This is a genomic window from Paraburkholderia sp. CNPSo 3274, from assembly GCF_024206475.1.
Lineage (GTDB): Bacteria > Pseudomonadota > Gammaproteobacteria > Burkholderiales > Burkholderiaceae > Paraburkholderia.
Map to the genome: position 1 here is coordinate 1 of NZ_JAMBPR010000029.1, position 56,736 is coordinate 56,736.

Consider the following 56,736-nt stretch of genomic DNA (forward strand, 5'->3'; position numbering starts at 1 on the left):
CCGCTTGCGCGCGTCCACCGGGTGGTCTGGGGACCGCTTCGGCATCGTATAATGTGGTCTGTAATCTGGAGGATCGAATGAAAATTGCAAAGGACACCGTCGTGTCGGTCGCTTACAAGCTATCGGATGCGCAGGGCAATCTGATTGAGGAAAGCGACGAGCCGATGGTCTATCTGCACGGCGGCTATGATGGCACGTTCCCCAAGATCGAGGAAGTGCTGGACGGGCAGGAGCCGGGCTTCGAGACCCAGATCCAGCTTGAGCCGCAGGACGCTTTCGGGGAATACGATCCCGATCTCGTGAAGATCGAGCCGCGCAACCGCTTCCCCGAGCCGCTCGAAGTCGGCATGCAGTTCGAAGGCACGCCCGAAGAAGGCGACGAAGATCTCGACTCGCTCATCTATACGGTCACGGACGTCGCCGAAGACAAGGTCGTGCTCGACGGCAATCATCCGCTTGCGGGCATGGCGCTGCGTTTCGCGCTCACGGTCAAGGAAGTGCGCGTAGCCACCGAAGACGAAATCGAACATGAGCACGCGCATGGCGCGGACGGCCTCGAAATCGTCGACGAAGACGAAGAAGACGACGGTGACGAAGGCGCCGCGAAACCCACCCTGCACTAATCGCGAATCAATGCGCGAAGCCGCCTGACGCCGGTGCGCCGGGCGGCTGTAGCTGGTCAGGCGGCGGGCCTTTGCCGCCGCTGTTTCCACCGCTGTTTCCACCGCTGTTTCCACCGTTGTTTCCACCGTTGTTTCCACCATCCAGGCCGTTCTGGCCGTTCGCATCATTCCGACCGTTTAGTCCATTCTGGCCACCCTGCGTGGGCCACGCTGGCATCAGCACGCCGTTCCCGGCCGGCGGCAAGCCGGGAGGCACGGCGGTTCCCGATGCGCCAGGCGTCGCGGGCACGACGTCAGGCGACTGCGGCATGCCGGGAATCTCGGTCACATCCGGCATCGATGACACTTCGGGCATTTCCGGCATCGCGGGTGACGATCCCGCGCCCGGCGAGTATGGCGACGGCTGCGCGGGCAACAGTGGCAGATGTTTCGGTACATCGCGCACGCTCACGCGCAGCGGCGTGCGGCGTGCCATGTCGGCGTCCACCTGCAGCCATTGCGTGAGCGGATCGCGCAGTGAGAACGCGATCCGCGTGACGTTTTCTATCCTTGCTCCCTTGTCGTTACGCAGCGGCTGATCGATCGTAAAGCCATGGGCGAGCTTCGAGTCGTCGGCATTCACAATGATGATCTGGCCACGGAAAATCTCGGCGAGCTTCACGAGGCTGCGGCGCAACTCCAGATAGCCGTCGCGCGGTGCACGGTGAAAGCGCAGCCATGCGAAGCGGTCTGGACGCTCGTAATGCTCGGGCATCGCGTTGCCTTGCATGAAGATGACGATTGCGCGCGCGTTACGGCGCTTCGCATACTCGGCCGCATGTTCGAGCCAGAAGCCGTTGGCGATCACGCGGTCTTCGAACTCGCCATTGCGCCCGCCCGCATTGAGATAGTGATTGTTGCCGTCCGGCACGTTCAGCCCGATGAACACGGTGTCGCCGAGTTGCCAGCGCACGTTTTCCCGATACGGCCGGAAGCGCGAGACTTCGCTCTCGCGCGTGAGCGTCAAGGGGGTTTGGCCGAGCGCGTTGGGATCGGAGAAGAAGTTCTGGCGCAGGAAGTCGAGTCGCTCAGCGGGATCGTAGGCGCCCGAGCCGTTCATGCCGCAGGTGACCCAGTCGCGTTCGCCGGGCACGAACACGAGTGGCGCACGTGACGCATCGAGCATGTCGTGACGCCGCTCGTAAAGATGGTCGGCGCAGGTTTCGCGTGTGCCTTTGAGATTGCCGTCGTAGACCGTGAAAGCGATTTGCGGATCGCGCCCGATGGCGTCGATGAGCCGCTGCGCCGACGCCTCCTCGGACTGCGACGTGAGCGCGTTCGCCACGACCGCGAAGGCATAGCGAGGCGACTGCGCAAACGCCGCGAGGGGCGAACCCAGTGACGAAGCCAGCATCAACGCGCAGGACACACGGCGCATAATTTTCAGATAGCGCGAGCGGGGACTGCCGCGGCCCCCCGGTTGTGGTGGCCGCGGCGGCGTCGCGAGGCGACGCTCAACGTTTCGCGTCCGGCGCCGTGGCCAGCTCATGCAGTTCGTACAACAGGTCGAGCGCGTCGCGCGGGCGCAGTTCGTTCGGATCGAGTTCGCGCAGCCGCTGTGCGACGAGCGACGCGCCACGGTCCTCCTCAACCGGCGCGGCGCGATCTTCCGCGAATCGCGCCGCGTCGTCATACTCGGCGGCGGGCGCGGCGAACAGGTCGAGTTGCGGCGTGGGCTGCCCCGCCGATTGCTGCTCCAGATGCACGAGATGCTTGCGCGCGGCGCGGATCACGGCGGCAGGCACACCCGCGAGCTGCGCGACCTGCAGGCCGTAGCTCTGGTTCGCCGGGCCCTCCTGCACTGCATGCAGGAAGACGATGCCGTGGCCATGCTCGACGGCTGAAAGATGCACGTTTGCCGCCTGCGCAAATTCGGCCGGCAGTTGCGTGAGCTCAAAGTAGTGCGTGGCGAAGAGCGTGTGGCAACCGTTGTGCGCGAGCAGATGCCGTGCGATGGCCCACGCGAGCGCGAGGCCGTCGAACGTCGACGTGCCGCGCCCGATCTCATCCATGAGCACGAGGCTTTGCGGCGTGGCGTCGTTGAGAATGGCCGCGGCTTCGGTCATCTCGACCATGAAGGTCGAGCGGCCGCCCGCGAGATCGTCGGCGGCGCCGATGCGCGTGAAGATGCGGTCGATCGGCCCGAAGCTTGCGCGCTTCGCCGGCACGTAGCTGCCCACGTAAGCGAGCAAAGCGATGAGCGCGGTCTGGCGCATGAAGGTCGATTTACCGCCCATGTTCGGGCCGGTGATGAGCAACAGCTTGCGCTCGGCCGAAAGCAGACAGTCGTTGGCGATGAACTGCTCGACCTGCGCTTCGACCACAGGATGGCGGCCTTGCTCGATCTCGATGCCCGGCGCTTTCGTAAACGTAGGCGCATTCCAGTCGAGCGCGCGGGCGCGTTCCGCGAACGCGGCCAGCAGGTCGAGTTCCGCGAGCGCGGCGGCCACGCGCTGGCAATCGGGAATGAATGGCAGCAGCGATTGCAGCAGTGCGTCGTAGAGTGCTTTTTCGCGCGAGAGCGCGCGTTCCTGCGCCGAGAGCGCCTTGTCTTCGAACGTCTTCAGTTCAGGCGTGATGTAGCGCTCGGCGTTCTTGAGCGTCTGGCGACGGCGATAGTCGTCGGGAACCTTGTCGGTCTGGCCGCGTGTCACTTCGATATAGAAGCCGTGAACCTTGTTGTACTCGACGCGCAGATTGCCGATGCCGGTGCGCGTGCGCTCGCGCGTTTCGAGGCCGAGCAGGAACTGACCGCAGTTCTCGGAGATGTCGCGTAGTTCGTCGAGATCCGCGTCGTAGCCGCGTGCGATCACGCCGCCGTCGCGGACCATTGCCGCCGGTTCCGGCGCGACCGCGCGCTGCAGGAGCGCCGCGCACTCGGCGGGCGGTTCGAGCGCCTCGGCAATGTGCGCGAGCGACGTAGCCGCGCCGCTCGCGGCTGCGACCTGTTCGCGCAGCGCGGGCAGCGCCGCAAAGGTGTCGCGCAGGCTCGACAGATCGCGCGGGCGCGCGGAAAGCAGCGCGAGGCGCCCGGTAATGCGCTCGACGTCGGCGATCTGGCGCAAGGCACTGCGCAATGTATCGATGCTCGCTTGCGGCGGCGCCTCGAGCAATGCGCCGATGGCCTGCTGGCGCATTTGCGCGATCGCGGCTTCGCGCGGCGGGTGATGGAGCCAGTGGCGCAGCAAGCGGCTGCCCATGGCCGTGCTGCACGTGTCGAGCAGCGAGCAGAGCGTGGGCGATTCGGTGCCGCGCAGGGTTTCCGTGAGTTCGAGATTGCGGCGCGTGGCCGGATCGAGCCCGATGTATTCCGATTCGGCTTCGACCTTCAGGCTGCGCACGTGGCGCAGTTGCTGGCCCTGCGTGGCCGCCGCATAGAGCAGCAGCGCGCCCGCCGCGCCGCACGCGCTCGTGAGCGTTTGTGCGCCGAAGCCGTCGAGGCTCGCCACGTCGAGCTGGTCGCACAGGCGTTGCTTGCCCGAGCCGACGTCGAAGTGCCAGGCGGGAACGCGGGTGAGCGCACCCGATCCGGACGGCGGCGCCCAGGCGGCGGTTTCCGCTGGCATTTCCGCGACGAGGATTTCCGCGGGCCGAATGCGCTCGAATGCCGTGGCGACCTGTTCCGGCGCGACTTCCGCAAGGCGCAACATGCCGCTGGCGAGATTGAGCCACGCGAGGCCCACGTTGACGGTCACGCCGCGCCGGTTGTGGCCGGGACAAACGGCCATCAGGTAGACGTCGTTCTTGTCGGAGAGCAGGGCGGCGTCCGTCAGCGTGCCAGGCGTCACCACGCGCACGACCTTGCGCTCGACGGGACCCTTGGAGGTGGCCGGGTCGCCGATCTGTTCGCAGATCGCCACCGACTCGCCCAGCTTCACGAGCTTCGCGAGATATTGCTCGACCGCATGATGCGGCACGCCCGCCATCTTGATCGGATTGCCCGCTGAGGCCCCGCGCTGCGTGAGCGTGAGGTCGAGCAGGCGCGCGGCCTTCTCGGCGTCCTCGAAGAATAGCTCGTAGAAGTCGCCCATCCGGTAGAACACGAGCGTGCCCGGATGGTCGGCCTTGATGCGCAGGTACTGCTGCATCATGGGAGTGTGTTGCGCGATCTCAGCTGCGCCTGCGGTGTTTGTAGCCATCCTCGGTGTCTTGCTAGGGGTTCAGGGCGTGAGTTTAACGCGCGCCGATTGCATGTAAAGCCAGCCTTTCGGCTAACGCCGTCACAGGTGCTCCCGTCATTCGTCGACCAGCGCCTGCAGGTCCACGGTGCGCGCGTTTGCCGCACTGTGCCGCATGGCGAGCCAGATCATCGTGGAAACGAATACGCCGAACACGACGATGATCCACTGCACGGGGACCTTCGCGGTGAGCAGCAGCGCATACGCGCCAAGCATAAGCAGCACCGCGAGATTCTGATTGAAATTCTGCACTGCGATCGAGTGGCCCGCTGACAGCAGCGTCGCGCCGCGATGCTGGAGCAGGGCGTTCATCGGCACGATGAAAAAACCGGCGAGCACGCCGAGCAGCACCATCAATGGGTACGCGAAAAGCAGATAGAAGGGCACGATGAATGTGCCGAAGCGCACGCCAACACCTTGCGGAAAGAGGCCTTTGCTGTAGAACGCCATGCCTATCGCCACGGCGCCGCACAGCACGCCCACGGGCAGCACGCGCAGCGAGGCGCGCAGCGACACCCATGCGGCTGCCGCGCTCGCGCCGAGCGCGATGCCGAGTCCCGTCACGCCCTGCATCACGGCGGCTTTCGAGAGCGAGAGTCCGAGATTCGCGTCGGCCCACTTGAGCACGAGCAGTTGCAGCGTGACCGCCGCGCCCCACATCAGGGTCGTGACCCAGAGTGCGATCTGCGCGAGCTTGTCGGTCCAGAGCACGTTGAAACTATGCGTGAAATCGCCCATGAGACGCGCCGGCTCCCTGAGCCGGTTCTCGTAGCGCGCGCCCGTGTCGGGAATGCCGATGTTGATGATCGCGGCGAACACATACGTGATCATCACAGCGAGCATCGCGAGGTCGGCGGCCGAATGGATGACCGGCAACGGATGACGCGTGACGAAACGGTCGGCGTAAGTCGAGACGAGTGCGCCGCCCATCATCGTGCCGACGATGGTGGAAAGCACCGTGGCCGATTCGAGCCACGCATTGGCGGCGACGAGCTTTTCGCCCGGCAGCAATTCAGTCAGGATTCCATACTTTGCGGGCGAGTAAGCCGCTGCGCCGAAGCCGACTACGCCATACGCGATCATCGGATGCACGCCCGCGATCATCAGCAGACAGCCGCATGCCTTGAGCGCGTTCGAGACGAACATCACGTGGCGCTTTTGCAGGGCGTCGGCAAATGCGCCCACGAAAGGCGCGAGCAGCACGTAGGAGATCGTGAAAAAGATCTGCAGGAGCGGCGTGACCCAGGCGGGCGAAGCAATCACCGTGAGCAGCGCAATCGCTGCGATGAGGAGCGCGTTGTCGGCGAGCGACGACACGAACTGCGCGGCGATGATCGTGTAGAAGCCTTTTTTCATCGGATGCGTGCGTGCTCCTCTTGCAGCAGGGCGACGGGCGAAACAAAAAAGCGGCCGAAGCCGCTCGATGCGCATGCGTGGGCCAGGCCTGACCTGGCGCGCGCTTTGCACGCGTCGCGGTGGAACAAGGCGTGCACCGCGACGCGCACGGGCGCTTACGCCGCCTTGGGGACGCGCGTGTACTTGGAGAGGATCGGCACCATCTGCGCGTAGATCTTCGGGTTGCCCGCGACGACTTCGCCGACGTGCAGGAAGTCCGAGTCGCCCGTGTAGTTGCCGATCAGACCGCCGGCTTCCGTCACCAGCAGGCCGCCCGCGGCGACGTCCCACGGGTTGAGGCCCTGCTCGAAGAAGCCGTCCATGCGGCCGGCGGCGACGTTGGCCAGATCGAGTGCGGCCGCGCCCGGGCGGCGCAGGCCCGCGCACGCGTTGGTCATTTCGGCGAACAGATCGCAGTAGCTGGCGAGGCCGTCCTTTTCGCGGAACGGGAAGCCGGTGCCGATCAGGCCGTCGGCGAGACGGTCGCGGCGGCCCACGCGGATGCGGCGGTCGTTCAGGAACGCGCCGCGGCCGCGCGAGGCGGTGAAGAGATCGTTACGCGTCGGGTCGTACACCACGGCTTGCGTTACGAGGCCCTTGTGTGCGAGAGCGATCGAGACGCAGTAGTACTGGAAGCCATGGATGAAGTTGGTGGTGCCGTCGAGCGGATCGATGATCCACTGGTACTCGGACTCGTTCTCCGACTGGCCCGATTCCTCGGCGAGGATGGCGTGGTCGGGGTAGGCGGTCTTGAGCGTTTCGATGATGGCGGCTTCGGCCGCCTTGTCGATTTCCGTGACGAAATCGTTGTGCTGCTTCTTCGCGACCTGCACGAGGTCGAGGTCGAGCGACGCACGGTTGATGATCTGTCCGGCGCGGCGCGCGGCCTTGACAGCGATGTTGAGCATGGGATGCATGAGCCAGGATCCTTGTTGTCCGGCGCTCGCGAAGGCTTGACGCGCGCCGGTGGTGCAAAAGATAAAAGCGTCTAACGATTGGACAGGGCGCGGGCCTCGATCGGACCTGCGGAACCTGTCCCGTCAACGGAGACGAATTGGATAAGAGCGGAGCGCGGCTGCGCTGTTTGCCAGCGACTTGCCGGGCGCCTGGCGGGCAGCAGAACGGCTGCACGATTCGCCCGGCGCGCGCGAAACCGCCATTTTACCCGAGTATCGGCATTCCTACGGCTTCTCTCGGGGAGGATATCGGGATTTCTATGGATATGACGTTCGGCCAGCATGCTCGCCTGCGCAACCGTGGCGCACGGCAGCCTTGGGCGGCAGAAAGCGCATGGGCGGACATCGCCGTGCCGCGAGGCGCGCTAACATACACATTCCACTATCCTTTTCGCGGTTAGAGAACCATCTTGGCGCACCCCGACTCACCTGATTCCCACGCAACGGCGCCGGCTTCCGGCGACGCTCACGAGCCGCTGCGCGGCGGCTTCACTTCGACCCGCTTCGTGCTCGTCGAGCCGAGCCACCCCGGCAATGTCGGCGCGGCAGCGCGCGCGCTGAAGACCATGGGATTCTCGCGTCTCGTGCTGGTGGCGCCGCGCGTGCCGCAGGTCCACTGCGACCCGGAAGCCGTGGCCATGGCGAGCGGCGCCGACGACGTGCTCGCGGCCGCGCACATCGTGCCGACGCTTGCCGACGCGCTGGCGGGCGTGCAATGGTCGCTCGCGCTCACGGCGCGCACGCGCGAGTACGGGCCGCCGCCCGCTGCGCCGCGCCAGGCGGTGCAGGACGCCTGCCGCCAGGTGGCGCACGGCGGCGACATCGCACTCGTGTTCGGCAACGAGCGCACGGGCCTGTCGAATGACGACGTCGAGCGCTGCAGCGCGCTTGCTCATATTCCGGCTAATCCCGCCTATAGCTCGCTCAATCTTGCCCAGGCGGTTCAGGTGCTCTCCTACGAACTGCGCCTCGCGTACCTCGGCGAGAGCGCGCCCGCTGCCGCGTTGCCGGCGGCAGGCGGTGCTGCCCAGCCTGCGGCCGGGTCGCCGCTCGCGACGAGCGAAGATATCGAGCGCATGTACGTGCACCTCGAGAACGCGCTCATCGCGCTCGAATTTCTCGACCCCGTCAATCCGAAGAAGCTGATGTCGCGCCTGCGGCGGCTCTTCGCCCGTTCGGGGCTCGAGCGCGAGGAGGTCAATATTGTGCGCGGCATCGCCAAGCACATCCTCATGCTCAAGGGCAAAGGCGAAGGCAAGGGCGAGAGCCGTTGATCCTCTGCGCCGGCAAGGCTGCGTCCGCGCCGGCGTCCAACCTTGCCGCCGACGGGGACTTCCGACCTCAAATCGGCTTTGCGCCTACAATCGGCTGAAAACCGGCTAAAAATTCATAAGCAAATGCGCGCGGCTGCAATAGCCGTTGTGCCGCTTACGCGCACGCTGCGGCGTCGCGCTGCCGCCATTCCCCATGTTTCACACGTTTTTAGCGTGACTGCCATGTTCAAGAGACTTCGCGAAGACATTGCCACGATCCGCGAGCGCGATCCTGCCGCCCGCAGCGCGTGGGAGGTCCTGACCTGTTATCCGGGTCTGCATGCGCTCGTGCTGCATCGCTTCGCGCATGCGTGCTGGCGCGCGGAGCGCCGCTGGCTCGCGCGCTACGTTTCGCAGATCGCGCGTTTTCTGACGGGCATCGAGATCCATCCGGGCGCGACCATCGGCAGGCGCGTGTTCATCGATCACGGCATGGGCGTCGTGATCGGCGAGACGGCCGAGGTTGGCGACGACTGCACGATCTACCAGGGCGTGACGCTCGGCGGCACATCGCTTACGCGTGGCACGAAGCGCCACCCGACGCTAGGTCCGGGCGTGATCGTCGGTGCGGGCGCAAAGGTGCTCGGCGGCTTCACGGTCGGCGCCGGGGCGAAAATCGGCTCGAACGCCGTGGTCGTGAAGCCGGTGCCGGAAGGCGCGACGGCGGTGGGCAACCCCGCGCGCGTCGTCGCGCCCGCGAAGACCGCGCCGGTGCAGGCCAGGCCGGCTTCGGCGCGCGAGGGCTTTTGCGCATATGGCATCACGCCGAATGCCGACGATCCGGTTTCGCTCGCGATCCACGGCTTGATCGACCACGCGGCTACGCAGACACAGCGCGTCGATGCCATCGTCGTCGCGCTCGAGCGGCTCGGCGCGCGACTCGAGGCGCTGCATGGCGCCGATGCGGCGCTCGCCGAATTGCGGCGTCTGTCTGAGGGGCTGGAATGCGGCGGGCCGCAAGCCGAAGCGGCGAGCCGCGAAGAAGAGAAGGCGCCTGCGCGCGTTTGAGGCGTGGCGCGAGGAAGGTGCCAAAAGCGAGGTGCTAAAAGCGGCGCACCTCAGTCCAGCGGCAAGACCCTGAACCCTTCGGCATCCACGCGCAGATAGCCGCCGCGCGGCTTGCCGTGATCGAGATCCCAGTCGGGCAAGACCCAACGCGTGCCGCCGGGCTCCTGGTGTCGCGCCGGCCGGTGCGTATGGCCGTGCACGATGGTGTTCGCACGCGCGCGCTTGAAAAGCGCAGCGACGCCTTTAGCCGTGACGTCGTACTTCGGCAGGCGTGGACCGCTGCGTTTGCTCTCGCTCGCCTGGCGCGCCCGCTCGGCGATCGCACGCCGCCAGCGAAACGGCCACGCAAGAAACAGCAACTGCACGAGCCGGTTGCGCGCGAGCTTGCGAAAGAGCTGATAGCCGTGATCGTCGGTGCACAGCGCGTCGCCGTGCGCGAGTGCGAGGCGCGTGCCGAACGCGGTGATCGCGATGGGGTCGGGCAGCCAGATCGCGCCCGCGGCTTTCATGAAGCGCTTGCCCATCAGAAAGTCGCGGTTGCCGTGCATGATGTAGAGCGCGATGCCGCGCTCGGAGAGCGTATGCATCAGCGCAGCCATGCGTGCGGGGAACGGATCGGTGAGCATGTCGTCACCGATCCAGTATTCGAAGAGGTCGCCGAGTATGAACACCGAGTCGGCCTGATCGGCCGTCACCCGGATGAAGCGCTCGAACGCGGCGACCGTGCGCGGAATCCCTTCATTCAGATGCACATCGGAAATGAACAGGAACGGACGAGCCGCGTGCGGGCGCTTGCCCTCGCCGGGCACGCCCGCGGCAGCGTGTCGTAAAGCTTTTTCCTGCAGCATCGATGAAGGGTGTGCGTGAGAGTTGTATGAAGCTTATTCGACGACGACAGCCTTCTCGATCACGACGTCGTCGACCGGCACGTCCTGATGGAAGCCCTTCGAGCCCGTCTTGACCTTCTTGATCTTGTCGACCACTTCGAGGCCTTCCACGACCTTGCCGAACACGGCGTAGCCCCAGCCTTGCGGCGTCGGCGACGAGTGGTTCAGGAAGTCGTTGTCGGCGACGTTGATGAAGAACTGTGCCGATGCCGAATGCGGGTCGTTGGTGCGCGCCATGGCAATCGAGCCGCGCTCGTTCTTCAGGCCGTTGTTCGCTTCGTTTTCGATCGACGCTTCGGTCGGCTTTTGCTTCATGGCGGCGTCGAAGCCGCCGCCCTGGATCATGAACCCGTCGATGACGCGGTGAAACACCGTGCCGTCATAGTGGCCGCTCTTCACATAGTTGAGGAAGTTGGCGACCGTCTTCGGGGCCTTCTCGGCGTTCAGTTCGAGCTTGATGACGCCGTGGTTCGTGTGCAGTTCGACCATGATGGGATCCTTTGCCTGTGGCTGGGGGAATGAACGTCGCTGCATCGGCAAGAGGCGGGGCATGTTACCCAACGCGTGTGCCGGCGCCGCGACGTGCGACGGGTGAGGGCGGCGCTGCCGCCCGGTTAGTCGATGATTAACTGGCGTGTTGCCGGCGTTTTTACTTGCCGACGACGGTAGCCGACTCGATCACGATTTCCTTTTGCGGCACGTCGGCCATCGGGCCGCGCGAGGTCGTGGGCGCCGCTTCGATCTTCTTCACGACGTCCATGCCTTGCGTAACCTTGCCGAACACGGCATAGCCATTGCCGTCCGGGTTCGGATAGTCGAGGCCCGCGTTGTCGACCGTATTGATGAAGAACTGCGCGGTCGCCGAATTCGGGTCGCTCGTGCGCGCCATCGCGATCGTGCCCGTGAGGTTCTTCAGGCCGTTCCTGCTTTCAAGCGCGATCGGGGCGCGCGTGGGCTTCTCGACGAAGCTTTGCGTGTACCCACCGCCCTGGATCATGAAGCCGCGAATCACGCGATGAAAGATTGTGCCGTTGTATTGGCCAGCCTTCACGTACTGCAGGAAATTGTCGACGGTCTTCGGCGCTTTCTCCGGATAGAGCTCGACGCGAATGTCGCCTTCACTGGTCTTGAAGAGCACTTGCGGATGCGCGGCGGCCGGCTGGCCGTTTTGCGCAAAGGCGGGTGCGTTCGCGATCAGGGCGGCGCTGCCGAGCGCCAACATCAACCATTTCATGAGTATCCTCGGAAGTGCGGGAAAAACGCGGCGCGCAGGCTGCGCGCCATGTGTTAGTTCGATGGCGCCACAAAAGGCGGCATCGCGAGCGACCCCGTCGAGCCGCCGAACTGGTACGCGGGGTTGCTGAGCGCGGGCACGACGGCCGTTGGGCTCGCTTCCGATGCGCCTTCTGCCGCCGCGGCGCTCGGCTTTTTCTGCGCGGGCGGCGGCGAGATGATCTTCGCGATGTCGGCCTGGCGCTGCTGCGTGGTGCCACTTGCGTGGCCAAGCGTTTGCGCGCGGCGGTATGACGCATCGGCCAGACGCAGGTACAGGTCGCCGAGATTTTCCCACGCGAGTCCGTACGACGGGTTCGCCTTCACCGCGGTTTCGAGCGCGACGCGCGCCTCGTCGTAGCGGCCATGCTTCGCGTAAAGCGCCGCGAGATTGTTGTAAGGCTCGGGCAATTCGGGGTAGAGCTGCGTGAGTTCGGTGAACGCCTCGATCGCGTCGTCGTCGCGGTTCAGGCGCGCGAGAATGGTCGCGCGCTTGAACTTCGCCTGTACGTCGCGCGGATTCGTCTTGATGCGTGCGTCGAGCTGGCTGAGCGCGCCAGCCCAGTCGTGCTGGCTGATCGCCGCGTCGGCACCCGGCGTGGCGTCGGATGTCGCCGGGGGCGCGGCATGCGCGATGCTGACACTGCACAGCACGATCGCGACGCTCGAGAGAGTCGACGCGGCAAGGGTCGCAGCACGGGGCGCGCGGCCGCTGGAAGGTTTCATAGGGTGAGGTCGCGGTGTTATACTCCGAGCCATTCTAACAAAAGGTCTGTGCGTTTTCGTCGCGCGCTTTGTCCCTCGCCCGTTTCATTCGCATTCCGGGCGCGCTGCGCGAGTCGCCGGGCTTTCCAACGCCACTCGTGGTCGTCTCCGCGCCGATAGCAACCTGATTGCAGTCCGGACGCCGACAGACAGCAGCCTGAGCAATGCGGGCATCACCCGCTGGCTGCGGTCGGCGCCGCCGCGGATTTCTTTCGACCCACGTATCCATCGCCTTTATGGAATCACTGCGCATCTACAACACGCTCGCGCGTGACAAGCAAAATTTCGTGCCACTCGAGCCCGGCGTCGTGCGTATGTACGTCTGCGGGATGACGGTGTACGACTATTGTCACGTCGGGCATGCGCGTGTGATGGTGGTGTTCGATATCGTGCAACGCTGGCTGCGCGCGCTCGGCTACAACGTGACCTACGTGCGCAATATTACCGACATCGACGACAAGATCATTCGTCGCGCGGTAGAAAACGGCGAGACGATCAAGCAGCTCACCGACCGTTTCATCGCGGCGCTGCACGAAGACGCGGACGCGCTCGGCATCGAGCGTCCCGATCATGAGCCGCGCGCGACGCAGTACATCCCGCAGATGCTCGACATGATCGGCAAGCTCGAGCGCAACGGCTACGCGTATCAGGGTGCGGACGGCGACGTGAACTACGCGGTGCGCAAGTTCGCGAACTATGGCGCGCTATCGGGCAAGTCGATCGAAGACCTGCGCGCGGGCGAACGTGTGGCGACGAACGATGCCAAGCAGGATCCGCTTGACTTCGTACTGTGGAAACAGGCAAAACCGCAAGAGCCGGCCGACACGAGTTGGGACTCGAAGTATGGGCGCGGGCGTCCGGGCTGGCATATCGAATGCTCGGCCATGGGCTGCACGTTGCTCGGCGAGCACTTCGACATTCATGGCGGCGGCCACGACCTGCAGTTTCCGCACCACGAGAACGAGATAGCGCAGAGCGAAGGCGCGACCGGCAAGACGTTCGTCAATACGTGGATGCATAACGGCTTCGTGAATATCGACAACGAGAAGATGTCGAAGTCGCTCGGCAACTTCTTCACGATCCGCGAAGTGCTGGCGAAGTACGATGCCGAAGTGGTGCGCTTCTTCATGGTGCGCGCGCATTACCGCTCGCCGCTGAATTACAGCGACGTGCATCTCGACGACGCGCGCAACGCGCTCACGCGTCTTTACACGGCGTTGAAGGACGTAACGCCGGACGCGGGCGAGCTTGACTGGAATGAACCGTACGCGCAGCGTTTTCGTACGGCAATGAACGACGACTTCAATACGCCGGTGGCGATCGCCGCGCTGTTCGAACTCGCGAGCGAGGTGAACCGTACACGCGACGCAGTGCTCGCGCGTCAGCTGCAGCGCCTCGCACGTGTGATCGGGCTGCTCGTGCGCGAGCCGCGCGTGTTCCTGCAACAGGCCGCGGGCGCACAAGATGCGGGCGCGCTCGACGTGGCAGCGATCGAAGCGAAGATCGCGGCGCGCACGGCGGCCAAGCAGGCGAAGCAATATGCGGAGGCGGACCGGATTCGGGCCGAACTGCTCGAAGCCGGTGTCGCGCTCGAAGACAAACCGGGCGGGTTGACCGAGTGGCGCCGCGTGTAAGCGGGCTGTCCAGTTTCCACTGATCGATTCGCGAGGCAGGAGGCAGGATGGCAACGGCCACGAAGACGCAGACCAGGCGGTCTGCGTCGCTAACGGGCGCAACTGCGGGCGCACCCGCAGGTGCAAAGCGTGCGCTCAATGGAGCGGGCGGGAAGGCAGCGACAAAGCCGGCTGTAAAGACGGCGCGTGGAAAAACCAACGGCGCGTCCGCATCGCACGAGGCGCTCGATGGCGTGGCAATCGAGGCCGCGCTCTCCAATGGTCCAGCCGCGCTCGAAGCCGTGGAGCCCGCGGCGAACGCGCTGGGCGATTTCGAATTCGAAGTGCAGCGTCCCGACTATTGGGACAAGGCCTGCGCGGACCTCGTCAAGCGCGACCGTATTCTCAAGAAGCTGATTCCGAAGTTCGGCCCCGTGCATTTGTTGAGCCGCGACGATCCGTTCGTCACGCTCGCGCGCTCGGTGGTCGGCCAGCAGATTTCGACGGCGGCGGCGCAAGCGCTTTGGCAGCGTGTGGAAGCCGCGTGCCCGAAGCTCGTGCCGCAGCAGTTCCTGAAGCTCGGTCACGAAAAGCTCGCCGCGTGCGGCCTCTCGAAACGCAAGACGGAATATATCCTCGATCTCGCGCAGCATTTCGTCTCGGGTGCGCTGCACGTCGGCAAGTGGACGTCGATGGACGACGAAGACGTGATCGCGGAGCTCACGGCGATTCGCGGCATTGGCCGCTGGACCGCCGAGATGTTCCTGATCTTCAATCTCGCGCGCCCGAATGTGCTGCCGCTCGACGATCTCGGCCTGATCCGCGCGATCAGCGTCAACTATTTCAGTGGCGAGCCGGTCACGCGCAGCGAAGCGCGCGAAGTCGCCGCCAACTGGGAGCCGTGGCGTACCGTCGCGACCTGGTATATGTGGCGCAGCCTCGAGCCGTCCTGAGGCCTGAGCCAGTTGTCAAATATTGAGAAAAATCCTATCGATCAAAAAAATCGATAGTTCTGAGCCGATTCCGGCGCGGGCGGGCGCGGTTAGAATACGCGCTGCCGCAAAGTGAAGGATTTCCACACATGAAGACCACGTTTCTGGATTTCGAACAGCCGATCGCTGAACTGGAAGCGAAGATCGAAGAACTGCGCTTCGTTCAGGACGATTCGGCCGTCGATATTTCGGAAGAAATCGAGCGGTTGTCGAAGAAGAGCCAGCAGCTCACGAAGGACCTCTATGCGAACCTGAACCCGTGGCAGGTTTCGCAGATCGCGCGTCATCCGCAGCGTCCGTACACGCTCGATTACGTGCACGAGCTTTTTACCGATTTTCACGAACTCCATGGCGACCGCTCGTTCGCGGACGACCTTTCCGTCGTCGGCGGCCTCGCGCGCTTCAACGGCCAGGCCTGCATGGTGATCGGCCATCAGAAGGGCCGTGACACGAAGGAGCGCGCCGCGCGCAACTTCGGCATGCCGCGCCCGGAAGGCTATCGCAAGGCCGAACGCCTGATGCGCCTCGCGGAGAAGTTCGGTCTGCCCATCTTCACGTTCGTCGACACGCCGGGTGCGTACCCGGGCATTGGCGCGGAGGAGCGCGGCCAGTCGGAAGCGATCGGCCGCAATCTCTACGTGATGGCGGAACTCAAGACGCCGATCATCACGACGATCATCGGCGAAGGCGGTTCGGGCGGCGCGCTCGCAGTGGCCGTGGCCGATACCGTCATGATGCTGCAGTTCTCGACCTACTCGGTGATCTCACCGGAAGGCTGCGCGTCGATTCTCTGGAAGAGCGCCGCGAAGGCGCCGGAAGCCGCGGAAGCGCTGGGCCTCACGGCGCACCGCCTCAAGGCGCTGGGCCTCATCGACAAGATCGTAAACGAGCCGCTCGGCGGCGCGCATCGCGACCCGAAGGGCATGGCCGCGCTGCTGCGCCGCGCGCTTGCCGACTCGCTGCGCCAGTTCCAGGGCATGAGCATCGCCGACCTGAAGCAGCGCCGTTTCGAGCGCCTGATGGCCTACGGCAAGTTCAAGGAAACGACGCCGGGCGCGTAAGGCGCGCGACGTCAACGCTCCTCAACGTCTGCGGTCATGCTGTGACCGACCATCCCGAATTCGACGCCGGGCGCATCGTTCTCGATGCGCTCGGCGTTGTGCTTGCCACGCTTGCCGACGATGCACGCATCGCGATCGCGTATAGCGGGGGGCTCGACTCGTCTGTGCTGCTGGACGCCGCGGTGCGGGTGGCCGGGGCGGCGCGTCTCGTCGCACTGCATGTGCATCACGGCCTGAGCCCGAATGCCGACGCATGGCTCGCCCATTGCGAGGCGACCGCGCGCGCCTACGGCGTCACGTTCGACGCGATGCGTGTGGAGTTGGCGCGCGACGCCGCCGCCGGCGTCGAGGCGGCCGCCCGCGACGCCCGCTACCGCGCGCTCGATGCGATGTGCGCGGCGCACGGCGCGCAGGCACTCTGGCTCGCCCAGCATGCGGACGATCAGGCGGAAACGGTGCTGCTACAGTTGCTGCGCGGCGCCGGGCTCGCGGGGCTTGCGGCGATGGCGCCTGCACGTGCACCCGTGAATGGCGTGGCGCGCATGCGGCCGCTGCTCGCCTTGTTGCGCGCGCAACTGGAGCGCTATGCGCACGCGCACGGACTGCACTGGATCGACGACGAATCGAACGACGACACGCGCTACGCACGCAACGCCTTGCGTCACGACGTGATGCCGGCGCTGTCGGCCCATTTCCCCGGTTATCGCGATGCACTCGCGCGCACGGCGGCACATGCGGCTTCTTCGCAGGGCCTGCTCGACGATCTCGCGCGCATCGATTTACGCGACGTTGGACGCGAGGGCGATAGCACGCTTTCACACGCCGCGCTGCTCGCGCTCGACGATGCGCGCGCGCTCAATTTGCTGCGTTACTGGATGCGCTCGCTTGGCCTGCCGGCGGCATCGGCGGCGCGGCTTGCGGATATGTTGCGCCAGTTGCGCGAGGTTGCGCGCGATGACTTGAACGGCCACGCATTACGCGTCGATCACGCCGGACACCGCTTGCGCTCGTATCGCGGAATCATTTCGTGGGAAGCCGCGCGTGCGCGTGACGAACGCGCAGGCGAGAGCGCCGCTCATTCGCGGGCGCCTGTGTCGTTGAGCTGGCACGGAGAGGAAGTCTGGCGCCTGCCATCATGGCGCGGGACCTACATTTTCGCGCCCGCCGCCCCCGACGACGCCGACGCCGTTCCCGAGCACGTGCTCGCGAGCGCGCCGCTCATCGCGCGCGAGCGCAGCGGCGGCGAGCGCTTGCGCGACGAAGCCGCGAACGTGAGTCGCACGCTCAAGAATCTGTTCCAGACGCGCGGCGTGCCTGCATGGGAGCGCGACGTGCCGTTGCTCTTCGCGGGCGAGACGCTGCTGTTCGTGCCCCGTATCGGCGTGAACCGCTCGGCGTTCGGCGCGACGCCAGGCGAGCGTGATGCGGCCTGGCGTCGCATCGAATGGCGCGAGGATTGGCTGATCGCTTGAAGTCGCGCACGAAGTCTCCGTTCAATCCGCCGATGGAGTTGCGATCGTTCCCCCGCAAATCCTTGCCGCGCAAGCCTTTTTCGGCATCCGCAAGCTTGTTCCGTCTTGTAATTTTGACGTCAATCGGGTAGTGTAAGTCGTTTGTCCAGCCCGCTTTTTCGCGTTCACGGACGCCGTCAAAAGCGGCGTGCGCCGTGGAGGCGCGATTTTTCCTTCGAGCGGTATCCGACGGTTGCAGGGACGTCGTAGCGGCATGCGGGCAGGGCGCGAGTGCAAGGCACCAGCGCGTATCGATACGTATCGACACGATGTGGATGCGATGCGCCGACCTTCGCGCCCCTGAGGCAAAACCCGCGCGTGCTGCACGCGCTGAAGCCGCCGCCGTGGCCCCAAGCGTCCGGGCGGCCCAGTTCTTCAGTGCGCCAGCGCGGTAACATCTCCAGTTCAGAACGACAATGGCACTCATCGTACACAAATACGGCGGCACCTCGATGGGCTCGGTCGAGCGCATCAAGAACGTCGCCAAGCGCGTCGCCAAATGGCACAAGGCCGGCCACAAGATGGTCGTCGTGCCTTCGGCGATGTCCGGCGAAACCAATCGTCTGCTCGGTCTCGCGAAAGAAATTTCGCCGCAGCCCAGCCCGCGCGAACTCGACATGATTGCGTCGACCGGCGAGCAGGTGAGCGTCGGCCTCTTGTCGATCGCCCTGCAGGAAGCAGGCGTCGACGCCATCAGCTACACCGGCTGGCAAGTGCCGGTCAAAACCGACAGCTCGTTCACCAAGGCCCGCATCAACGACATCGACGGCGAGCGCGTGCTGGCCGATCTCGACGACGGCAAGGTGGTCGTGATCACGGGCTTCCAGGGCATCGACCCGGAAGGTCATATCACCACGCTCGGCCGCGGCGGCTCGGACACTTCGGCGGTTGCAGTCGCAGCGGCGCTGAAGGCCGACGAATGCCTGATCTATACGGACGTCGACGGCGTCTACACGACCGACCCGCGTGTGGTCGACGACGCACGCCGTCTCGATCGCATTACGTTCGAAGAGATGCTGGAAATGGCCAGCCTCGGCTCGAAAGTGCTGCAGATCCGCTCGGTGGAATTCGCGGGCAAGTATCAGGTGAAGACGCGTGTGCTCTCCAGCCTGACCGACCCGATGATGAACCTCGACGAGGAAATGTCCTCGGGCACCCTGATTACTTTTGAAGAAGACGAGACCATGGAAAAAGCAGTCATCTCGGGTATCGCGTTCCAGCGCGACGAGGCCCGCATCGCCGTGATGGGTGTGCCCGACAAGCCGGGCATCGCGTATCAGATCCTCGGCCCGGTGGCGGACGCGAACATCGACGTCGACATGATCATCCAGAACCAGAGCGTGGCCGGCAAGACGGACTTCACGTTCACGGTGCCGCGCGGCGACTATCAGCGCGCCATGGAAGTTCTCAATAACCAGGTGAAGGGTCACGTGAACGCCGAGCAGGTGCTGGGCGATCCGAAGGTGTCGAAGGTTTCGGTGGTCGGCGTGGGCATGCGCTCGCACGTGGGCGTGGCGAGCAAGATGTTCCGCACGCTCTCGGAAGAGGGCATCAACATCCAGATGATCTCGACCTCGGAAATCAAGATCTCGGTGCTGATCGACGAGAAGTACATGGAACTGGCGGTGCGGGCGCTGCACAAGGTGTTCGACCTCGAGCACGCGTAAATCGCGCTGTTTTTTGCGCTGCATTTTCGTTGTGTGACGACGGTGTGACGCGGGTTTTCCGCTCGATTCTGATTCGCGATGCCGCGCACGACGTTCGTTGTGCGCTTGCAGAAAAAACTTTGCAAAAAAGCGTCGTATGAATTGACCGGAAGGCGCTAACCCGCTATTATCTTGGCTTCGTTGCGCTGCCTCCCTGGCGCGAACGAAGTTTTCGGGAGACGTGGCCGAGAGGTCGAAGGCACTCCCCTGCTAAGGGAGCATCTGGGCCAAAACCTGGATCGAGGGTTCGAATCCCTCCGTCTCCGCCAGTCATGGCGGCGAAACCCCGCAAGTCTCGGCTTGCGGGGTTTTTGTTTTTTGGGCTACCGCCACGCGAAAAGCCAGTGTTCAGGCGGTGCGCTTGTTACCTCCTCGAGTCGTCCGGCTTGCTTCATTGTTGCGCCGCGATTTTCTGACCCATTCGCTTAGGTCTGCGATGGATATGCGTGCGTCAGGAAAATATGCCGGCGTCTCCGGAATGCGCAAAATCCATTCGAGAGCAGTCAATATTTTCGTGGATATGCCGTCAATAGAGTGTTGTTGTGAGCCGCCACCAGGCGATTCCGGGAACTTCTCGAACGGAGAGTGCGATGAGAACAAGGCGCGTCTTTCAGGCATCGATACGAAGCACGCTAAAAGCCGGCTGCGCGGCGGCAACGTCGTGCGCGTGCGCGACGGTGTGGGCTGACGGACAATCGCTGAGCCGATCTGTGATATGGGGTTCTGCACTGATTTCGGGCGCAACGCTTCGTGGGAAAGCGGGGCGCGCAGAAAGTAATTCGTAATGCGAATGAAGTGAAGTTTGTCGCGTGAATGCAGCGGCCGCATAGCAGCATCGCTGTGTGCTGCGCGTGCGTGAGCCCAGGACCCTGTTGCGGCCCGCACGCTTTGGCGCCAGCGGTGATATCCTCCGCTGCGCCATAGTTCGCCGCGTTGCTCAAACTCACGGCAGAAGCGGGTCGCGAGACGCATGCGCCCGATCTGCGCATTCGCATTGAGTTGCGCGCCACAAGCCTTCGCGTTGGTGTAACGAGACGTAACGACGTCGAATGCAGGCCAGGTTTGTGCATCAGTTATTACAAGTTTGAAATACGCGGGCGAAAGCCGTGCGTTATATTGGTTTCAACAAAACATCAAACCCGAAAGGTGAGTCCATGAAGTTCCCACGTGTTGTTGCAATGCTGCTCGGGGGCGTGGCTATCGGCGCATCGAGCGCCGCTATGGCTGGCGTGAGCGTTGGTGTCAACATCGGTATTCCGGCCCCGGTTTATGTCGCTCCGCAGCCGGTCTACGCGCCGCCCCCGCCGCCGGTCGTTTATCAGCCGGCTCCCGTTTATTATGGTGCGCCGCCTGCCATCGTCATCGGCTGGCATGGCGACCGTTACTGGGACGGCCGCCGCTACTGGGGCCGCGATGACTGGTATCGCCACCACGGCGGCTATGGCGGTCCGGGCCGCGGCCACTATGACCGCGACCACGGCGACCGCGACCACGGCGGTCCCCCGGGACATTGGCACTAAGCCGCGAGGTTTGTTGCCGGCGTGATGCGCGTGACACGGCGCGCATGGGACATTAAGCACCGCACCAAAAGAAAAGCCGCCCATTGGGCGGCTTTTGCATTCTTGCCGTTGCGCGCGCAACGACGCGCACGCAACGCAAAGAGAGGCTTACTCGAGGCCGGCCATGCCGCCAACCACGGCGTTGAAGCCCGAGTCGACGTGCATGATCTCGGCGGTCACGCCGGCTGCCAGATCGGACAGCAGGAACGCGGCGGAATTGCCGACCTGCTCGATGGTCACGTTACGCTGCAGCGGGGCGTTCTGCGCGACGAAATCGAGGATCTTGCCAAAGCCCTTAATACCGCTCGCCGCAAGCGTCTTGATCGGGCCGGCGGAGATGCCGTTCACGCGCACGCCTTGCGCACCGAGCGCCACCGCGAGATAACGCACGCTCGCTTCGAGTGCGGCTTTCGCGACGCCCATGGTGTTGTAGTTCGGGATGGCGCGCTCTGCGCCGAGATAGGTCAGCGTCAGCAGCGAAGCGTTCTGAGCGAGCATCGGCTTGGCAGCCTTGGCGAGCGCCGGGAAGCTGTATGCCGAAATGTCGTGCGCGATGCGGAAGTTCTCACGGGTCATGCCATCGAGGAAGTCGCCCGCGATCGCTTCGCGCGGTGCGAAGCCGATCGAGTGGACGAGGCCGTCGAGCGTATCCCAGTGTTGCTTGAGGTCCGTGAAGAGCGCTTCGATTTGCGCGTCGTCGGCTACATCGCAGGGGAACACGAGGTCGCTGCCGAATTCTTGCGCGAACTCGGTGATGCGGTCCTTGAAGCGGTCGCCGACGTACGTGAACGCCAGTTCCGCGCCTTCGCGCTTGCATGCCTGCGCGATGCCGTACGCGATCGAACGGTTCGACAGCAGGCCGGTCAACAGGATGCGTTTGCCAGCGAGGAAGCCCATGAATTCTCCTAAATCAGGTCAATGCGCCAGCGCCTGTGGGGGCGGCGCCGCGTGGTTTGGGTAGAATTCTCTCACAACTGACAAGGCAGCCTGGACAATTACCGATCTATGACGACAGGAACGCGAGGCAGGACGGCGCTCGGCGCGCTTGGGGCAACTGTTCCTGCGGCACGGCTCGCACTTGGCAAAAGGCTGGCGGCGATGTGTCTGGCGCTCGCATTCGGGCTGATGGCCATGCCCTGCGCGTACGCGGTCCACGCCATCGCGCAGTACGGCGAACCCAAATATCCGCAAGGATTCGCGCACTTCGACTACGTGAACCCTGATGCGCCCAAGGGCGGTACGCTCGTCCTCGCCAATCCCGACCGCCTCACGAGCTTCGACAAGTTCAACCCGTTCACGCTGCGCGGCAATGCGGCGCCGGGGCTCGGCATGCTGTTCGAGAGCCTCACGACGGGGAGTCTCGACGAAGTGGCCTCGGCCTACGGTTTGCTCGCCGACGATATCCGCATCGCGCCCGACGCGCTTTCGGTGACATTTCACATCAACCCGAAGGCGCGCTTCTCGAACGGCGACCCGGTGACGGCCGAAGACGTGAAGTTCTCGCTCGATACCCTGAAGAGCCGCCAGGCCGCGCCCTCCATGCAGGCGTACTTCAGCGAGATCACGCGCGCGGTGGTGGTCGATCCCGCGACGATCCGCTTCGAGTTCCACAGCAACAACCGTGAGCTGCCGCTCATCGCGGGCGGCATGCCGGTGTTTTCGCACAAGTGGGGCTTGCGCGCGGACGGCAGCCGCATCGCCTTCGATCAGCTCGCGTTCGAGCAACCGATCGGCAGCGGCCCATATGTGATCGACCGCTACTCGAACGGCCGCACGATCACTTACAAACTCGATCCCAACTACTGGGGCAAGGACCTGCCGGTGCGCGTGGGCACCAACAACTTCGAGCGCATTACCTACAAGCTGTATTCGGATGACGTGGCGCGCCTCGAGGCCTTCAAGGCGGGCGAGTACGACGCGCTCGTCGAATATGTCGCGCGCAACTGGGTGCGGCGCGATGTCGGCAAGCGCTTCGACAGCCGCGAGCTCATCAAGCGCGAGTTCCCGCAGCACAACGGCACCGGCATGCAAGGCTTCGTCATGAATCTGCGCAAGCCCGTGTTCCAGGACGTGCGCGTGCGCCGCGCCCTCGACCTCGCGCTCGACTTCCAGTGGCTCAACCGCATGCTGTTCTATAGCCAGTACCGCCGCATCGACAGCTGGTTCGCGAACACGCAGCTGCAGGCAAAGGGGCTGCCATCGCCTGGCGAGCTTGCATTGCTCGAGCCGTGGCGCAAATCGCTCGATCCTGCCGTGTTCGGGCCGCCGCCCTTGCAGCCCGATACAACCCCGCCGGGATCGCTGCGCGCGAATCTGCTCAAGGCGCGCGCGCTGCTCGCTGACGCCGGCTGGACCTATCGCGACGGCGCGCTGCGCAACGCGAAGGGCGAGCCGTTTACGTTCGAAGTGCTCGACGACACGAGCGCTTCGGCGCAGTGGGCGCCGATCATGGCGCAGTACACCCAGGCGCTCAGGCGGCTTGGCATCCAGGTGAACTATCGCTCGGTCGATTTCGCGCTCTACCAGAAGCGGCTCGACGCCTTCGACTTCGACATGACGACCATCAAGTTCCCCGACGTCCAGGTGCCGGGCGCGGAACAGGTCGACCGCTTCGGCAGCAAGGCCGCCGAGACGCCGGGCTCGGGCAATCTGCTCGGCCTGAAGTCGCCCGCCGTCGACGCGCTCCTCAAGGCGCTCACGCAGGCGCAGACGCTCCAGCAACTGCTCGACGCCACGCATGCACTCGACCGGGTGCTGATGCACGGCTACTATGTGGTGCCGCAGTGGTATAGCGCGACGCACCGTGTGGCGTTCAAGAACACGCTGGTGTATCCGGCGAAATTGCCGCTGTACTATGGCGCGAACGACTGGATCATCTCGACGTGGTGGTTCAAGCCGCAGCCCGGACCGCGAGCGGCGGGTCATTAACAACGGACACGACGGAAAGCATCGAAATCATGTGGAGCTACATCGTCAAACGCCTGCTGCTGATGATCCCGACGCTGCTCGGCGTGCTCACGCTGACCTTCGGCGTGATCCAGTTCGTGCCGGGCGGCCCCGTCGAACAGGCGGTGCGCGAATTGCGGCGGGGCGCGGAGCAGGGCATGCCATTTGGCATGCGCGCACATTCGGGCGTGGACGCGCAGCAGATCGCACAGCTCAAGCAGCTTTACGGCTTCGACAAGCCGCCGCTGCAACGCTATTTCCTGATGCTCGGGCGCTTTGCGCGCTTCGATCTCGGACAGAGCTACTTCCATCACCAGAGCGTATGGTCGCTCATTATTTCCAAGCTGCCGGTTTCGATCAGCATTGGCCTCTGGACCTTCTTTCTCACCTATCTGATATCGGTGCCGTTGGGCATCGCGAAAGCGGTGCGCAACGGCTCGCGGTTCGATCTCGTGACGAGCCTGGTCGTGCTCGTCGGTTACGCGATTCCGGGCTTCGTGCTGGGCGTGCTGCTGCTCGTGCTGTTTGGCGGCGGCTCGTTCCTGCAACTCTTCCCGTTGCGCAATCTCACCTCCGATAACTGGGACACGCTCTCGCTCGGCGGCAAGATTCTCGACTATCTCTGGCACATCACGCTGCCCGTGACGGCCTCGGTGGTGGGCAGTTTCGCCGTTACGACCATGCTGACCAAGAACGCCTTTCTCGAAGAGATCCGCCGCCAATACGTGCTGACCGCGCGCGCGAAAGGGCTCTCGGAGCGAACCGTGCTCTGGAAGCACGTATTTCGCAACGCGTTGCTGCCGCTCGTGGTGGGGTTCCCGGCGGCGTTCATCGGCGCGTTCTTTACCGGCAGCCTGCTGATCGAAACGCTTTTCTCGCTCGACGGGCTAGGTCTGCTTTCGTACGAATCCGTCGTGCGGCGCGATTATCCGGTCGTGCTCGGCACGCTGTACCTCTTTACGTTGATCGGACTGCTAACCAAACTGATCTCCGATCTGTGCTACGTGTGGGTCGATCCCCGCATCCAATTCGAACAACTGGAGCGCTGAGTTGAACCGAGTCCGCGCTGGCGCCGAGCCCGAACTTCGCACAGAGAGCGTGCACGCCTTCAAGTCGCCCACGCCCGCCCGCCGCGTGTGGCTGCGCTTCAGGCAGCAGCGCCTTGGCTACTGGAGCCTGATCGTGTTTCTCGTCGCGTTCGCGGCGAGTCTCGCGGGTCCGCTCTGGTGCAACGACAAGCCGATCGTCGTGCGCTCCGAGGGGCACTTGTATTTCCCGTTATTCAAGGACTATCCGGAAACCGCGTTCGGCGGCGATTTCCCGACGCCTGCCGACTACCTCGATCCGTACATTCGTCACCGCTTCGACGCGCCGGGCAACTTCGCGATCTATCCGCCGAACCCGTACTACTACGACACGCTCAACTACTTCGCGAAAGTGCCGAACCCCGCGCCGCCGTCGCGCCAGAACTGGCTCGGCACCGACGAGAGCGGCCGCGACTTGTTTGCCCGCTTGCTCTATGGCTTTCGCGTGTCGGTGGAGTTCGCGCTCGTGCTCACTGCCATCGGCACGCTGCTCGGCGTGCTGGCGGGCGCGGTGCAAGGGTACTTCGGCGGCAAGGTCGATATCTTCGGACAGCGTCTCATCGAGATCTGGAGTTCGCTACCCGAGCTTTATCTGCTGATTATTTTCGCGGCGATCTTCGAGCCGGGCTTCGTGCTGCTGATCGTGCTGCTTTCGCTGTTCGGCTGGATCGGATTGTCCGACTATGTGCGCGCCGAATTCCTGCGCAACCGCAACCAGGACTATGTGCTCGCCGCGCGCGCAATGGGCCTTTCGAACTGGCAGATCATCTGGCATCACGTGCTGCCCAATAGCCTCACGCCCGTCATCACGTTCCTGCCGTTTCGCATGAGCGGCGCGATTCTCGCGCTCACGAGCCTCGACTTCCTGGGTCTTGGCGTGCCCGCACCCACGCCGAGCCTCGGCGAGTTGCTCGCGCAGGGCAAGCGCAATCTCGACGCATGGTGGATCGCGCTCTCGACCTTCGGCGTGCTCGTGGCGACGCTTCTGCTGCTCACATTCATCGGCGACGCGCTACGCAACGCGCTCGACACGCGCATTTCCGACGCCATGAAGGCCGGAGGCAACCAGTGAGCACCGTGCCTCAGGACAAAGCCGCGCCGCTCCTCTCGATCGAACACTTGAGCGTGCGCTTTGACGAGACGCTCGTCGTCGATGACGTCTCGCTCGCGATCGGACGAGGCGAGCGCGTGGCGCTCGTCGGCGAGTCGGGCTCGGGCAAGACCGTCACCGCGCTCGCGGTTCTGCGCCTGCTGCAAGATGCGCAGATCAGCGGCACCATCCGCCTCGACGGCGACGATCTGCTCGCAAAGAGCGAGCGCGCGATGCGGGGTCTGCGCGGCAACGACGTCGCGATGATCTTCCAGGAGCCGATGACGGCGCTCAATCCGCTCTACACGATCGGCGAGCAGATCGCGGAAACCATCGTGCTGCACGACGGCGTCTCGAAGAAAGCGGCCTACGAGCAGGCGGTGGGGTTGCTCGAGCGCACGGGCATTACCGAGGCGCGGCGGCGCGTGTCGAGTTATCCGCATCAGCTCTCGGGCGGCCAGCGCCAGCGTGTGATGATCGCGATGGCCCTCGCGTGCCGTCCGCGTCTTTTGCTCGCCGACGAGCCGACCACGGCGCTCGATGTGACGATCCGCGGCCAGATCGTCGATCTGCTGCTCGAACTGCAGCGCGAGGAGGCAGCGCGGCGCGGTATGTCGGTGCTGCTCATCACGCACGACCTGAACCTCGTGCGCCGCTTCGCGCAGCGCGTGGCCGTGATGGAGAAGGGCAGGCTCGTGGAGTCGGGCAGCATCGAGCAGATTTTCGAGGCGCCGCAACACCCGTACACGCAACGGCTGATCGCGAGCCGGCCCGAGCGCCACGTGCTGCCCGTCCTGCCGATCGCGCCGGTTCTCTTGCAGGCGAAGGACGTGATCGTCGACTTCGCAACGAAGCTGCCGGGTTTTCGCGGCTGGTGGCAGAAGGGGCGCTATCGCGCCGTGAACGACGCGAACATCGCGGTGCGCCAGGGCGAGACGCTCGGCATTGTCGGCGAGTCCGGATCGGGCAAGACGACGCTTGCGATGGCGATGTTGGGGTTGCAGCGAACGGCAGGCGGTGTCGTCGAGTTCCAGGGGCGGCCGATCGCGAGCTATCGGGGCCGCGACAGGCTTTCGTTGCGCTCGCATCTGCAGGTTGTCTTTCAGGACCCGTTCAGTTCGCTTTCTCCGCGCCAGACTATCGAGCGCATCGTGGGGGAGGGGCTCGCGCTGCATCGGCCCGATCTTTCCACCGAGGAGCGGCGCAAGCGCGTCGTCGGCGTGCTGCGCGAAGTGGGCCTCGATCGCACCGCTTTGCAACGATACCCACACGAATTTTCGGGCGGCCAGCGCCAGCGTATCGCCATTGCCCGCACGCTGGTGCTGGAGCCGCGCGTGATCGTGCTCGACGAACCGACCAGTGCGCTCGACGTTTCGATCCAGCAACAGGTGTTGAGATTGTTGACGGAGTTGCAGCGCAAGTACAACCTGGGCTACGTGTTCATCAGCCACGACCTGGAGGTGATCGGCGCGATGGCGCACCGGGTGGTGGTGATGCAGAACGGAGCGATCGTCGAGTCGGGAGAGGTCGCGAATATCTTCGATAGACCGGCCCATCCTTACACCCGAAAATTGTTGAAAGCTGCATTCGACCGCTAGGCTTTGGCGGAACTTGAGGGTGAAGTTCGGTGAAATTCACCAATGAGGTGAATATCGCGATTGAATTTTTCTATTTGTTTTGACACACAAATACTTACTGGCTAGTATCGTCCAAACTTTTCTACTAACTCCCTGATTTACGGGAAATTTCTACCGACCAATGCAGCACCGATACCTGACCCAGGCTTGCACGCGCGTCGTCGCCGGGATGTTCATCGGCGTACTGATGGCCGCAGCTCCCGGCGCGTTCGCCGACGAAGTAAGCAGCTTTAACCAGAATGCCTCATTTTCGCCGAGCAACGCGGCGAATCCGCAGTCCATCCCCGCATTGCAGAACGCACTTCAGAATGCCAACCAGGCGACCCCGGCGGCGGCTCCGGCCCCGACCGAAGGCGGCGCCAAGGCGTTCCTTTCCGGCATGGCCGGCAAAGCCGGCGACGTCGTTGTTGGCGCACTCAACATGATTGGCGTGCGTTACCGCTGGGGCGGCAACACGCCCGACTCCGGCCTCGACTGCAGCGGCTTCGTGCGCTACGTGTTCCAGGACACGCTCGGCATGTCGCTGCCGCGCCGCGCCGAGGAAATGAGCCGGGTGGGCGAGAAGGTCAGCATGAGCAACCTGAAGCCGGGCGACCTCGTGTTCTTCAACACCATGCGCCGCACGTTCTCGCACGTCGGCATCTACATTGGCGACAACAAGTTCGTGCATTCGCCGTCCACCGGCAGCACGATCCGTGTTGACGACCTCGACGACGGCTACTGGGAAAAGCGCTTCACGGGTGCACGCCGTATCGAAACGTCGTTCACGCCGGACCAGCAGCAAAACCTCAAGCGCGTGAGCGCACAGTTCGACGGCAACGGCGGCAACTGATCGAGGTTTTATCGTGAACAAAAAGCCTGCTTGTTGCGAAGCAGGCTTTTTGCGTTTGTGCGCCCGCTTAAAGGGCGCTTGGATCCGGCGATCAGGCCGTCAGGCGCGCCGCGGAGAGCTTGCGTTCGAGTTCCGGCATGATGCGCGCCGCGGCTTCCTCGCCCGCGAGAATCGCCGCGTTGCGCTGCGTGAAGTCGCTGCTCGACATCGCATTGAGGTTCGGGCAGATCACGACGTCGGCGTACTTGTCGAGCTCGTAGGTCTTGATCGTCTGGCCCATGATCGTGAAGGTCTGCATCAGCACGTCGAATTGACTCAGCGTCGAGGCCGTTTCCGGGCGCGCCGAGATGTCCACGGCGATCACGAAGTCGGCGCCCATCCGACGCGCGAACGAGGCCGGCACGGGGCTCACGAGGCCGCCGTCCACGTATTCATGGCCCGCAATCTTCACGGGCTCGAAAATCGACGGAATGCTGCACGACGCGCGCACGGCAATGCCTGTGTTGCCGCGCTGGAACAGGATGGGCTGGCCCGTGCGCAGGTCGGTCGCGACGACACCGAGCGGCTTCGCCATCTTCTCGATGGGGCGGTCGTGCAGCGTGGTGTTCAGATAGTTCTGGAGCGCCACGCCCTGCAGGAGGCCGCGCGTGCGAAACGGCATCGCCCAGTCGCTGATCGAGGCTTCGTCCATCGTCAGTGCGAGCTTGTTGAGCGCGAAACCGTTCATGCCCGAGGCGTAAAGCGCCGCGACGACCGAGCCTGCGCTCGTGCCGACCACGAAGTCGACTTGCACGTTGCGCGCTTCGAGCGCCTTGATCACGCCGATATGCGCGAAGCCGCGGGCCGCGCCGCCGCCGAGCGCGAGGCCCACGCGAATCGGGCGCGTCGGCCTGGCGACGGGCGGCGGGGGCGCGGTGGTGACGGGCGGCGGGACGCTGGCGGTCTGCGTGCCCGCGGTCGTGCAGGCGGCAAGGACGGTGGAGGCGGCCGCAAGCGAAAAGTGCCGGCGGCTCAACGAGGGCGATGACTGCTTCAAGAAGATTCTCCATGCGGTCCGCGTGCGTGTCCGACAAGCAACGGCGCGGTACCCCGGTCTGCTCGCGCGGGCGGCCGAGTATCTGTGTTTGCGCGCGCGACGCCGCATCGTAGTGGCGGCGCGCCGACATCATAAGGCAAAGCGCGGTCGGTTTAGCGAGCGTGCATGTAACGCGATGTGTCGGTAGATGACAACGCGCTCGACGGTTTGCGAGCGCGCGGACGTTTGCATGAGAGAAACGTCGCGCCCGCAGGCGCGCTCCGGGCCTCTCCGTCAGGTCGAAGCGGTGCATGGCGGGTATAATCCCGTCTCTCATTTTCCGGATTCCCGTTCGTGTGCGCGAGGCTGCGCGCGCCCCGGCGCTCCCGCGCCAGCCGCGCGGGTCGAACGCGCCGCGAACCCTGGCCGTCCGCCGCCGTCGCTGCTTTTCTCGCCAGCGCCGCGCTCCGGATGGCGTCGCCTTCGAGTAATCGCCCATGACTACCTCTGTCGTCCGTACCCGCTTCGCGCCGAGCCCGACCGGCTTCATCCACCTCGGCAACATCCGTTCCGCGCTTTACCCGTGGGCGTTCGCGCGCCACAACAAGGGCGTCTTCGTGCTGCGGATCGAAGACACCGACCTCGAGCGTTCGACGTCGGAATCGGTCGATGCGATCCTCGAAGGCATGGATTGGCTCGGCCTGAATTTCGATGAAGGTCCGTTCTACCAGATGCAGCGCATGGACCGTTATCGCGAAGTGCTCAAGGAGATGCAGGAGCAGGGCCTCGTGTACCCGTGCTACATGTCGACCGAAGAGCTCGACGCGCTGCGCGAACGCCAGCGTGCCGCCGGCGAGAAGCCGCGCTACGACGGCACGTGGCGCCCGGAGCCGGGCAAGGTACTGCCCACGCCGCCGGAGGGCGTGCAGCCGGTGCTGCGCTTCCGTAACCCGCTCACGGGCATGGTGGCATGGGACGACGCTGTCAAGGGCCGCGTGGAGATCTCGAACGAAGAGCTCGACGACCTCGTGATCGCACGCCCGGACGGCACGCCGACCTACAACTTCTGCGTGGTCGTAGACGACCTCGACATGAAGATCACGCACGTGATTCGCGGCGACGACCACGTGAACAACACGCCGCGCCAGATCAACATCCTGCGCGCGCTCGGCGGCGAGCCACCGGTCTACGCGCACCTGCCTACCGTGCTCAACGAGCAGGGCGAAAAGATGAGCAAGCGCCACGGCGCGATGAGCGTGATGGGCTATCGCGACGCAGGCTATCTGCCGGAAGCGGTGCTCAACTATCTCGCGCGCCTCGGCTGGTCGCACGGCGACGCCGAAGTGTTCACGTGCGAGCAGTTCGTGGAGTGGTTCGATCTCGACCACCTGGGCAAGTCGCCCGCACAGTACGACCACAACAAGCTCAACTGGCTCAACAACCACTACCTGAAGGAAGTGGACAAAGCGCGCCTCGCAGAGCTCTCGAAGCCGTTCTTCGCCGCGCTCGGCGTGGACGAAGCCGCGCTCGCCAAGGGCCCGTCGCTCGAAGGCGTAGTCGCGCTTTTCAAGGACCGTGCGAACACGATCAAGGAGATCGCCGAGAGCGCGATGATGTTCTATCGCGAGCCGCAGCCGGAAGCCGACGCGCTCGCGCAGCACATCACGGAAGCCGTGCGCCCCGCGCTCGCCGATCTCGCCGCCGCGCTCAAGGGCGCGGAGTGGACGAAGGAGGGCGTCTCGGCCGCGCTCAAGGCTACGCTCGCCACGCACAAGCTCAAGATGCCGCAGCTCGCGATGCCGGCCCGCTTGCTCGTAGCGGGTACGACGCATACGCCGTCGGTCGATGCGGTGCTCGTGCTGTTCGGCCGCGATGCGGTGGTGAGCCGCATCGAGAAGGGTATTTCGGCTGCAAAGTAAATTTTTTGAAGAATTATTCGCCCGGACCCTAGCGCCCGGGCGGCAGTTCTTGTAGTATTCGGGCTCCGTTGAATACGGAGCGCGAGATGGCAGCAAATCTCACGCAAAGAGCCGCAGAATCGGGCAACGATGTTTCAAGGAAACCTCGAAGCGCTTCAAAAAACGATTCAAAAGCTCTTGACGAAAGCGAAATTGATGTTTAAAATCTCGCTTCTGTTCTGCAAGGGGGTATAGCTCAGCTGGGAGAGCGCTTGCATGGCATGCAAGAGGTCAGCGGTTCGATCCCGCTTACCTCCACCAACAGAACGCGTAGTAAGCAGTAGAGTGTGGTAAAGGCATTATCTGAAAAGATCATGTCCCCTTCGTCTAGAGGCCTAGGACATCACCCTTTCACGGTGAGTACAGGGGTTCGAATCCCCTAGGGGACGCCAGACATGAGCGTCGTCAATGAGATTGGCGAGGCACCAGGTGGAAATCAACCGACATCCATCTGATTGTGTCGAACTGGAGCGGTAGTTCAGTTGGTTAGAATACCGGCCTGTCACGCCGGGGGTCGCGGGTTCGAGTCCCGTCCGCTCCGCCAGATCGAGCCCGTTCAGAAACTGTGAGCGGGCTTTTTAGTTAAAGTGACGATTACAGGCGCAAGCCCGTGTTGTCCCCTTCGTCTAGAGGCCTAGGACATCACCCTTTCACGGTGAGTACAGGGGTTCGAATCCCCTAGGGGACGCCAAATCAAAATGCGGCGCCAAAGAGCAGTGTGGCGACGCCGCCAGCGGGAATCGACCGACGCCCGCTGGTGTGATGTGAGAAATGAGCAGCAAGCTGGAGCGGTAGTTCAGTTGGTTAGAATACCGGCCTGTCACGCCGGGGGTCGCGGGTTCGAGTCCCGTCCGCTCCGCCAGCTTCAAAGCCGTTCCGCAGTTGCTTCGGCAATTGCGAACCGCTGCAGTTCCAAGGCTTATGCCTGTGTTGTCCCCTTCGTCTAGAGGCCTAGGACATCACCCTTTCACGGTGAGTACAGGGGTTCGAATCCCCTAGGGGACGCCAAATCAAAATGCGGCGCCAAAGCGTAGTATGGCGACGCCGCCAGCGGGAATCGACCGACGCCCGCCGGTGAGCAGCAAGCTGGAGCGGTAGTTCAGTTGGTTAGAATACCGGCCTGTCACGCCGGGGGTCGCGGGTTCGAGTCCCGTCCGCTCCGCCAGAACGAAGCCCGTTGGATACGTCCAACGGGCTTTTTCTTTTTCCGCAGACGTTCTCCTACTTCCATCCTCATACTCTCCCTACGCGTCCTTTCGTTTTGCCGTACGGACAATCTGCGATTGCCGGCGGCCGCGCGTTATCGTAGCGTTGTCGAAACTTCGTTTCCCCGCTTGCCGACATGTTCGCACCGAACGACATTCCGTCGCCGTTTCAGCTGCGCCGCGCCACCATGGACGATTTCGAGTTCGCGGAGACGCTCACGCGCAACAACATGGGTGGCTACTATCTGCGGCATCACCTCGTCTGGCGCGGCGATCTCTTTCTGGCGAGTTATCGCGAGTCGGAGAATTTCATCCTCGAACTCGACGGCGAGGCAATTGGCGTGCTGCGCGTGACGCAAGAGGGCGACTCGCTGCACATTCGCGACGTGCAGATCGCTCAGGGGTATCGCGGCAATGGCGCAGGCACCTTTTTGCTCGACATCTCGCACCAATGGGCCCGCGAGCGCGGCCTGCGCGAGTTGCAACTGCGCGTGTTCGTCGATAACCCCGCAGCACGTCTCTATCTGCGCATGGGGTATCGCGTGGCGGGTCCGAGGCTTGCGCGCCTCGGCTCGATTCGCCACATGACGCGGCTTGTCTGAACCTGGCCGATCTCCCACTCAACGCGCGTTGTCGTCGCGATGGTCATCGCGCGCGGCGGCCACGGAATCTTCCGGTTCATCCTCGTCGCGATCGGCCGTGCCGCGCGCGATGAAGGCGCGCGGGCTCTCGCCGAAGGCGCGGCGAAACATCGCCGAAAACGCGCTCTGGCTCTGGTAGCCGAGTTCCTGCGCCACGACGGCCATCGGGCGTCCCTGATTGAGCAGTGGGATCGCGCGCGCGAGAATCGCCTGCTGGCGCCACTGCGAAAAGCTCACCCCAAGTTCCTGACGAAAGAGCCGCGCGATCGTGCGCGTGCTCGCGCCTACGTGTGCGGCCCAGTATTCGAGCGAGCCGGGTCCCGCCGGGTCGGCGATCAGCGCTTCGCACAGCGCGCGCAGGCGCTTTTCCTCGGGCATCGGCACGGCGAGCGGCAGCGGCGCCGAGCGTGTGATCTCGTCGAGCGCCAGCGCGCCGAGCAGGCGCTCGCGCGCGGTGGGAATGCCGCGCTCGTCGAGCGCCGCGATCGTCTCGCGCAGGAGGCCTGAGACTTCGACCACGCGGCACGCGTCGAGGCCGGGCGGAATCACCGATTCGTCTACGTAGAGCGTGCGCAGGAACGCGTCCTCGACGATCGCCACTTCGTGCGTGATGTGAGGCGGCACCCAGATCGCGCGCGAGGGCGGCACCATCCACGTCGTGCCGGGCGTCGCCATGCGCAGCACGCCGCGCGACGAGTAGGCGAGTTGCGCCCACGCGTGCGTATGCTGTGCGATGCACACCCCGGCCGGCATGGGCCGCGAGCGCACGCGGATAGGATGCGTAGGTGTAGGCGCGAACTCGGGCGGGATATCGACGAGTTCGGCGCGCGGCTGCGCCTCGTTGCGTACGTCGTTGGGTGCGAAGCTGGGTAAATCCTCGGGCATGACGGGCAGGGCGGCGGATTTGGCGAGTGGCGCACCCATTGTAGACGTCTCGCGTTCGAGGGCTTGGGCCGCACGCATTTATGGCCGGGCATAATGTGGGCGAATCGACAGCGTGCTCGTGTGGCGCGAGCCGCCTTGAAGGAGAGAAAAGAGTGAAATACGTGTTCGTCTACGGCACGCTGCGCGCGGGCGAGATCAACGACATCAACCTCGTGGCGGATCGCAATGCGATCGCGCGCCCGCGTCACCTCGGTCTCACCACGCTCGCCGGCCGGCTCTTCGACTTCGGCGCCTATCCTGGGATGGTGGCCGGATCGGCGGACGCGCAATCGACGGTCGTCGGCGACGTCTATGAAGTCGACGACGCGCTTCTCGCCGTGCTCGACGAAATCGAGCAGGTTTATCCGGGCGTCGACGGTCTCTTCGTTTCGCAGGAAGTGGATCTCGAGGTACAGGGCGAACGGATCGCTTGCCTCTACTATCCGGTTGCGTCCGCCGCCATCGCAGGACGCCCCGAGATCGCAGGCGGCGACTGGGTCGCGCATCGGCTCGCGCGCTGATCGTTCGAGGCGCGGCGCGTGAAAACACGAAGGCCCGGCGGGCTCACACCCGCCGGGCCTTTTTCATCGGCTATTCGTTAGGCGTGCCGAGCGATTAGATCTCTTCGTACAGCGGCAGCGTCAGGAACTCGACGAAGTTTTCCGACGTCGACATCTTCTCGAAGATCTGCGCGGCGCGCTCGTACGGCTTCGTGTCGCCGCCGACCGACGCCTTCACCTTGTCCAGCTCCTGCGGGATCAGTTCGCGCACGAGTTCGGCCGTGACCTTGCGGCCGTCTTCGAGCTTGCCCTTGGGCGAGCGGATCCACTGCCACACCTGCGAGCGCGAAATTTCGGCGGTCGCGGCGTCTTCCATCAGGTTATGGATCGGCACGCAGCCATTGCCCGCGAGCCACGAGCCGAGGTAGTGGATGCCCACGTTGATGTTGTTGCGCAGGCCCGTCTCGGTGATCGGCGCTTCCGGACGGAAGTCGAGCAGATCCTTGCCCGCGACGTTGACATCCGCGCGCTGCTTGCTGATCTGGTTCGGCTTGTCGCCGAGCACCTTCACGAACTCTTCCATCGCGATGGGTACGAGGCCCGGGTGCGCAACCCAGCCGCCGTCGTAGCCGTCCGTTGCGTCACGCGCCTTGTCCGAACGCACGCCACCCATGGCCTTGTCGTTGGCGGCCGCGTCGTTCTTGATCGGGATGAGTGCGCTCATGCCGCCGATAGCCGGCGCGTTGCGCTTGTGGCAGGTCTTGAGCAGTTCGAGCGCGTAGGCGCGCATGAACGGCACCGTCATCGTGATCTGCGAGCGGTCGGCAAGGCAGAAGTCCTTGTCGTTCTTGAACTTCTTGATTGCCGAGAAGATGTAGTCCCAGCGGCCGGCGTTGAGCCCCGAGCTGTGCTCGCGCAGTTCATGGAGGATTTCGTCCATCTCGAACGCGGCGAGGATCGTCTCGACCAGCACCGTCGCGCGGATCGTGCCGCGCGGGATGCCCACGCCTTCCTGCGCCGCGACGAAGGTGTCGTTCCACAGGCGCGCTTCGAGGTGGCTTTCCATCTTCGGCAGATAGAAGTACGGGCCGCTGCCGCGCGAGATCAGTTCCTTCGCGTTGTGGAAGAGATAGAGCGCGAAGTCGAAGATACCGCCCGACACACGCTGACCGTCCACCGTCACGTGCTTTTCGTCGAGGTGCCAGCCGCGCGGACGCACGATCAGCGTGGCGGTCTTGTCGTTGAGCTTGTAGGTCTTGCCGTTCTGTTCCAGCGAGATCGTGCGGCGCACTGCGTCCTTGAGGTTGAGCTGGCCGACGATCTGGTTTTCCCAGTTCGGCGAGTTCGAGTCCTCGAAGTCGGTCATGTACGCGTCCGCGCCGGAGTTCAGCGCGTTGATGATCATCTTGCGCTCGACCGGGCCCGTGATTTCCACGCGGCGGCATTCGAGATCCTTCGGCAGCGCGGCGATCTTCCAGTCGCCTTCGCGGATCGATTTCGTATCGGCAAGAAAGTCGGGGCGCTCGCCGGCGTCGAGGCGCTTCGTGCGCTCGACGCGTGCCTTCAGCAGTTCCTGGCGGCGCGGCTCGAACGCGCGGTGCAGCTTCGCGACGAGTTCGAGCGCTTCGGGCGTGAGGATCGTTTCGAAGCCGGGCTGGATTTCAGCCGTGATCTGCATGCCTTGCGGCAGTTGCAACGTGGTCGCCATTTGCTTGCTCCTTGGTCGGTCAGATTGTGAATGCGTGGTTGTTGTGGCTGCGGCGAGGGGCTTGTCCGTCACGCGCCCGGGCTGGGGCGAGGGCGGCTTTGCCTCTCGGGCGCAGCGGTTTCGAGAAAGGCGGCGAGTTCTGCCATGCCGCCGCCAGTGCCATGCGGCGCCACGCCGAGCTCTTCGGCAGGCAGCCGCTGGCGGTTGATCCAGAACGTGGTGTAGCCGAACCAGCCGGCGCCTGCGGCGTCCCAGCCGTTCGACGACACGAACACCAGGTCGCGTGGCGCGGCGTCAAAGGCGCCCGTGCCGAGCGAATACGCGGCGGCGGCCGGCTTGTAGGCGCGCACGGCATCGACCGAAAGCACCTGGTCGAAGAGGCCGCTCATGCCTGCGCTCTTCACCGCGATGTCGAGCATCTGCGGGTTGCCGTTCGAGAGGATCGCAAGGCCCATGCGGGTGCCGTCTTCGCGTGGCTCACGCAGGCGGCGCAGCACAGGCAGCACGTCGGGGAAAGCCGAGAGGCAGGCGTATTCGTCCATGAGACGCTTTTCGCCCGCGCCCGTGAGCGACAGGTTCAGGCGGCGTGCGGCGTAACGCAGTGCGTCGAGCGTGACGTCCCAGAACGGGCGGTAGCGTGCGCCGGCCGGGTCGGCGAGCGTGCGCAACTGCGTGTACTCGATCTGCTTCAGGCGCCACAGATGCGAGAGCGCTTCGCCCTGGCCGGGGAACATCTGCTCGGCGGCAGCGACGACCGAATGCACGTCGAAGAGCGTGCCGTACGCGTCGAAGATCACTGCCTTGGGAAATCGTGTCGTGGTGGGTGTCGTTGTGGCCGACATAGCCTTGCACTCCGTCTTCAGAGGTCGAGGTCGATTGTATTCATGAGTCGTATCACTGAAAAAGGCGGGATTGATCACTTGATCTTTTACTTTTACCCACCTAATCTGTCGGCCTACTTTCTCTTTTCCACTGTTTCTGTCGCCCAGTGCGCGCAGTGCCCACCGATGGACCGCTTCAAACAGATCGAGACCTTCGTCACCGTGGCCGCCAAGGGCAGCCTTTCCGCCGCCGCCCAGGCCGAGGGCGTGGCGCCCGCCATCATCGGGCGGCGCATCGATGCGCTCGAAGAGCGCCTCGGCGTGAAGCTGCTCGTGCGCACCACGCGGCGCATCACGCTCACGTTCGAAGGATCGGCGTTCCTCGAGGATTGCCAGCGCATCATTCACGACATGCAGAACGCCGAGGCGAGTGTGTCCGAAGGCGGCGTGAAAGCGAGCGGGCACCTGCGCGTGTCCGCGCCGGCGGGCTTCGGGCGTCGCCACGTCGCGCCGCTCGTACCCGACTTCACGCTCGCGCATCCGGACGTGAGCATCGCGCTCGATCTTTCGGACCGGCTCGTTGATCTCGTGAACGAAGGCTTCGACTGCGCCGTGCGCCTGGGCGAATTGCCCGATTCGTCCCTCGTGTCGCTCAAGCTCGGTGAAAACCGGCGCGTGTGCGTGGCTGCGCCTGCGTATCTGTCGCGCCGCGGCGAGCCCGAAACGCCCGCCGACCTCGCGCGCCATAACTGCCTCGCCTTCGGCGTGAGTTTGAACCAGCAGCGCGGCTGGGCGTTCCAGCAGGACGGCAAAGTGGTGTCGATCCGCGTGGCGGGGACGATGGAATGCTCGGACGGCGCGGTGCTGCATGAGTGGTGTCTCGCGGGCCACGGTCTGGCGTGGCGCTCGTGGTGGGAAGTCGGTGAGGACATTGCGGCGGGCCGGCTCGTGAGCGTGCTCGACGCGTTCGCAGCGCCGCCCATCGGCATTCATGCCGTGTTTCCGCAGCGCCGCCATTTGCCGCTGCGCGTGCGCCTCTTTCTCGACTATCTCAAGCATACCTACGGTCAACCCGGTTACTGGGGATAGGGCGCAGTGCGTGTTTCCGATATCCGGGATGACCCGCACGCACGGCTTGCACGGATTTTTCGCGCACTACAATCGACCTGAGGGCCCAGGCGCTCGCCCGCGCGAGACGCCGGCTGAGTGTTTGCCCCGCGTTTTCACCCTTGATTTTGACCCTCGACTTGCCCGTAATCCGATAGATCACGGAGGGCGCCATGTTCAAGCACATCCTCGTTCCGACGGACGGTTCGGAACTGTCGAAAAAGGCGATCGACGGCGCGATCGACCTCGCACGCACGGTGGGCGCGCGCGTCACGGCCTACGCGTGCCTGCCGCAATATCCGTACTCGCCTTACGCCGACGTGGTGATCGAGCCGCCCGGCGACTTCCAGACGCGCAGTGAGCGAGAGGCGCGAGTGCATCTGGACGAAATCGAAGCGGCGGCACGCGACGCGGGCGTGATCTGCGACAGCCGGACGAGCGTGCATCCCTCGCCGTATCTCGGCATCATCGAAGCCGCCGAATCGGGCGGCTGCGATGTCATCTTCATGGCCTCGCACGGGCGTCGCGGGCTCGGCAGCCTGCTGATCGGCAGCGAGACGCAGCGCGTGCTTACCCATACGAAAATTCCGGTGATCGTGTATCGCTAGCCTGGCGCGCCAGGGTTACATGCGGCGATCGAAGCGGGCGTTTTCCCCCGCGCTTTCCTGTGGATTCGCGATGAAGCACAAGGCCATGCTCGCCCGGTGCGTTGGCTGGGCGAGCCACGGGCCGGATTCTGTCCAGCACGCGCGGCCTGTGTCCTCTACCGCTTCCTCCCTGGAACGCCGTGCGGCATGCGCCCGCGCCGCGCCGGCAGGCGGCCAGCGCGCCCCGCCAAGGTACGCGTGCCGGCTGCCTGTTGGAGCGCGGCGGCTTGCGCCGCCGTTGCTGCCGGTGGTCTTACGCCACCTTCTTGTCGAAAAACTGCTCGTCTTCCGTCGAACCGTGCAGCGCCGTGGTGGAGGCGTCGCGCTCGACTGTCTGCGTCACGGCGTCGAAGTAGCCGGTGCCCACTTCGCGCTGATGCTTCACCGCTGTGAAGCCCTTCTCGGCGGCGGCGAACTCGGCCTGCTGGAGTTCCACGAACGCGCTCATGTTCTGGCGTGCGTAGCCGTGCGCGAGGTTGAACATCGAGTAGTTGAGCGAGTGGAAGCCCGCGAGCGTGATGAACTGGAATTTGTAGCCCATCGCGCCCAGCTCGCGCTGGAACCTGGCGATCGTTGCGTCGTCGAGGTTCTTCTTCCAGTTGAACGACGGCGAGCAGTTGTACGAGAGCAGCTTGCCCGGGAACTGCTTGTGGATCGCTTCGGCGAACTTTTTCGCGAACTCCAGATCCGGCTTGCCCGTCTCGCACCAGATCATGTCGGCGTACGGCGCGTAGGCGAGGCCGCGCGAGATCGCCTGTTCGAGGCCATTCTTCGTGCGGAAGAAGCCTTCCACGGTGCGCTCGCCGGTGAGGAACGGGCGGTCGTTGTCGTCGATGTCCGACGTGACGAGGTCGGCGGCTTCCGCGTCGGTGCGGGCGAGCAGCACGGTCGGCACGCCGCAGACGTCGGCGGCCAGACGCGCGGCCGTGAGCTTGGCGATATTCTCGCGCGTCGGCACGAGCACCTTGCCGCCCATGTGGCCGCACTTCTTCACCGAGGCGAGCTGGTCTTCGAAGTGCACGCCAGCAGCACCCGCTTCGATCATCGCCTTCATCAGTTCGAACGCGTTCAGCACGCCGCCAAAGCCGGCTTCGGCGTCGGCCACGATCGGCTGGAAGAAGTCGGTGTAGCCTTCGTCGCCGGGGTTCTTGCCTTCTGACCACTGGATCTGGTCGGCGCGCGTGAGCGTGTTGTTGATGCGCTTGACCACCTGCGGCACCGAGTTAGCCGGGTAGAGCGACTGGTCCGGGTACATTTCGCCGGCGAGGTTGGCGTCGCCCGCGACCTGCCAGCCCGACAGATAGATCGCCTTGAGGCCGGCCTTCACTTGCTGCATGGCCTGGTTGCCCGTGAGCGCGCCCAGTGCGTTGATGAACGGCTCGGTGGTCACGCCTTTCCAGAGCTTTTCCGCGCCGTTCTTCGCGAGCGTGTGCTCCGGCTGGACCGAGCCACGCAGGCGCACCACGTCCTCAGCGGTGTAGTTGCGCTTGATGCCCTCCCAGCGCGGATCGGTTTCCCATTGCTGTCGGAGTTGCTGAGCTTGCTGTTGACGAGTCGACATGGTGTGCTCCTTCGTTTGCGTGATAAGTGGATCGCTGAAACGAAACTGCTGAACCGCTGAATCTCACGAAACGAAAGTGCCGGGGTTTTGGGGTCGTTTCGTTTCGCTAACTCTTATATAAGAGTCTAGGCAAATCAATCGACCTGCAACAGACGAACAACGGGCTTTTTCAATGTTTTTTACTTAAGTAAAATCAACATGTTATGTAATATATTTTGTGATGTGAAACGATATTTTCCATCTTGCAATCGTTCCCTTTGTGCCACGCAGCACCATTTTTTACGAAGCAAAAAAATTTTTCGTATCGTGAAATCTGTGCGGAGATAAAAAAAGACCGGTGCCTAAGCACCGGTCCTGAGCGTTTCGCTGCGGCGGCGGGACGGCTCGAAGGCCGCGCCGTGCGCCGTTTTTGACTATTTAGCTGTCGCGACGTGCGCCACGCGGGCCGTCGTTACGGCGCGCGCCGTAACCGCCACCGCCTTCGCGCGAGCGGCCGTAGCCTTCGCGTTGCTGGCCGAAGCCGCCACGGTTGCCTTCGCCGCCGCGCGAGCCGCCGCCGAAGCCGCCTTCACGCGAGCCGGAGCCGCCGTCGCGAGCGCCATAGCCGCCGCGCGGGCTTTCCGACTTGTTGCCCCAGCTGTTGCCGTTGCGATCGCCGCCGCCGTTGCCACTGCCGTTGCCACCATTGCTGCCACGGGCGCCGTAACCACCCGGCTTGCCGTTACCGTTACCGTTGCCGAAGCGACGACCACCGCCATTGCCACCAGCCGGACGGCCGCGGCCGCCGAAGCCACGGTTGGCCGGCGCCGCCTTGCGCGGCTCGAAACCTGCCACGACGTTCACGGGCAGCGGCGAGCGCACGAAGCGCTCGATGCGCTTGAGCGCGCCTTGCTCGGCGTGATGCACGAGGCTCACTGCCACACCCGAGCGGCCTGCACGGCCGGTACGGCCGATGCGGTGCACGTAGTCTTCGGCGAACTTCGGCAGGTCGTAGTTGAACACGTGCGTGATGCCGGGGATGTCGATACCGCGCGCCGCGACGTCGGTCGCGACGAGCACGCGCACGCGACGCTCGCGCAGCGCACGGATCGTGCGGTTACGCGCGCCTTGCGGCAGGTCGCCGTGCAGCGCGGCGCTTTCGAAGCCAGCGTCGGCGAGCTTGCCGGCGAGCTGGTCGGCGTCCATCTTCGTGGCCGTGAACACGACAGCCTGGTCGAGGCTTTCGTCACGCAGCAGATGGTCGAGCAGACGATCCTTGTGATCGCGGTCGTCCACGTAGTGCACGGTTTGCGCGATGTTCGAGCTCGCTTCGAGCTTGCGCACGATCTCGATACGTTCCGGGTCCTTCAGCAGGCGGCTGGTGATCGAAGCAATCTTGCCGTCGAGCGTGGCCGAGAACAGCATGGTCTGACGCGTTTCGGGCGTAGCGGCGACGATCGTGTCGATGTCGTCGATGAAGCCCATGTCGAGCATGCGGTCGGCTTCGTCGAGCACGAGCATCTTGAGTTCGGACAGATCGATGCGGCCGCGCTCGAGGTGATCGAGCAGACGGCCCGGGGTCGCCACGAGAATCTCGGGGTTCTTCGCGAGCAGCATCAGCTGCTGGCCGTAAGCCACGCCGCCGAGAATGCTGACCGTGCGCAGACGGCGCAGGTGCTTGCCGTACGTCGAAGCGGCCGTGGTCACCTGCATCGCGAGTTCGCGCGTGGGCGTGAGGACGAGGAGACCGGGGCGCGCCACCGGTTGCGGACGGCGCTGGCGGCGATCGCCTTGCTGCGCGTTCGCGCCTTGCGGGCGCGGCTGGGCAGCCAGCGTCTTCTGGATCTGCGCGAAGCGCTCGATGGCGGGCAGCATGAAGGCTGCGGTCTTGCCCGAACCGGTCGGGCTCGAGACCAGCAGGTCGCGGCCGGCGATGGCGGCAGGAATGGCGCGTTCCTGCACGGGCGTCGGGGCCTTGTAGCCCGCTGCGATCAGCCCGGAGACGATCTCCGGCGACAGACCGAGTGCCGCGAACGCCGAACCGTCGGAAACTTCGGCGGCCTGCGCGGGGGCTTCAGCGGAAGCGTCGGCGGCGGCGGGAAGACCGAGGGCCTGATCGGCGATTGCGTCCAGGGGGCTTTGGGTATTGCTCGAAGTCATGAAAATCCTTGTTACACAGGAAATAGAACGTCGGCGCCAATCGGCATACCCAAGTCGTCGGATTTTGCGAACAAATCGAAAAACGGGGGCAATCCGCCCACAACGGGGGATTTTTCGTTAGAAGCTGTTTTGGGTGCGACTTAGGCCGGGATTGGCCAGTCGCCAGCCTGATATTTGACGGCCCGAAAACAGGGCCACGGCAGGAGGGGACAGGTTCTAAACTGGATTGGAGCTTTAACGCTACGAGGCGTTGTGCTGATCGAACGAGCGACCGGAGCGCAACGCAGCACGCAGTATATCTCGTTTTGTTGCGGCGCGCCAGAGCGATGCACCGCGAGGGCACGGGCGCGGCGGTGTGACGCGGCAGGCCGGGCCGCCTGGCGCCGCCGCCCGCCAATTTTTAATTCAATCGTTCCGCTTCAGCTCGTGGTGCCGCTCTTGAGCGATTCGACCAATTCCACATACTGCTGCCTGGCCGTTTCCTGCGCGGTGCCTTGCAGCGCGGCCCACGCTTCGTGCTTGTACTTGCCGACGATATCGGTGAAGCCAGGCTTGTCGCCGTGGACGTCGCCTTCGGTGGCCTGCTTGAAGAGCGCATAAAGGCGCAGCAGCGTCAGGTTGCCGGGACGCTCCGGCAATTGCTGCACGTCTTGCTGGGCTTGGGCGAACTTCGTATTCACGTCGCTCATCGTAGTTTCCTCCGCATATTGGTTCAGGTCAGCGCGCCGATGGTAGCAGCGCAAACCCCTGAAAAGCTGGAGCGATTCCTCCACTTGCGCCGGGTACGGCGGCACCAAAAGAGGCCATGACGCACGCGTACCCGCCAGTTGGCGAGAGCCGTGGGCCCGCTCGGGAGGCGGGGCATTACAATAGCGCTCATGACCGAAACCGTGCTGCTTGCCCTCGATACTTCGACCGAATATTGCTCGGTCGCGCTGCTTCGCGTCGCCCCTGGCGGCGCAGATCGTTCTCCTTCTGGTGGCGGCGAGACCGCCTCCGGATCGCGCTCGGAAGTCAGCGTCTGGGTGCGCCACGAAGCCACGGGCGCCGTCTCCAGCACACGGCTTCTGCCGGCCATTGGCGAATTGTTCGACGAAGCCGGCCTCACGCTCGCCGACTGCGACGCGATCGCGTTCGGCGCGGGCCCGGGCTCCTTCACGGGGCTGCGCACGGCGACGGGCGTGGCTCAGGGGCTCGCGTTCGGCCTCGATATCCCGGTGGTGCCCGTGGGCACGCTGCTCGTGTGCGCGGAGAGCGCACGGCTGCGCGATCCCGCCGCGACCCGCGTGCTGGCCGCGCTCGATGCGCGCATGGACGAAGCCTACTGGGCCGACTACGCGTGGGATGCCGCAGCCGGCGACTGGCGCACGCTGCAGGCCGCATCGCTCGACTCGCCGGAGCACATCGCCGCGCCCGATACACCGTTCACGCTGGCGGGCAACGCCGCCGCCGCGTTCGGCGCGCGCCTGACGGCCGCCGCCGCCGCGCGCACGATCGACGCCGAGGCGCTCCCCCACGCATTGCCGCTTGCGCACGCGGCGTTGCGGGCGTTTCGCGCGGGCCGCACGCAACCCGCCGACCAGGCCGCGCCCGAATACGTGCGCAACAAGGTCGCGCAGACCACGGCCGAGCGCCTTGCCGCGAAGGCGGCCGCCCACGGTGGCGCGGGTGGCGAGGGCACGCAATGAGCGGCGTGCTCATGACCGACCGCTACCTGTCGCCGATGACCGAAAGCGACCTGGACGAAGTCGCGATCATCGAGCGTTCCGCGTATGAGTTTCCGTGGTCGCGCGGCAACTTCGAGGACTCGCTGCGCAATGGCTACTACGGTCTGTGCATGCGCCACGTCACCGGCACGCTGATCGGCTATTGCGTGCTGATGCCCGTGGTCGACGAGATGCATCTGCTGAATCTGTGCGTTGCGCCTCAGGCGCAGGGTGCGGGCGCGGGGCTCGCGATGCTGCGCGAGGCGGTGCGCATTGCGCACACGCAGAGTCTCGAAGGCTTGCTGCTCGAAGTTCGGCCTTCGAATCACCGGGCAATCCGGCTGTACGAACAGTTCGGCTTCGTCACGATCGGCCGCCGCAAGAACTACTATCCGGCCCGGCATCACAGCCGCGAGGACGCACTCGTGATGCGTTTTTCTTTTGCAGGGGAGGGCGCGGATGTCGCTCGATGAGATCGCGCTGGAGGAGCTTGGGCTCGCGCCGCGCTGGGTGCGCAAAGGGGTGCAGGGTGCTGCGCCGCTCGAAGCGTCTCGCGAAGAAGAGGTCGTTGCGCCGTTGTCCGCGGTGACGCGCGCCGAAGCCGAAGCCGAAGCCGAAGCGCCGGTGGTGCCGGTGGTGCAAACGACGCGTCCGGTCGCTGCGCCGCAGCCAGCCGAAGCACAACCGGCCGCCCCGGAACTCTCCCAACCACCGCAACTCGTTGCGCGCGCCGCTTCGCCATCGAAGCCCGCGCCGCATTCGTCCGATGCACCGCCGCCCCTCGCCGACGACGATTTCGCGTGGTTCGACTCTGTGGCTCAGCCGGTTCTGCCACACGACGCCGAGCCGGCTCAGGCTGGCGGCGCACCGCGCAACGATGTCGCGACGCTCGACTGGGACGCGCTCGCCGAATGCGTGGCCTCGTGCACGCGCTGCCGCCTGTGCGAGAAGCGCACCAACACTGTGTTCGGCGTGGGCGATCGCGAGGCCGACTGGATGCTGATCGGCGAGGCGCCCGGCGAGAACGAGGACCGCCAGGGCGAGCCCTTCGTCGGCCAGGCGGGCAAGCTGCTCGACAACATGTTGCGCGCGCTCTCGCTCGCACGGGGTGAGAACGTCTATATCGCGAACGTCATCAAGTGCAGGCCGCCTGGCAACCGCAATCCGGAGCCCGACGAGGTCGCGCGCTGCGAGCCGTATTTGCAGCGGCAGGTGGCGCTCGTGAAGCCGAAGATCATCGTCGCGCTCGGGCGTTTCGCGGCGCAAAGCCTGCTCAAGACCGATGACAGCATCGCATCGCTGCGCGGACGCGTCCACGAGTACGAGGGCGTGCCCGTCATCGTCACCTATCATCCCGCTTATTTGCTGCGCAGCCTGCACGACAAGGCGAAGGCCTGGACCGACCTCTGTCTCGCGCGCGACACCTGGCGTGCGGCGTCCGGCGGCGAGCGATGAACGCCGCGCGGCCCGCGGACGGATCCGGTGCCAACCGTGCCGGGGGCGACGGCGGGCCGCAAGATGATGCTGGGTCGAAGCGTGTGCCCGCTACTTGCGCGAACCACGACGTAATCGATCGCCTCGGCGACCCAGCCGTGCGCGATCTCGCGTGGCTGCTCTTCAGCGCCGATCTATTGCGTGCGCAACCACCGCTCGCGCCGCTAGCGCAATGGTGCGCCAATGCCGATGAAGCTCGCGCCACGCGTGACTGGCTCGCGCAGGTCGATCGTGATCCGGCGCGTCTGCACGAAGCGCTCATGGCCGCGCCGACGCATCGCCTTGGCCGCTATGCCGAAAATTTACTGGGATGGTTTCTCGCGAATGGACCCGCGGCGCAGCTAGTCGCGCAGAACGTGCCGCTGCGGCGTGCAGGGCTCACGCTCGGCGAGTGCGATTTTCTCGTGCGAACGCGTGCCGGAGAGCGCTTGCATTGGGAACTGGCGGTGAAGTGCTACCTGCACGCGGGACCGGGCAATGACGAACGTGCATTGCTCGCCGAATTCGTCGGGCCGAATTTGCGCGATCGGTTTGACCTGAAACTGACGCATCTGCGCGACCGTCAACTGCGTTTGAGCGCGCGCGAAGAATTTGCCTCGCTGGGTTACGAAGGCCAATGGCTCGCGCAGATGTTCGTGAAAGGCTGGCTTTTCTACCGGGCGGGAAAGGCGGCGCCGTCACGGGTGGAAGACGCCCCCGAGCTAGCCGCAGATCATGGGCGCGGCTGGTGGGTGATGCGTTCGGACTGGCCAGCCTTCGCCCAGCAACAGGCGGCTGACGGCTGGAACGTGTTGCCGAGGCTCGCATGGCTTGCGCCGCGCAGGCTGGCGGCTGCGCCGGGCACGGCAGTCGCAGCCCCGGTCGACCCCAACGCGTTACTCGACGCGCTAGCCCGGCCAGACGACCCCGTGCTGGTCGCGGCATTCTCGGCCGACAGCACAGGCGGCTACCGAGAACTGTCGCGCGGCTTCATCGTTCCCGACGACTGGCCTGCGCGCGCCGCGGCATTTGCACGTCAATGAGCGCGCGAAAGCACGCTCACCACCAGCGCCAGAAGTGATGCACGGGTCCGACGCCATGACCGACGTCGAGCCGCTCGCTGGCCTCCAGCGCCGCCGTCAGATATTGCTTGGCTTCGCCAATGGCCGGTGCGAGTGCCCCGCGCTGCGGCCACAGTGCGGCAATGGCAGAAGAGAGCGTGCAGCCCGTGCCGTGCGTATTCGTGACCGGCACGCGCGGGCCGCCCAGGCGCAGCGTGCCGCCGGCCTCGATGAGCCAGTCGGGGCTGTCCGCGCTGCCCAGGTGCCCGCCTTTCATCAGCACCGCCTGCGCACCGAGCGCGCGCAGCGCTTCGCCTTGCTCCACCATCGCGGCTTCGTCTGCGGCGGGCGAGACGCCGAGCAACGCCGCGGCTTCCGGCAGATTCGGCGTGACGACGCCCGCTAGCGGCAGTAACTCTTCGCGCAGCGCAGCAACGGCTTCGGGCGCGAGCAGCGCGTGATTGCTCTTCGAGATCATCACGGTGTCGAGCACGACGCGCGGCGGCTGATGGCGGCGCAGCGCGTCGGCGACGGCGCGCACGATCTCCGCGTTGGCGAGCATGCCGATCTTCACGGAGTCGATGCGGATGTCGTCGAACACGGCGTCGAGCTGCGCCGTGACAAAACCCGCGTCGGGCGCGTGGATCGCCGTGACGCCGCGTGTGTTCTGCGCGGTGAGCGCCGTGATGACGCTTGCGCCGTACGCGCCGAGCGCGGAGAACGCCTTGAGGTCGGCCTGAATGCCCGCACCGCCGCCCGAGTCGGAGCCGGCGATCGTGAGAACGTTGAAAATCGGAGAAGTCATGGCAGCGTCAGGTGCGCGTCGCGCGCGGCATGGCGCCGCGCGTGCGCAGGGAAGGATCGATTCAGCAGACGTGGCGGCCGGATTGTGTGCGCACAGGAGCGCCCATCAATGCCTGTGATTTTCGCCGATCAGCGCGACCGAGTCGAACGAGCGTTGATTCGCCTGGTGGCGACGCATCACGAGCCACATCATCAGGCAGACGAACGTGCCGAACAGCACGATCACGATGGTCACCGGCACGTCGAGCCAGACGAGCACGGCGTAGAGGCACAGCATCACGAGCACCGAGAGGTTCTCGTTGAAGTTCTGCACGGCGATGGAGTGGCCGGCGGAGAGCAGCACGTGGCCGCGGTGCTGGAGCAGCGCGTTCATCGGCACGACGAAGAAGCCCGAAAGGCCGCCCACGATCATGAGGAAGATGTACGCGAAAATCAGGTAGCCGGGAATGCGCATGTGGCCAATATGCAGGCCCCAATGCGGCGGAAAGAGATATCGCGTGTAGAACGCCATCAGCATGACCGCAAGACCCATGATGATGCCGACCGGCAGCACCGAGAGCGACTTCTTGAGCGGCACGCGCGCGGCCGCGATCATGGCGCCGGCCGCCACGCCCACGGCCACCACGGCCTGGAGCACCGCGCCTTCGGAGAGCGACATGCCGAGCGAAACTTCGGCCCACTTGAGCACGATGAATTGCAGCGTCGCGCCCGCACCCCAGAAGAGCGTTGTGACCGCAAGCGAGATCTGGCCGAGCTTGTCGCGCCAGAGCGTGTTAAAGCAGTCGGCGAAATCGGTGATGAGGCGGATGACACCGTGCTGCTGGCGCGGGTAGCGTGCGCCAGTGTCGGGAATGCGCAGATTGAAGAGGGCGGCGATCACGTAAATCACCATGATGACGACCATCGCGGCTTCGGCGGGTGTGCTGATCGCGGCGGGCGTATGGCGCAGCACATGCGAGGCGATGTGGGGGCTGATCAACGCGCCGCCGAGCACCGTGCCGAGGATGATCGAGCCGACTGTCGTGCCCTCGATCCAGCCGTTGGCAGCGACGAGCCGCTCAGGCGGCAGCAGCTCGGTCAGGATGCCGTACTTGGCGGGCGAATAAGCCGCCGCGCCGAATCCCACTACGCCATAGGCAAACAAGGGGTGGGTGCCGGCCAGCATCAGGGCGCAGCCCACGACCTTGATCGTGTTCGTGATGAACATCACGCGGCCCTTGGGGCGGGAATCTGCAAAGGCGCCGACGAAGGCGGCAAGAACGACGTAGGAGAGGACGAAGAACAGCTTGAGCAGCGGCGTCATCCAGTTCGGGGCGTGGAGATCTTTAAGCAGTGCAATCGCAGCGATGAGGAGCGCATTGTCGGCCAACGACGAAAAAAACTGCGCGGCCATGATGGTGTAAAAGCCTTTTTTCATCTGATGCGATGCTTTCCTCGCTGCGGTCCGTCCGCCCCGGACGGGTGGGAGGCATCCGGGCTTATTACGTTCGAAATGGGTTGTGCGCAGGGCTTTATATCACGAAAATAGGTGCATTCGGACTAGCACAATCCTTGAGCGCCCGTCAGGCGGGCCTGCCGGGCTCTGAAAACACCCTGTAAGCTCCTGATTCGAAAGCGTCTTTGCGAAAAAATCTCCTATGCCGCGCCCCCTCTCAGCAACGATCCACACCGCCGCTCTCGCCAATAACCTCGCCGTCGTCCGCAAGTACGCGCCTAAGTCGAAAATCTGGGCCGTGGTGAAGGCCAACGCCTACGGGCACGGGCTAGCGCGCGCGTTTCCCGGCCTGCGCGCAACCGACGGTTTCGGCCTGCTCGACCTCGAGGAGGCCGTGAAACTGCGCGAACTCGGCTGGGCGGGGCCGATCCTGCTGCTCGAAGGTTTTTTCCGGCCGACCGATATCGACGTGATCGACCGCTATAGCCTCACGACCGTCGTGCACAGCGACGAGCAGATGCGCATGCTTGAAATGGCGCGTCTCTCGAAGCCGGTCAACGTTCAGCTCAAGATGAATAGCGGCATGAACCGGCTCGGCTACACACCGGAGAAGTATCGCGCCGCATGGGAGCGTGCGCGTGCCTGTGCCGGTATCGGCCAGATCACGCTGATGACGCACTTCGCGGACGCCGACACACCGCGCGGCGTCGGCGAGCAGATGGCAACGTTCGAGCGCGGCGCGCAAGGCATTGCCGGCGCGCGCAGCCTCGCCAATTCGGCCGCCACGCTCTGGCATCCTTCGACGCACTTCGACTGGGTGCGCCCCGGCATCATTCTTTATGGTGCTTCGCCTTCGGGCTTCGCCTCGGCGCTCGAAGGGACAGGCCTGCAGCCGGCCATGACGCTCGCATCCGAACTCATCGCCACGCAGCATGTCGCCGAAGGCCAGACCGTTGGCTACGGCTCGATCTTCACGACGCGCAAGCCCATGCGCATCGGCGTGGTGGCGTGCGGTTATGCCGACGGTTATCCGCGCGTCGCGCCCGAAGGCACGCCCGTGATCGTCGACGGCGTGCTCACGCATGTGGTGGGCCGCGTTTCCATGGACATGCTCACCGTCGACCTCACGCCAGTGCGCAGCGCGGGCGTGGGCGCGCGCGTGGAACTGTGGGGCAACAATCTGCCCATCGACGACGTCGCGAAAGCCTGTGGCACGATCGGCTACGAGCTGATGTGCGCCGTTGCGCCGCGTGTTCCCGTGCGGGCCGAATAACGCCATGGCAAAGAGCATGGCGAAGGTCAAGACACTGTACACGTGCACCGAATGCGGCGGGCAGGCGCCCAAGTGGCAAGGCCAGTGCCCTGCGTGCGGCGCGTGGAACACGCTCGTGGAAGGCGTTGCCGAAACGGCGAGCAGTCACCGCTTCCAGTCGCTCGCGAAGAGCGCCCCGGTGCGGCGTCTCGCCGATATCGAGGCGTCCGACGTGCCGCGCTTCACGACCGGCGTGGGCGAGTTCGACCGCGTGCTGGGCGGCGGCCTCGTAGCGGGCGGCGTGGTGCTGATCGGCGGCGACCCCGGCATCGGCAAATCGACGCTGCTGCTGCAGTCGCTCGCGCAAATCGCGGCTGAGCGTCGCGCACTATATATAAGCGGTGAAGAATCCGCGGCGCAGATCGCGTTGCGCGCGCAACGATTGGCGCTGCTCGATCCCGGCTCCTTGGCGAGCGAACTGCAACTGCTCGCCGAGATCCAGCTCGAAAAGATCCAGGCGACGATCGAGGCTGAGAAGCCCGACGTCGCGGTCATCGACTCGATCCAGACGATCTACTCCGAAGCGCTGACTTCCGCGCCCGGCTCGGTTGCGCAGGTGCGCGAGTGCGCGGCGCAGCTCACGCGCATCGCCAAGCAGTCGGGCACGGCGATCATCATGGTCGGGCACGTGACGAAGGAGGGCAACCTCGCGGGCCCGCGGGTGCTCGAGCACATCGTCGATACCGTGCTGTATTTCGAAGGCGACACGCATTCGTCGTTCCGGCTCGTGCGCGCGTTCAAGAACCGCTTCGGCGCGGTCAACGAGCTGGGCGTGTTCGCGATGACCGAGAAAGGCCTGCGGGGCGTGGCGAATCCCTCGGCGCTCTTTCTCTCGCAGCACGAGCAGAGCGTGCCGGGCTCCTGCGTGCTTGTGACCCAGGAAGGCTCGCGGCCGCTGCTCGTCGAGGTGCAGGCGCTCGTTGACACGGCGCACGTGCCGAATCCGCGGCGCCTGGCCGTCGGCCTCGAACAGAACCGGCTTGCCATGCTGCTGGCGGTGCTGCATCGCCATGCAGGCATCGCGTGCTTCGATCAGGACGTATTCCTCAACGCCGTGGGTGGCGTGAAGATCACGGAGCCGGCCGCGGATCTCGCCGTGCTGCTCGCCATTCACTCTTCGATGCGTAACAAGGCGTTGCCCAAGGGTCTGATCGTCTTTGGCGAGGTCGGCCTCGCGGGCGAGATCCGACCCTCGCCGCGCGGTCAGGATCGTCTGAAGGAAGCGGCGAAGCTTGGTTTTTCATGCGCGCTGATTCCCCGCGCCAATGCGCCGAAACAGCCGATCGAAGGTTTACAGGTGATTGCGGTGGAGCGCCTCGAGGAAGCGATCGACCGGGTACGCGAACTGGATTGAGCACGCCGTGCGCGTGCAGATGGCTTGTACTGGCGCGTAATGATTAGTAACAACCCTGGTTCCGGCTGTAACCATTTCAGACTGCGATTTCCCTATCCTTGGCGCGATGTTCAACCCGTGTCGAGCGGAAAGGATAACGACTTGAAACAGACTGATACGTCCTTCGGCGATCGTTCGATCGTCGTGCGCGGCTGCCGGGTGTCCGAGCCGCTCATGCAGCCTTGGGGCAGCACGTGCCGCATCGTCGAGTGGATCGATGGCGACGGGCGCATTTCGCGCCGCGTCGTGGCAGAAGACGTGACGGCGGCCGAGGTGCGCAGCACCATTGCGCACCACGTGGAAGGCCGCAAGTACGTGATGTATGACGACGAACGGTCGCCGCGGCAAACGCTGCCGCGACGCTAAACAAAAAATGGGCGCTGCGAAGCGCCCATTTTGTATTGTGCTCACGGGTGATGCGGCATACGCCGCAGGCTAGCCCCAGGGTCCGTAAGTGAAAGGCTTTTTGCCGCCAGGCGCGCCCGACGTGTCGGCGCCTTGGGCGCCCTGGCCGTGTTGGGCAGGTTGGCCGGAATGCATGCCTTGCGGCTGACCACCTGGGTGAAAAGGTGCCGCCTGCATACCGGGTGCGGCCTGCTGCGTTTGCCTCGCGGCCATTTCGTCCATCATGGCTTGCAGGACTTCGGCATTGAAGAGGGGATGGCGCGAAGCCTCCCCTGGCGTGAGCACCGGAGAAACACAGGTGTCGATCGCCTCCAGACGGTCGATCCATGTCTGCAGCGACTCCGACTCCATGATGGCGGCCAACTCGCGCGTGAGCGCGGCGGCATCCGCGCCGCCGATCGCCTGACCGAGACTCCAGTGGCGCTCGGCCCAGTCGTCGCGGCCAATGGCGTGGCACAGCGTCTGCCAGAATTTCAGTTCGAGCGCGCCGACGGCGAGCCACCTTCCGTCCTGCGTGCGATAGAGGTTGTAGCAGGGCACGCCGCCGTTGAGCAGACCTCCGCCTGGTTGCAGCGCCGCTGCGTCGTCGTTGGCTAGCGCGACTTGGGCGACCACGTTATGCGCGTAGCTCGCGTGCGCCATCGAAACATCGACGAAACGGCCCTCGCCGCCGCGCGCCACATGCCAGAGCGCCGCGAGAATCTGTGTGACCGCGCTGAGCGCGCCGCCAAGCAGGTCGGCGATCTGAAAATTGGGCAGCACCGGCACGCCGTCGCGCGTGGCCAATTGGTCTAGCACGCCCGAATAAGCGACATAGTTGATATCGTGGCCCGGATGGCCAGCGAACGGGCCGGTCGTGCCGTAGCCCGTGATCGCGCAGTAGACGAGTTTCGGATTGATCTTGTGCAACGCCTCGTAGCCTACGCCGAGGCGGTCCATCACACCGGGCCGGAAACTTTCGACGAGCACGTCGGCGTCGCGCGCGAGCGCGAACAACACCGAGCGGCCGCTCTCGGTCTTCAAATCGACCCGCGTTTCGCGCTTGCCGCGATTGACGAGGCGATAGAACGCACCGGGGCGCGCGGCCACTTCGTCCACCGCGCTCTGCATCATCACGCGCGCGGCGTCGCCCGCACCGGGCGGCTCGATTTTCAGGACATCGGCGCCCATTTCCGCGAGCCGCAAGGTGGCCACGGGCCCGGGCAGAAGGCGGGTCAGATCCAGTACGCGAAGGCCCTGCAATGCGGCGGGTGACGACACTCGTGGCTCCCTGGCGAAGATACCTGGCGAAAGCGCCTAATGGCGCGATGGTGATTCAACGCTGCGCTAGCCGATCTGCTCGAGTTCCTCGTGCGCATCGAGCCATTCGGCTTCGAGCGTTTCGAGGCGCAAGGCGACGTCGGCCTGCCGGCGAATCGCTTCAGTCAGGCGGCTCTTCTGCTCCGGCTCGTAGCTCGCCGGGTCGGCGACGAAAGCGTCGAGCGTGCTCTTTTCGCTGTTGAGCGCATCCATTTCCTTTTCGATCTTGCCGATTTTCGCCTGTAACGGCCTTTTCAGGTGCGCAACCTTCTGGCGCTGCTCTGCTTCCTGGCGGCGCTGCTCCTTGCGATTGACGCCATCGGCAGTATTTGCGCCGTTTGCCGCATTCGCCGTGCCGGAAGCGGCCTCCTTGAGCGCCGCGCGTTGCTCGGCCGCGTGTTGAAGCAGCCAGTCGCGGTAGTCGTCGAGGTCGCCGTCGAACGGCTGCAGACGGTGCTTCGCCACCAGCATGAATTGATCGGTCGTGGCGCGCAGCAAATGCCGGTCGTGCGAAACGAGGATCAGCGTGCCTTCGAACTGCGCGAGCGCCATGGTCAGCGCATAGCGCGTTTCGAGGTCGAGGTGGTTGGTCGGCTCGTCGAGCAGCAGCAGGTTGGGCTTTTGCCAGATGATGAGCGCGAGCGCGAGGCGTGCCTTCTCGCCGCCCGAGAACGGCGCGATGGGCGCCGCGGCCATTTCGCCGGGGAAGTTGAAGCCGCCGAGGAAGTCGCGCAGCTCCTGCTCGCGCGTGTCCGGCGCGAGGCGGGCGAGATGCTGGAGCGGCGAGTCGTCCGGGCGCAGCGTTTCGAGCTGGTGCTGCGCGAAATAGCCGATTTGCAGGCCCTTGCCTGTGCGCAGCTCGCCGGAGAGCGCCGCGAGCGTGCCCGCGAGCGTCTTGATGAGCGTGGACTTGCCCTGGCCGTTCGCACCGAGCAGGCCAATGCGCTGGCCGTTCTGGATCGAGAGCGTGACGCGCTCGACGATGGGCGTTTCGCTGCCGTCCTCGGCCCGATAGCCGCAGCGCACGTCTTCCATCACGAGCATGGGGTTGGGCGCGGAGTCGGGCGTGCGGAATTCGAACGTGAACGGCGAGCTGGCGTGCGCCGGTGCGATCAGCTCCATCTTTTCCAGCGCCTTCACGCGGCTTTGCGCCTGGCGCGCCTTGGTGGCCTTGGCCTTGAAGCGGTCGATGAAGCTTTGCAAGTGGGCGACGGTGCGCTGCTGCTTTTCATACGCGCTTTGCTGCAGCGTCAGTTGTTGCGCTCGCAGGATCTCGAACTGCGAGTAATTGCCGCCGTAACGCTTGATCTGCTGGTTCTCCAGATGCAGCGTGACGTCGCAGATCGAGTCGAGGAATTCGCGGTCGTGCGAGATCACGACGAGCGTGCCGGGATAGCGGTGCAGCCAGTCTTCGAGCCAGACGATCGCGTCCAGATCCAGGTGGTTCGTGGGCTCGTCGAGCAGCAACAGGTCGGAGCGGCACATGAGCGCCTGCGCGAGGTTCAGGCGCATGCGCCAGCCGCCCGAAAAGCTCGCAACGGGCTGGCGCGTGTGCTCGAGCGTGAAGCCGAGGCCGAGCAGCAATGCTTCGGCTCGCGCGGGGGCGGTGTAGCCATCGGCGTCGGCGAAGGCGCCGTGCGCTTCGGCTTCGGCCGCGCCGTCGTGCGCCGCCGAGGCCGCGGCGATGCGGGCCTCGATTTCGCGCAGCGCGGCGTCGCCGTCTAGCGCGTAGTCGAGCGCGGTGCGGTCGACCGCCGGGGTTTCCTGCGCGACGTGCGCGATGCGCCACGACGGCGGCAGCGAGAAGTCGCCGGCGTCGGCATGCAACTCGCCACGCAGCACGGCGAACAGGGTCGATTTTCCCGCGCCGTTTGCGCCGATGAGACCGACGTTTTCGCCGGGATTCAGCGTGAACGAGGTCTGTTCGAAAAGCGGCTTGGTGCCACGGGCAAGACTGAATTGGTTGAAGCGGATCACGACGGCGTCGGCAGGTAGAAAACGAAAGAAAGCGCTATTTTAGACCGGGGCGCGCAGACCGGGGCGCGCAGCCTGTGCCGCGCTCCGGCCGGCATTGGCCGAACGGCTAGCCGTTTGGTCGAGTGCTAATTGCACGTTTTCTCACGTAGACTGGCGCTTTTCCACGGGAGAGCTAGATGACATCGATCTATTCGTTTTCGGCGCAACCGCTCGGCAGCGGCGAGCCGGTGGGCCTCGACCGCTATACGGGCAAGGTGCTCCTGATCGTCAATACCGCGAGCGAATGCGGATTCACGCCGCAGTACGCGGGCCTGCAAAAGCTCTACGACCAGTACGCCGCGCGCGGGCTCGCGGTGCTCGGCTTTCCGTGCAACCAGTTCGGCAAGCAGGAACCTGGCGACGCCGCGCAGATCGGCAGCTTCTGCGAGAAGAACTACGGCGTCACGTTCCCGATGTTCGAGAAGATCGACGTGAACGGGGCGAACGCGCATCCGCTGTATCGCTGGCTCACGGGCGAGGCGCCGGGGCTGCTCGGGCTCGAAGGCATCAAGTGGAATTTCACCAAGTTTCTGGTCGACCGCAACGGCGGCGTGGTGAAGCGCTATGCGCCCGTGACGAAACCCGAGGCCATCGCAGCGGACATCGAAAAGCAGCTCTGAGCGTAGCCGGGCGGAATAGACGCCCGCTAGAGAATCGGCGCGAAGAGCCGCGCGAGATGCATCGTGATCTTGCGCCATGCGGGCGCGTCGCGGTACTCGCTGCGGTCGATCTCGAACGTCTCTTCGAAGTCGCGCAGCAGCATCGCTTCGACTTCGGCCGCGAAGCCGCGATGCACGGTCAGCACCATGATCTCGAAGTTCAGGCGAAACGAGCGGTTGTCCAGATTCGCGCTGCCGATAGCTGCAGCTACGTCGTCGATCAGCACGACCTTCTGGTGCAAAAAGCCCGGCTTGTAGCGAAAGATGCGGATGCCCGCGCGCACCGCGTCGAAGGCGTACAGCATGGACGCCTCGAATACCACGTAATGGTCGCGCCGGCTCGGGATCATGATGCGCACGTCCACGCCTCGCAGCGCTGCGAGGCGCAGGGCCGAAAACACGGCTTCGTCGGGCACGAGGTAGGGTGTCGTGATCCAGAGGCGTTTTTTTGCGGCGTTGATCGCCTCGACGAAGAAGAG

The 56,736-nt window shown here is 64.7% G+C and carries 49 protein-coding genes and 8 tRNA genes (1 of these 57 only partly in view); 35 read left to right on the forward strand and 22 right to left on the reverse strand.

The genetic code is table 11. The annotated features are described in order from the left end of the window. The first annotated feature begins 77 nt into the window (after positions 1-77). Positions 78-623: a peptidylprolyl isomerase gene (locus tag M3I54_RS20345; RefSeq protein WP_254339135.1), complete on the forward strand. Its 546-nt coding sequence runs from the start codon at positions 78-80 to the stop codon at positions 621-623. Positions 624-630: 7 nt separating this feature from the next. Here the strand turns inward: M3I54_RS20345 and M3I54_RS20350 are convergent, their stop codons facing one another. The 4 genes from M3I54_RS20350 to M3I54_RS20365 all read right to left on the reverse strand — a co-directional run bounded on the left by M3I54_RS20350 (position 631) and on the right by M3I54_RS20365 (position 7,152). After that, positions 631-2,016: a hypothetical protein gene (locus M3I54_RS20350; protein ID WP_254339137.1), complete on the reverse strand. Its 1,386-nt coding sequence runs from the start codon at positions 2,014-2,016 to the stop codon at positions 631-633. Positions 2,017-2,116: 100 nt separating this feature from the next. Then, positions 2,117-4,801 carry a DNA mismatch repair protein MutS gene (mutS, locus tag M3I54_RS20355; protein ID WP_254339139.1) on the reverse strand — a complete coding sequence of 895 codons (2,685 nt, stop codon included), beginning with the start codon at positions 4,799-4,801 and terminating at the stop codon, positions 2,117-2,119. 96 nt (positions 4,802-4,897) lie between these two features. After that, a complete protein-coding gene (gene lplT / locus M3I54_RS20360) occupies positions 4,898-6,196 on the reverse strand; it encodes a lysophospholipid transporter LplT (protein WP_254339141.1) in 1,299 nt (432 codons plus the stop codon). 155 nt (positions 6,197-6,351) lie between these two features. Continuing rightward, positions 6,352-7,152 carry an inositol monophosphatase family protein gene (locus M3I54_RS20365; RefSeq protein WP_254339143.1) on the reverse strand — a complete coding sequence of 267 codons (801 nt, stop codon included), beginning with the start codon at positions 7,150-7,152 and terminating at the stop codon, positions 6,352-6,354. 449 nt (positions 7,153-7,601) lie between these two features. Here M3I54_RS20365 and M3I54_RS20370 point away from each other — a divergent pair, with 449 nt between their 5' ends. Next, positions 7,602-8,465 carry an RNA methyltransferase gene (locus M3I54_RS20370; RefSeq protein WP_375542172.1) on the forward strand — a complete coding sequence of 288 codons (864 nt, stop codon included), beginning with the start codon at positions 7,602-7,604 and terminating at the stop codon, positions 8,463-8,465. Between the two features lie 222 nt (positions 8,466-8,687). Further along, positions 8,688-9,512 carry a serine O-acetyltransferase gene (gene cysE, locus M3I54_RS20375; RefSeq protein WP_254339152.1) on the forward strand — a complete coding sequence of 275 codons (825 nt, stop codon included), beginning with the start codon at positions 8,688-8,690 and terminating at the stop codon, positions 9,510-9,512. Between the two features lie 50 nt (positions 9,513-9,562). On the opposite strand, the gene M3I54_RS20380 is transcribed toward cysE, so the two are convergent. The 4 genes from M3I54_RS20380 to M3I54_RS20395 all read right to left on the reverse strand — a co-directional run bounded on the left by M3I54_RS20380 (position 9,563) and on the right by M3I54_RS20395 (position 12,397). Beyond that, positions 9,563-10,360 (reverse strand): UDP-2,3-diacylglucosamine diphosphatase, encoded by a 798-nt coding sequence (locus M3I54_RS20380; protein WP_254339154.1) that lies wholly within the window; start codon positions 10,358-10,360, stop codon positions 9,563-9,565. 33 nt (positions 10,361-10,393) lie between these two features. Next, entirely contained in the window at positions 10,394-10,888 is a 495-nt protein-coding gene (locus M3I54_RS20385; RefSeq protein WP_201697203.1) for a peptidylprolyl isomerase, read from the reverse strand. A gap of 160 nt (positions 10,889-11,048) precedes the next feature. Further along, positions 11,049-11,633 carry a peptidylprolyl isomerase gene (locus M3I54_RS20390; protein WP_028204111.1) on the reverse strand — a complete coding sequence of 195 codons (585 nt, stop codon included), beginning with the start codon at positions 11,631-11,633 and terminating at the stop codon, positions 11,049-11,051. A gap of 53 nt (positions 11,634-11,686) precedes the next feature. Continuing rightward, positions 11,687-12,397 carry a M48 family metallopeptidase gene (locus M3I54_RS20395; RefSeq protein WP_254339156.1) on the reverse strand — a complete coding sequence of 237 codons (711 nt, stop codon included), beginning with the start codon at positions 12,395-12,397 and terminating at the stop codon, positions 11,687-11,689. Between the two features lie 275 nt (positions 12,398-12,672). Here M3I54_RS20395 and cysS point away from each other — a divergent pair, with 275 nt between their 5' ends. The 6 genes from cysS (at position 12,673) to M3I54_RS20425 (ending at position 19,588) form a co-directional block, all read left to right on the forward strand. After that, positions 12,673-14,070 carry a cysteine--tRNA ligase gene (gene cysS, locus M3I54_RS20400; protein WP_254339157.1) on the forward strand — a complete coding sequence of 466 codons (1,398 nt, stop codon included), beginning with the start codon at positions 12,673-12,675 and terminating at the stop codon, positions 14,068-14,070. 47 nt (positions 14,071-14,117) lie between these two features. Next, entirely contained in the window at positions 14,118-15,002 is an 885-nt protein-coding gene (locus tag M3I54_RS20405; protein ID WP_254339159.1) for a DNA-3-methyladenine glycosylase, read from the forward strand. A gap of 128 nt (positions 15,003-15,130) precedes the next feature. After that, on the forward strand, positions 15,131-16,102 hold the full coding sequence (locus M3I54_RS20410) for an acetyl-CoA carboxylase carboxyltransferase subunit alpha (protein ID WP_254339161.1): 972 nt from the start codon (positions 15,131-15,133) through the stop codon (positions 16,100-16,102). A 41-nt stretch (positions 16,103-16,143) separates the two neighbouring features. Continuing rightward, on the forward strand, positions 16,144-17,574 hold the full coding sequence (gene tilS, locus M3I54_RS20415; protein ID WP_254339163.1) for a tRNA lysidine(34) synthetase TilS: 1,431 nt from the start codon (positions 16,144-16,146) through the stop codon (positions 17,572-17,574). Positions 17,575-18,029: 455 nt separating this feature from the next. Beyond that, on the forward strand, positions 18,030-19,280 hold the full coding sequence (locus tag M3I54_RS20420; protein ID WP_254339166.1) for an aspartate kinase: 1,251 nt from the start codon (positions 18,030-18,032) through the stop codon (positions 19,278-19,280). A 214-nt stretch (positions 19,281-19,494) separates the two neighbouring features. Next, positions 19,495-19,588, forward strand: a tRNA-Ser gene (locus M3I54_RS20425). A gap of 79 nt (positions 19,589-19,667) precedes the next feature. On the opposite strand, the gene M3I54_RS20430 is transcribed toward M3I54_RS20425, so the two are convergent. Beyond that, positions 19,668-20,291, reverse strand: a complete 624-nt coding sequence (locus M3I54_RS20430) for a hypothetical protein (protein ID WP_254339168.1) — start codon at positions 20,289-20,291, stop codon at positions 19,668-19,670. Between the two features lie 182 nt (positions 20,292-20,473). On the opposite strand from M3I54_RS20430, the gene M3I54_RS20435 reads away from it, so the two are divergent. After that, positions 20,474-20,839, forward strand: a complete 366-nt coding sequence (locus M3I54_RS20435) for a hypothetical protein (protein WP_254339170.1) — start codon at positions 20,474-20,476, stop codon at positions 20,837-20,839. 147 nt (positions 20,840-20,986) lie between these two features. Here M3I54_RS20435 and fabI read toward each other — a convergent pair whose 3' ends face one another. After that, complete coding sequence (gene fabI / locus M3I54_RS20440; RefSeq protein WP_254339172.1) at positions 20,987-21,775, reverse strand: enoyl-ACP reductase FabI; 789 nt, start codon at positions 21,773-21,775, stop codon at positions 20,987-20,989. A gap of 108 nt (positions 21,776-21,883) precedes the next feature. Between fabI and M3I54_RS20445 the strand changes: the two genes are divergently transcribed. The 5 genes from M3I54_RS20445 (at position 21,884) to M3I54_RS20465 (ending at position 28,468) form a co-directional block, all read left to right on the forward strand. Next, positions 21,884-23,806: an extracellular solute-binding protein gene (locus M3I54_RS20445; RefSeq protein ID WP_375542173.1), complete on the forward strand. Its 1,923-nt coding sequence runs from the start codon at positions 21,884-21,886 to the stop codon at positions 23,804-23,806. A 29-nt stretch (positions 23,807-23,835) separates the two neighbouring features. Continuing rightward, entirely contained in the window at positions 23,836-24,873 is a 1,038-nt protein-coding gene (locus M3I54_RS20450) for a microcin C ABC transporter permease YejB (RefSeq protein ID WP_028204101.1), read from the forward strand. Between the two features lies 1 nt (position 24,874). Beyond that, entirely contained in the window at positions 24,875-25,981 is a 1,107-nt protein-coding gene (locus M3I54_RS20455; RefSeq protein ID WP_375542174.1) for an ABC transporter permease, read from the forward strand. After that, positions 25,978-27,597 (forward strand): dipeptide ABC transporter ATP-binding protein, encoded by a 1,620-nt coding sequence (locus M3I54_RS20460; RefSeq protein WP_254339176.1) that lies wholly within the window; start codon positions 25,978-25,980, stop codon positions 27,595-27,597. Before M3I54_RS20455 ends, M3I54_RS20460 begins: the two co-directional genes overlap by 4 nt. Before the next feature lie 160 nt (positions 27,598-27,757). Next, positions 27,758-28,468: a C40 family peptidase gene (locus M3I54_RS20465; RefSeq protein ID WP_254339178.1), complete on the forward strand. Its 711-nt coding sequence runs from the start codon at positions 27,758-27,760 to the stop codon at positions 28,466-28,468. A 91-nt stretch (positions 28,469-28,559) separates the two neighbouring features. On the opposite strand, the gene M3I54_RS20470 is transcribed toward M3I54_RS20465, so the two are convergent. Continuing rightward, positions 28,560-29,504 carry a patatin-like phospholipase family protein gene (locus M3I54_RS20470; RefSeq protein ID WP_254339180.1) on the reverse strand — a complete coding sequence of 315 codons (945 nt, stop codon included), beginning with the start codon at positions 29,502-29,504 and terminating at the stop codon, positions 28,560-28,562. 476 nt (positions 29,505-29,980) lie between these two features. Here M3I54_RS20470 and gltX point away from each other — a divergent pair, with 476 nt between their 5' ends. The 9 genes from gltX to M3I54_RS20515 all read left to right on the forward strand — a co-directional run bounded on the left by gltX (position 29,981) and on the right by M3I54_RS20515 (position 33,248). Continuing rightward, positions 29,981-31,402, forward strand: a complete 1,422-nt coding sequence (gene gltX / locus M3I54_RS20475) for a glutamate--tRNA ligase (protein ID WP_254339183.1) — start codon at positions 29,981-29,983, stop codon at positions 31,400-31,402. 224 nt (positions 31,403-31,626) lie between these two features. After that, positions 31,627-31,702 (forward strand) — tRNA-Ala (locus M3I54_RS20480). 55 nt (positions 31,703-31,757) lie between these two features. Next, a tRNA-Glu gene (locus M3I54_RS20485) sits at positions 31,758-31,833 on the forward strand. A 75-nt stretch (positions 31,834-31,908) separates the two neighbouring features. Further along, positions 31,909-31,985 (forward strand) — tRNA-Asp (locus M3I54_RS20490). Positions 31,986-32,056: 71 nt separating this feature from the next. Then, a tRNA-Glu gene (locus M3I54_RS20495) sits at positions 32,057-32,132 on the forward strand. Positions 32,133-32,226: 94 nt separating this feature from the next. Further along, a tRNA-Asp gene (locus tag M3I54_RS20500) sits at positions 32,227-32,303 on the forward strand. Between the two features lie 70 nt (positions 32,304-32,373). Then, a tRNA-Glu gene (locus M3I54_RS20505) sits at positions 32,374-32,449 on the forward strand. 80 nt (positions 32,450-32,529) lie between these two features. Continuing rightward, a tRNA-Asp gene (locus tag M3I54_RS20510) sits at positions 32,530-32,606 on the forward strand. Positions 32,607-32,783: 177 nt separating this feature from the next. Next, positions 32,784-33,248, forward strand: a complete 465-nt coding sequence (locus M3I54_RS20515) for a GNAT family N-acetyltransferase (protein ID WP_028204095.1) — start codon at positions 32,784-32,786, stop codon at positions 33,246-33,248. An 18-nt stretch (positions 33,249-33,266) separates the two neighbouring features. Here M3I54_RS20515 and M3I54_RS20520 read toward each other — a convergent pair whose 3' ends face one another. Continuing rightward, on the reverse strand, positions 33,267-34,172 hold the full coding sequence (locus tag M3I54_RS20520; RefSeq protein ID WP_375542176.1) for a helix-turn-helix domain-containing protein: 906 nt from the start codon (positions 34,170-34,172) through the stop codon (positions 33,267-33,269). Between the two features lie 152 nt (positions 34,173-34,324). Between M3I54_RS20520 and M3I54_RS20525 the strand changes: the two genes are divergently transcribed. After that, a complete protein-coding gene (locus M3I54_RS20525) occupies positions 34,325-34,732 on the forward strand; it encodes a gamma-glutamylcyclotransferase family protein (RefSeq protein ID WP_254339187.1) in 408 nt (135 codons plus the stop codon). 94 nt (positions 34,733-34,826) lie between these two features. Here the strand turns inward: M3I54_RS20525 and aceB are convergent, their stop codons facing one another. Together aceB and M3I54_RS20535 are read right to left on the reverse strand one after the other, a co-directional pair. Then, complete coding sequence (gene aceB, locus M3I54_RS20530; protein ID WP_254339189.1) at positions 34,827-36,419, reverse strand: malate synthase A; 1,593 nt, start codon at positions 36,417-36,419, stop codon at positions 34,827-34,829. A 68-nt stretch (positions 36,420-36,487) separates the two neighbouring features. Continuing rightward, complete coding sequence (locus M3I54_RS20535; RefSeq protein WP_254339192.1) at positions 36,488-37,261, reverse strand: haloacid dehalogenase type II; 774 nt, start codon at positions 37,259-37,261, stop codon at positions 36,488-36,490. 165 nt (positions 37,262-37,426) lie between these two features. On the opposite strand from M3I54_RS20535, the gene M3I54_RS20540 reads away from it, so the two are divergent. Together M3I54_RS20540 and M3I54_RS20545 are read left to right on the forward strand one after the other, a co-directional pair. Continuing rightward, positions 37,427-38,329: a LysR family transcriptional regulator gene (locus tag M3I54_RS20540; RefSeq protein WP_254339194.1), complete on the forward strand. Its 903-nt coding sequence runs from the start codon at positions 37,427-37,429 to the stop codon at positions 38,327-38,329. 191 nt (positions 38,330-38,520) lie between these two features. Then, complete coding sequence (locus tag M3I54_RS20545) at positions 38,521-38,955, forward strand: universal stress protein (protein ID WP_254339196.1); 435 nt, start codon at positions 38,521-38,523, stop codon at positions 38,953-38,955. A 292-nt stretch (positions 38,956-39,247) separates the two neighbouring features. Here the strand turns inward: M3I54_RS20545 and aceA are convergent, their stop codons facing one another. The 3 genes from aceA to M3I54_RS20560 form a co-directional block, all read right to left on the reverse strand. Next, complete coding sequence (gene aceA / locus M3I54_RS20550; RefSeq protein WP_254339198.1) at positions 39,248-40,555, reverse strand: isocitrate lyase; 1,308 nt, start codon at positions 40,553-40,555, stop codon at positions 39,248-39,250. Between the two features lie 417 nt (positions 40,556-40,972). After that, positions 40,973-42,694 carry a DEAD/DEAH box helicase gene (locus M3I54_RS20555; RefSeq protein ID WP_254339200.1) on the reverse strand — a complete coding sequence of 574 codons (1,722 nt, stop codon included), beginning with the start codon at positions 42,692-42,694 and terminating at the stop codon, positions 40,973-40,975. Between the two features lie 419 nt (positions 42,695-43,113). After that, positions 43,114-43,383: an acyl-CoA-binding protein gene (locus M3I54_RS20560; RefSeq protein WP_254339203.1), complete on the reverse strand. Its 270-nt coding sequence runs from the start codon at positions 43,381-43,383 to the stop codon at positions 43,114-43,116. Between the two features lie 189 nt (positions 43,384-43,572). Here M3I54_RS20560 and tsaB point away from each other — a divergent pair, with 189 nt between their 5' ends. The 4 genes from tsaB (at position 43,573) to M3I54_RS20580 (ending at position 46,916) form a co-directional block, all read left to right on the forward strand. Continuing rightward, positions 43,573-44,382, forward strand: a complete 810-nt coding sequence (gene tsaB, locus M3I54_RS20565) for a tRNA (adenosine(37)-N6)-threonylcarbamoyltransferase complex dimerization subunit type 1 TsaB (protein ID WP_254339205.1) — start codon at positions 43,573-43,575, stop codon at positions 44,380-44,382. Beyond that, positions 44,379-44,873, forward strand: coding sequence for a ribosomal protein S18-alanine N-acetyltransferase (gene rimI, locus M3I54_RS20570; protein WP_254339207.1), 495 nt, complete (start codon positions 44,379-44,381; stop codon positions 44,871-44,873). Before tsaB ends, rimI begins: the two co-directional genes overlap by 4 nt. Next, positions 44,860-45,855, forward strand: a complete 996-nt coding sequence (locus tag M3I54_RS20575; protein WP_254339209.1) for a uracil-DNA glycosylase family protein — start codon at positions 44,860-44,862, stop codon at positions 45,853-45,855. The genes rimI and M3I54_RS20575 overlap by 14 nt, the downstream gene beginning before the upstream one ends. A gap of 83 nt (positions 45,856-45,938) precedes the next feature. Beyond that, positions 45,939-46,916 carry a DUF1853 family protein gene (locus M3I54_RS20580; RefSeq protein ID WP_254339211.1) on the forward strand — a complete coding sequence of 326 codons (978 nt, stop codon included), beginning with the start codon at positions 45,939-45,941 and terminating at the stop codon, positions 46,914-46,916. 16 nt (positions 46,917-46,932) lie between these two features. Here the strand turns inward: M3I54_RS20580 and thiD are convergent, their stop codons facing one another. Both thiD and lplT (M3I54_RS20590) read right to left on the reverse strand, forming a co-directional pair. After that, on the reverse strand, positions 46,933-47,739 hold the full coding sequence (thiD, locus tag M3I54_RS20585; RefSeq protein ID WP_254339213.1) for a bifunctional hydroxymethylpyrimidine kinase/phosphomethylpyrimidine kinase: 807 nt from the start codon (positions 47,737-47,739) through the stop codon (positions 46,933-46,935). A gap of 105 nt (positions 47,740-47,844) precedes the next feature. Then, a complete protein-coding gene (gene lplT / locus M3I54_RS20590; RefSeq protein ID WP_254339214.1) occupies positions 47,845-49,155 on the reverse strand; it encodes a lysophospholipid transporter LplT in 1,311 nt (436 codons plus the stop codon). 220 nt (positions 49,156-49,375) lie between these two features. On the opposite strand from lplT (M3I54_RS20590), the gene alr reads away from it, so the two are divergent. From alr to M3I54_RS20605, 3 genes are all read left to right on the forward strand, one after another. Next, positions 49,376-50,446, forward strand: a complete 1,071-nt coding sequence (gene alr / locus M3I54_RS20595; protein WP_254339216.1) for an alanine racemase — start codon at positions 49,376-49,378, stop codon at positions 50,444-50,446. Positions 50,447-50,462: 16 nt separating this feature from the next. Further along, on the forward strand, positions 50,463-51,839 hold the full coding sequence (gene radA / locus M3I54_RS20600) for a DNA repair protein RadA (protein WP_254315395.1): 1,377 nt from the start codon (positions 50,463-50,465) through the stop codon (positions 51,837-51,839). A gap of 141 nt (positions 51,840-51,980) precedes the next feature. Continuing rightward, a complete protein-coding gene (locus M3I54_RS20605; protein ID WP_254339224.1) occupies positions 51,981-52,244 on the forward strand; it encodes a DUF2866 domain-containing protein in 264 nt (87 codons plus the stop codon). A gap of 69 nt (positions 52,245-52,313) precedes the next feature. Here the strand turns inward: M3I54_RS20605 and M3I54_RS20610 are convergent, their stop codons facing one another. After that, complete coding sequence (locus M3I54_RS20610; RefSeq protein WP_254339226.1) at positions 52,314-53,543, reverse strand: CaiB/BaiF CoA-transferase family protein; 1,230 nt, start codon at positions 53,541-53,543, stop codon at positions 52,314-52,316. A gap of 66 nt (positions 53,544-53,609) precedes the next feature. After that, entirely contained in the window at positions 53,610-55,559 is a 1,950-nt protein-coding gene (locus M3I54_RS20615; protein ID WP_254339228.1) for an ATP-binding cassette domain-containing protein, read from the reverse strand. A 176-nt stretch (positions 55,560-55,735) separates the two neighbouring features. On the opposite strand from M3I54_RS20615, the gene M3I54_RS20620 reads away from it, so the two are divergent. Further along, entirely contained in the window at positions 55,736-56,218 is a 483-nt protein-coding gene (locus M3I54_RS20620; protein ID WP_254339230.1) for a glutathione peroxidase, read from the forward strand. Between the two features lie 26 nt (positions 56,219-56,244). On the opposite strand, the gene cls is transcribed toward M3I54_RS20620, so the two are convergent. After that, positions 56,245-56,736, reverse strand: partial view of a cardiolipin synthase gene (cls, locus tag M3I54_RS20625; RefSeq protein ID WP_254339232.1) — the 3' portion only. The gene runs 951 nt beyond the window's last position; the window shows 492 of its 1,443 coding nt (coding positions 952-1,443); the start codon falls outside the window, past its right edge — the gene reads right to left on this strand; it ends in the stop codon at positions 56,245-56,247.

Excerpts from the sequence above, each read along its gene's own strand:
- M3I54_RS20345 (WP_254339135.1), top strand. The coding sequence starts at position 78 with ATGAAAATTGCAAAGGACACCGTCGTGTCGGTCGCTTACAAGCTATCG.
- M3I54_RS20350 (WP_254339137.1), bottom strand. The coding sequence starts at position 2,016 with ATGCTGGCTTCGTCACTGGGTTCGCCCCTCGCGGCGTTTGCGCAGTCG.
- mutS (WP_254339139.1), bottom strand. The coding sequence starts at position 4,801 with ATGGCTACAAACACCGCAGGCGCAGCTGAGATCGCGCAACACACTCCC.
- lplT (WP_254339141.1), bottom strand. The coding sequence starts at position 6,196 with ATGAAAAAAGGCTTCTACACGATCATCGCCGCGCAGTTCGTGTCGTCG.
- M3I54_RS20365 (WP_254339143.1), bottom strand. The coding sequence starts at position 7,152 with ATGCATCCCATGCTCAACATCGCTGTCAAGGCCGCGCGCCGCGCCGGA.
- cysE (WP_254339152.1), top strand. The coding sequence starts at position 8,688 with ATGTTCAAGAGACTTCGCGAAGACATTGCCACGATCCGCGAGCGCGAT.
- M3I54_RS20380 (WP_254339154.1), bottom strand. The coding sequence starts at position 10,360 with ATGCTGCAGGAAAAAGCTTTACGACACGCTGCCGCGGGCGTGCCCGGC.
- M3I54_RS20385 (WP_201697203.1), bottom strand. The coding sequence starts at position 10,888 with ATGGTCGAACTGCACACGAACCACGGCGTCATCAAGCTCGAACTGAAC.
- M3I54_RS20390 (WP_028204111.1), bottom strand. The coding sequence starts at position 11,633 with ATGAAATGGTTGATGTTGGCGCTCGGCAGCGCCGCCCTGATCGCGAAC.
- M3I54_RS20395 (WP_254339156.1), bottom strand. The coding sequence starts at position 12,397 with ATGAAACCTTCCAGCGGCCGCGCGCCCCGTGCTGCGACCCTTGCCGCG.
- cysS (WP_254339157.1), top strand. The coding sequence starts at position 12,673 with ATGGAATCACTGCGCATCTACAACACGCTCGCGCGTGACAAGCAAAAT.
- M3I54_RS20405 (WP_254339159.1), top strand. The coding sequence starts at position 14,118 with ATGGCAACGGCCACGAAGACGCAGACCAGGCGGTCTGCGTCGCTAACG.
- M3I54_RS20410 (WP_254339161.1), top strand. The coding sequence starts at position 15,131 with ATGAAGACCACGTTTCTGGATTTCGAACAGCCGATCGCTGAACTGGAA.
- M3I54_RS20420 (WP_254339166.1), top strand. The coding sequence starts at position 18,030 with ATGGCACTCATCGTACACAAATACGGCGGCACCTCGATGGGCTCGGTC.
- M3I54_RS20430 (WP_254339168.1), bottom strand. The coding sequence starts at position 20,291 with ATGCGTCTCGCGACCCGCTTCTGCCGTGAGTTTGAGCAACGCGGCGAA.
- M3I54_RS20435 (WP_254339170.1), top strand. The coding sequence starts at position 20,474 with ATGAAGTTCCCACGTGTTGTTGCAATGCTGCTCGGGGGCGTGGCTATC.
- fabI (WP_254339172.1), bottom strand. The coding sequence starts at position 21,775 with ATGGGCTTCCTCGCTGGCAAACGCATCCTGTTGACCGGCCTGCTGTCG.
- M3I54_RS20445 (WP_375542173.1), top strand. The coding sequence starts at position 21,884 with ATGACGACAGGAACGCGAGGCAGGACGGCGCTCGGCGCGCTTGGGGCA.
- M3I54_RS20450 (WP_028204101.1), top strand. The coding sequence starts at position 23,836 with ATGTGGAGCTACATCGTCAAACGCCTGCTGCTGATGATCCCGACGCTG.
- M3I54_RS20465 (WP_254339178.1), top strand. The coding sequence starts at position 27,758 with ATGCAGCACCGATACCTGACCCAGGCTTGCACGCGCGTCGTCGCCGGG.
- gltX (WP_254339183.1), top strand. The coding sequence starts at position 29,981 with ATGACTACCTCTGTCGTCCGTACCCGCTTCGCGCCGAGCCCGACCGGC.
- M3I54_RS20515 (WP_028204095.1), top strand. The coding sequence starts at position 32,784 with ATGTTCGCACCGAACGACATTCCGTCGCCGTTTCAGCTGCGCCGCGCC.
- M3I54_RS20520 (WP_375542176.1), bottom strand. The coding sequence starts at position 34,172 with ATGCCCGAGGATTTACCCAGCTTCGCACCCAACGACGTACGCAACGAG.
- aceB (WP_254339189.1), bottom strand. The coding sequence starts at position 36,419 with ATGGCGACCACGTTGCAACTGCCGCAAGGCATGCAGATCACGGCTGAA.
- M3I54_RS20535 (WP_254339192.1), bottom strand. The coding sequence starts at position 37,261 with ATGTCGGCCACAACGACACCCACCACGACACGATTTCCCAAGGCAGTG.
- M3I54_RS20540 (WP_254339194.1), top strand. The coding sequence starts at position 37,427 with ATGGACCGCTTCAAACAGATCGAGACCTTCGTCACCGTGGCCGCCAAG.
- M3I54_RS20545 (WP_254339196.1), top strand. The coding sequence starts at position 38,521 with ATGTTCAAGCACATCCTCGTTCCGACGGACGGTTCGGAACTGTCGAAA.
- aceA (WP_254339198.1), bottom strand. The coding sequence starts at position 40,555 with ATGTCGACTCGTCAACAGCAAGCTCAGCAACTCCGACAGCAATGGGAA.
- M3I54_RS20555 (WP_254339200.1), bottom strand. The coding sequence starts at position 42,694 with ATGACTTCGAGCAATACCCAAAGCCCCCTGGACGCAATCGCCGATCAG.
- M3I54_RS20560 (WP_254339203.1), bottom strand. The coding sequence starts at position 43,383 with ATGAGCGACGTGAATACGAAGTTCGCCCAAGCCCAGCAAGACGTGCAG.
- tsaB (WP_254339205.1), top strand. The coding sequence starts at position 43,573 with ATGACCGAAACCGTGCTGCTTGCCCTCGATACTTCGACCGAATATTGC.
- rimI (WP_254339207.1), top strand. The coding sequence starts at position 44,379 with ATGAGCGGCGTGCTCATGACCGACCGCTACCTGTCGCCGATGACCGAA.
- M3I54_RS20575 (WP_254339209.1), top strand. The coding sequence starts at position 44,860 with ATGTCGCTCGATGAGATCGCGCTGGAGGAGCTTGGGCTCGCGCCGCGC.
- thiD (WP_254339213.1), bottom strand. The coding sequence starts at position 47,739 with ATGACTTCTCCGATTTTCAACGTTCTCACGATCGCCGGCTCCGACTCG.
- lplT (WP_254339214.1), bottom strand. The coding sequence starts at position 49,155 with ATGAAAAAAGGCTTTTACACCATCATGGCCGCGCAGTTTTTTTCGTCG.
- alr (WP_254339216.1), top strand. The coding sequence starts at position 49,376 with ATGCCGCGCCCCCTCTCAGCAACGATCCACACCGCCGCTCTCGCCAAT.
- radA (WP_254315395.1), top strand. The coding sequence starts at position 50,463 with ATGGCGAAGGTCAAGACACTGTACACGTGCACCGAATGCGGCGGGCAG.
- M3I54_RS20620 (WP_254339230.1), top strand. The coding sequence starts at position 55,736 with ATGACATCGATCTATTCGTTTTCGGCGCAACCGCTCGGCAGCGGCGAG.